The 57,671-nt window shown below is 40.8% G+C and carries 51 protein-coding genes and 1 tRNA gene (1 of these 52 running past the window's edge); 17 read left to right on the top strand and 35 right to left on the bottom strand.

The annotated features are described in order from the left end of the window. The 20 genes from ABD772_RS02605 to ABD772_RS02510 form a co-directional block, all read right to left on the bottom strand. On the bottom strand, positions 1–165 hold the 5' portion of the coding sequence (locus tag ABD772_RS02605; protein ID WP_345100870.1) for a GNAT family N-acetyltransferase. Its footprint begins 891 nt before the window's first position; the window shows 165 of its 1,056 coding nt (coding positions 1–165); its start codon is at positions 163–165; the stop codon falls past the left edge of the window. Positions 166–232: 67 nt separating this feature from the next. Continuing rightward, complete coding sequence (locus ABD772_RS02600) at positions 233–850, bottom strand: sugar transferase (RefSeq protein ID WP_345100869.1); 618 nt, start codon at positions 848–850, stop codon at positions 233–235. A 46-nt stretch (positions 851–896) separates the two neighbouring features. Next, entirely contained in the window at positions 897–2,057 is a 1,161-nt protein-coding gene (locus ABD772_RS02595) for a glycosyltransferase family 4 protein (RefSeq protein ID WP_345100868.1), read from the bottom strand. A 39-nt stretch (positions 2,058–2,096) separates the two neighbouring features. After that, on the bottom strand, positions 2,097–3,071 hold the full coding sequence (locus tag ABD772_RS02590) for a glycosyltransferase family 2 protein (RefSeq protein WP_345100867.1): 975 nt from the start codon (positions 3,069–3,071) through the stop codon (positions 2,097–2,099). A gap of 29 nt (positions 3,072–3,100) precedes the next feature. Further along, the gene (locus ABD772_RS02585; protein ID WP_345100866.1) at positions 3,101–4,213 is read right to left on the bottom strand and encodes a glycosyltransferase family 4 protein; all 1,113 of its coding nucleotides are present in this window, start codon (positions 4,211–4,213) and stop codon (positions 3,101–3,103) included. Between the two features lie 150 nt (positions 4,214–4,363). After that, positions 4,364–5,563: a right-handed parallel beta-helix repeat-containing protein gene (locus ABD772_RS02580; RefSeq protein ID WP_345100865.1), complete on the bottom strand. Its 1,200-nt coding sequence runs from the start codon at positions 5,561–5,563 to the stop codon at positions 4,364–4,366. A 218-nt stretch (positions 5,564–5,781) separates the two neighbouring features. Further along, a complete protein-coding gene (locus tag ABD772_RS02575; RefSeq protein ID WP_345100864.1) occupies positions 5,782–6,804 on the bottom strand; it encodes a glycosyltransferase in 1,023 nt (340 codons plus the stop codon). Between the two features lie 135 nt (positions 6,805–6,939). Further along, positions 6,940–8,013, bottom strand: a complete 1,074-nt coding sequence (locus tag ABD772_RS02570; RefSeq protein WP_345100863.1) for an NAD-dependent epimerase/dehydratase family protein — start codon at positions 8,011–8,013, stop codon at positions 6,940–6,942. 20 nt (positions 8,014–8,033) lie between these two features. Beyond that, positions 8,034–8,984, bottom strand: coding sequence for a glucosamine inositolphosphorylceramide transferase family protein (locus tag ABD772_RS02565; protein ID WP_345100862.1), 951 nt, complete (start codon positions 8,982–8,984; stop codon positions 8,034–8,036). Then, a complete protein-coding gene (gene asnB, locus ABD772_RS02560; protein ID WP_345100861.1) occupies positions 8,948–10,774 on the bottom strand; it encodes an asparagine synthase (glutamine-hydrolyzing) in 1,827 nt (608 codons plus the stop codon). The genes ABD772_RS02565 and asnB overlap by 37 nt, the downstream gene beginning before the upstream one ends. 17 nt (positions 10,775–10,791) lie before the next feature. Next, a complete protein-coding gene (locus ABD772_RS02555; RefSeq protein ID WP_345100860.1) occupies positions 10,792–11,841 on the bottom strand; it encodes a glycosyltransferase in 1,050 nt (349 codons plus the stop codon). Further along, complete coding sequence (locus ABD772_RS02550; RefSeq protein ID WP_345100859.1) at positions 11,838–12,713, bottom strand: O-antigen ligase family protein; 876 nt, start codon at positions 12,711–12,713, stop codon at positions 11,838–11,840. Before ABD772_RS02550 ends, ABD772_RS02555 begins: the two co-directional genes overlap by 4 nt. 389 nt (positions 12,714–13,102) lie before the next feature. Further along, entirely contained in the window at positions 13,103–14,536 is a 1,434-nt protein-coding gene (locus tag ABD772_RS02545; RefSeq protein ID WP_345100858.1) for a lipopolysaccharide biosynthesis protein, read from the bottom strand. An 8-nt stretch (positions 14,537–14,544) separates the two neighbouring features. Then, positions 14,545–15,579, bottom strand: a complete 1,035-nt coding sequence (locus ABD772_RS02540) for an SDR family oxidoreductase (RefSeq protein WP_345100857.1) — start codon at positions 15,577–15,579, stop codon at positions 14,545–14,547. 32 nt (positions 15,580–15,611) lie between these two features. Continuing rightward, a complete protein-coding gene (locus ABD772_RS02535) occupies positions 15,612–16,913 on the bottom strand; it encodes a nucleotide sugar dehydrogenase (protein ID WP_345100856.1) in 1,302 nt (433 codons plus the stop codon). 10 nt (positions 16,914–16,923) lie between these two features. Then, complete coding sequence (locus ABD772_RS02530; RefSeq protein ID WP_345100855.1) at positions 16,924–17,451, bottom strand: UpxY family transcription antiterminator; 528 nt, start codon at positions 17,449–17,451, stop codon at positions 16,924–16,926. 311 nt (positions 17,452–17,762) lie between these two features. After that, positions 17,763–20,030, bottom strand: coding sequence for a GumC family protein (locus ABD772_RS02525; RefSeq protein ID WP_345100854.1), 2,268 nt, complete (start codon positions 20,028–20,030; stop codon positions 17,763–17,765). Between the two features lie 37 nt (positions 20,031–20,067). Next, on the bottom strand, positions 20,068–20,868 hold the full coding sequence (locus tag ABD772_RS02520) for a polysaccharide biosynthesis/export family protein (protein ID WP_345100853.1): 801 nt from the start codon (positions 20,866–20,868) through the stop codon (positions 20,068–20,070). 295 nt (positions 20,869–21,163) lie between these two features. After that, complete coding sequence (locus ABD772_RS02515) at positions 21,164–22,045, bottom strand: hypothetical protein (protein WP_345100852.1); 882 nt, start codon at positions 22,043–22,045, stop codon at positions 21,164–21,166. A 284-nt stretch (positions 22,046–22,329) separates the two neighbouring features. Then, on the bottom strand, positions 22,330–22,716 hold the full coding sequence (locus ABD772_RS02510; RefSeq protein WP_345100851.1) for a response regulator: 387 nt from the start codon (positions 22,714–22,716) through the stop codon (positions 22,330–22,332). Between the two features lie 316 nt (positions 22,717–23,032). Between ABD772_RS02510 and ABD772_RS02505 the strand changes: the two genes are divergently transcribed. Next, positions 23,033–24,205 carry a hypothetical protein gene (locus ABD772_RS02505; RefSeq protein WP_345100850.1) on the top strand — a complete coding sequence of 391 codons (1,173 nt, stop codon included), beginning with the start codon at positions 23,033–23,035 and terminating at the stop codon, positions 24,203–24,205. 543 nt (positions 24,206–24,748) lie between these two features. On the opposite strand, the gene ABD772_RS02500 is transcribed toward ABD772_RS02505, so the two are convergent. Beyond that, positions 24,749–25,303, bottom strand: a complete 555-nt coding sequence (locus ABD772_RS02500) for a hypothetical protein (protein ID WP_345100849.1) — start codon at positions 25,301–25,303, stop codon at positions 24,749–24,751. Positions 25,304–25,410: 107 nt separating this feature from the next. Between ABD772_RS02500 and ABD772_RS02495 the strand changes: the two genes are divergently transcribed. Continuing rightward, positions 25,411–26,016 carry a JAB domain-containing protein gene (locus ABD772_RS02495; RefSeq protein WP_345100848.1) on the top strand — a complete coding sequence of 202 codons (606 nt, stop codon included), beginning with the start codon at positions 25,411–25,413 and terminating at the stop codon, positions 26,014–26,016. Positions 26,017–26,195: 179 nt separating this feature from the next. On the opposite strand, the gene ABD772_RS02490 is transcribed toward ABD772_RS02495, so the two are convergent. The 6 genes from ABD772_RS02490 to ABD772_RS02465 form a co-directional block, all read right to left on the bottom strand. Next, positions 26,196–26,280 (bottom strand) — tRNA-Ser (locus ABD772_RS02490). Between the two features lie 107 nt (positions 26,281–26,387). After that, positions 26,388–27,359 carry a YihY/virulence factor BrkB family protein gene (locus ABD772_RS02485; RefSeq protein WP_345100847.1) on the bottom strand — a complete coding sequence of 324 codons (972 nt, stop codon included), beginning with the start codon at positions 27,357–27,359 and terminating at the stop codon, positions 26,388–26,390. Between the two features lie 16 nt (positions 27,360–27,375). Next, positions 27,376–27,780 carry an acyl-CoA thioesterase gene (locus ABD772_RS02480; protein WP_345100846.1) on the bottom strand — a complete coding sequence of 135 codons (405 nt, stop codon included), beginning with the start codon at positions 27,778–27,780 and terminating at the stop codon, positions 27,376–27,378. Then, positions 27,780–28,835 carry an endolytic transglycosylase MltG gene (gene mltG / locus ABD772_RS02475; protein WP_345100845.1) on the bottom strand — a complete coding sequence of 352 codons (1,056 nt, stop codon included), beginning with the start codon at positions 28,833–28,835 and terminating at the stop codon, positions 27,780–27,782. Before mltG ends, ABD772_RS02480 begins: the two co-directional genes overlap by 1 nt. Positions 28,836–28,851: 16 nt before the next feature. After that, on the bottom strand, positions 28,852–29,154 hold the full coding sequence (locus ABD772_RS02470; RefSeq protein ID WP_345100844.1) for a rhodanese-like domain-containing protein: 303 nt from the start codon (positions 29,152–29,154) through the stop codon (positions 28,852–28,854). Beyond that, positions 29,154–29,924 (bottom strand): PASTA domain-containing protein, encoded by a 771-nt coding sequence (locus tag ABD772_RS02465; protein ID WP_345100843.1) that lies wholly within the window; start codon positions 29,922–29,924, stop codon positions 29,154–29,156. The genes ABD772_RS02470 and ABD772_RS02465 overlap by 1 nt, the downstream gene beginning before the upstream one ends. 131 nt (positions 29,925–30,055) lie before the next feature. On the opposite strand from ABD772_RS02465, the gene ABD772_RS02460 reads away from it, so the two are divergent. Continuing rightward, the gene (locus ABD772_RS02460; RefSeq protein ID WP_345100842.1) at positions 30,056–31,027 is read left to right on the top strand and encodes a D-alanine--D-alanine ligase; all 972 of its coding nucleotides are present in this window, start codon (positions 30,056–30,058) and stop codon (positions 31,025–31,027) included. Between the two features lie 18 nt (positions 31,028–31,045). Here the strand turns inward: ABD772_RS02460 and ABD772_RS02455 are convergent, their stop codons facing one another. Further along, entirely contained in the window at positions 31,046–31,477 is a 432-nt protein-coding gene (locus ABD772_RS02455; protein WP_345100841.1) for an acyl-CoA thioesterase, read from the bottom strand. 98 nt (positions 31,478–31,575) lie between these two features. Here ABD772_RS02455 and ABD772_RS02450 point away from each other — a divergent pair, with 98 nt between their 5' ends. From ABD772_RS02450 to ABD772_RS02435, 4 genes are all read left to right on the top strand, one after another. Further along, on the top strand, positions 31,576–32,361 hold the full coding sequence (locus tag ABD772_RS02450) for a hypothetical protein (RefSeq protein WP_345100840.1): 786 nt from the start codon (positions 31,576–31,578) through the stop codon (positions 32,359–32,361). A gap of 124 nt (positions 32,362–32,485) precedes the next feature. Then, a complete protein-coding gene (rpsO, locus tag ABD772_RS02445) occupies positions 32,486–32,764 on the top strand; it encodes a 30S ribosomal protein S15 (RefSeq protein ID WP_345100839.1) in 279 nt (92 codons plus the stop codon). Between the two features lie 126 nt (positions 32,765–32,890). Further along, the gene (locus ABD772_RS02440; RefSeq protein WP_345100838.1) at positions 32,891–35,023 is read left to right on the top strand and encodes a polyribonucleotide nucleotidyltransferase; all 2,133 of its coding nucleotides are present in this window, start codon (positions 32,891–32,893) and stop codon (positions 35,021–35,023) included. A 232-nt stretch (positions 35,024–35,255) separates the two neighbouring features. After that, positions 35,256–35,531 (top strand): hypothetical protein, encoded by a 276-nt coding sequence (locus ABD772_RS02435; RefSeq protein WP_345100837.1) that lies wholly within the window; start codon positions 35,256–35,258, stop codon positions 35,529–35,531. Positions 35,532–35,677: 146 nt separating this feature from the next. Here the strand turns inward: ABD772_RS02435 and smc are convergent, their stop codons facing one another. The 4 genes from smc to ABD772_RS02415 form a co-directional block, all read right to left on the bottom strand. Beyond that, positions 35,678–39,217: a chromosome segregation protein SMC gene (gene smc, locus ABD772_RS02430; protein ID WP_345100836.1), complete on the bottom strand. Its 3,540-nt coding sequence runs from the start codon at positions 39,215–39,217 to the stop codon at positions 35,678–35,680. Between the two features lie 371 nt (positions 39,218–39,588). Then, on the bottom strand, positions 39,589–40,980 hold the full coding sequence (locus ABD772_RS02425) for an MBL fold metallo-hydrolase (RefSeq protein ID WP_345100835.1): 1,392 nt from the start codon (positions 40,978–40,980) through the stop codon (positions 39,589–39,591). Next, positions 40,980–41,507, bottom strand: a complete 528-nt coding sequence (locus tag ABD772_RS02420) for a hypothetical protein (protein WP_345100834.1) — start codon at positions 41,505–41,507, stop codon at positions 40,980–40,982. Before ABD772_RS02420 ends, ABD772_RS02425 begins: the two co-directional genes overlap by 1 nt. After that, positions 41,504–42,289 carry an SAM hydrolase/SAM-dependent halogenase family protein gene (locus ABD772_RS02415; protein ID WP_345100833.1) on the bottom strand — a complete coding sequence of 262 codons (786 nt, stop codon included), beginning with the start codon at positions 42,287–42,289 and terminating at the stop codon, positions 41,504–41,506. Before ABD772_RS02415 ends, ABD772_RS02420 begins: the two co-directional genes overlap by 4 nt. 103 nt (positions 42,290–42,392) lie before the next feature. On the opposite strand from ABD772_RS02415, the gene ABD772_RS02410 reads away from it, so the two are divergent. The 4 genes from ABD772_RS02410 to ABD772_RS02395 all read left to right on the top strand — a co-directional run bounded on the left by ABD772_RS02410 (position 42,393) and on the right by ABD772_RS02395 (position 45,803). Then, positions 42,393–43,355 carry a PhoH family protein gene (locus ABD772_RS02410; protein WP_345100832.1) on the top strand — a complete coding sequence of 321 codons (963 nt, stop codon included), beginning with the start codon at positions 42,393–42,395 and terminating at the stop codon, positions 43,353–43,355. Positions 43,356–43,494: 139 nt separating this feature from the next. Continuing rightward, positions 43,495–44,439 carry a phosphoribosylaminoimidazolesuccinocarboxamide synthase gene (locus tag ABD772_RS02405; protein WP_345100831.1) on the top strand — a complete coding sequence of 315 codons (945 nt, stop codon included), beginning with the start codon at positions 43,495–43,497 and terminating at the stop codon, positions 44,437–44,439. Positions 44,440–44,491: 52 nt separating this feature from the next. Beyond that, entirely contained in the window at positions 44,492–44,869 is a 378-nt protein-coding gene (locus tag ABD772_RS02400; RefSeq protein ID WP_345100830.1) for an STAS domain-containing protein, read from the top strand. A gap of 22 nt (positions 44,870–44,891) precedes the next feature. Then, positions 44,892–45,803 carry a ribonuclease Z gene (locus ABD772_RS02395; RefSeq protein WP_345100829.1) on the top strand — a complete coding sequence of 304 codons (912 nt, stop codon included), beginning with the start codon at positions 44,892–44,894 and terminating at the stop codon, positions 45,801–45,803. Between the two features lie 136 nt (positions 45,804–45,939). Here the strand turns inward: ABD772_RS02395 and ABD772_RS02390 are convergent, their stop codons facing one another. After that, entirely contained in the window at positions 45,940–46,887 is a 948-nt protein-coding gene (locus ABD772_RS02390; protein WP_345100828.1) for an MlaD family protein, read from the bottom strand. 133 nt (positions 46,888–47,020) lie between these two features. Continuing rightward, a complete protein-coding gene (locus ABD772_RS02385) occupies positions 47,021–47,938 on the bottom strand; it encodes an N-acetylmuramoyl-L-alanine amidase family protein (protein ID WP_345100827.1) in 918 nt (305 codons plus the stop codon). Between the two features lie 106 nt (positions 47,939–48,044). Here ABD772_RS02385 and ABD772_RS02380 point away from each other — a divergent pair, with 106 nt between their 5' ends. From ABD772_RS02380 to ABD772_RS02365, 4 genes are all read left to right on the top strand, one after another. Further along, a complete protein-coding gene (locus ABD772_RS02380; protein WP_345100826.1) occupies positions 48,045–50,864 on the top strand; it encodes a putative LPS assembly protein LptD in 2,820 nt (939 codons plus the stop codon). Between the two features lies 1 nt (position 50,865). Continuing rightward, the gene (locus ABD772_RS02375) at positions 50,866–52,107 is read left to right on the top strand and encodes a competence/damage-inducible protein A (RefSeq protein WP_345100825.1); all 1,242 of its coding nucleotides are present in this window, start codon (positions 50,866–50,868) and stop codon (positions 52,105–52,107) included. A gap of 50 nt (positions 52,108–52,157) precedes the next feature. After that, positions 52,158–53,585, top strand: coding sequence for a dihydrolipoamide acetyltransferase family protein (locus tag ABD772_RS02370; protein WP_345100824.1), 1,428 nt, complete (start codon positions 52,158–52,160; stop codon positions 53,583–53,585). Positions 53,586–53,739: 154 nt separating this feature from the next. Then, positions 53,740–54,084: a phosphoribosylpyrophosphate synthetase gene (locus tag ABD772_RS02365; protein ID WP_345100823.1), complete on the top strand. Its 345-nt coding sequence runs from the start codon at positions 53,740–53,742 to the stop codon at positions 54,082–54,084. Between the two features lie 132 nt (positions 54,085–54,216). On the opposite strand, the gene ABD772_RS02360 is transcribed toward ABD772_RS02365, so the two are convergent. Then, on the bottom strand, positions 54,217–54,768 hold the full coding sequence (locus ABD772_RS02360) for a hypothetical protein (protein ID WP_345100822.1): 552 nt from the start codon (positions 54,766–54,768) through the stop codon (positions 54,217–54,219). Between the two features lie 123 nt (positions 54,769–54,891). Between ABD772_RS02360 and ABD772_RS02355 the strand changes: the two genes are divergently transcribed. Together ABD772_RS02355 and ABD772_RS02350 are read left to right on the top strand one after the other, a co-directional pair. Then, on the top strand, positions 54,892–56,151 hold the full coding sequence (locus ABD772_RS02355; RefSeq protein ID WP_345100821.1) for a M16 family metallopeptidase: 1,260 nt from the start codon (positions 54,892–54,894) through the stop codon (positions 56,149–56,151). Next, entirely contained in the window at positions 56,132–57,418 is a 1,287-nt protein-coding gene (locus ABD772_RS02350) for a M16 family metallopeptidase (RefSeq protein WP_345100820.1), read from the top strand. Before ABD772_RS02355 ends, ABD772_RS02350 begins: the two co-directional genes overlap by 20 nt. Positions 57,419–57,671 lie beyond the last annotated feature (253 nt).

Genomic DNA, 57,671 nt, shown 5'->3' with positions numbered 1-57,671 from the left:
GATGGCAACGAAATCTTCGCCGCATTCATAGAGAAACAACAATGGTTCATCGCTATTTTCAATAGCATGATATTGGCAACTGTGATAAAAATCAAAAGCATTTGCCTTACGCAGATAATAATGCCATTGATCACTGTCAATGGGTGTTAAAACAGTGTATTCCATAATGATTGATATTAGGTGAGTAAACAAAAGGAGGAAGGACGATTGTATAACTGTAAATGCCGTTAAGTTAGTTGGCATTTAATGTTCTTTGACGTTCCTCATATAGCATGGGCGACGGATCATCTATCTGCACATCTTTGGCTTGGATGACGTATATTGCTGTTTTTAATGTGATATAGCAATCCAGGAAAAACGAAAGGTTTTTAACGTAATAAATATCAAAAGCCAGTTTGATATCCCAGCTCAGGTTATTGCGGCCGTTAATTTGGGCCCATCCTGTGATACCCGGGCGCAAATGGTGACGAAGCTGTTCAGTTTCAGTATAAAACGGTAAATAAGATTCCATCAAAGGACGAGGCCCGATAAAACTCATGTCGCCTTTAATAATATTGATCAACTGTGGTAATTCATCAAGCGATGTCTTCCTTAAAATGCGGCCAATAGGTGTGATACGAAATCTGTTATCTAGCAGCAAGCCATCCGGTCCGTACAAAGTTTTCATGCTTCTAAACTTGATGAGCCTGAAAACTTTTTTATTTCTGCCCACACGGCATTGAAAAAACAGCGGATTTTCGCCGTTTGTCCATAATACAAGGTAAATCGCGGCCAGCAGCGGAGCTAACGCAAGCAGCGATAAAACAGCAACAGTGATATCTACAAATCGCTTAACAAATCGGGCATACATGATTTTGCCGGTTCGAAAGATGAAGGAAGTGTAATTAAGGGTATAACTAATTGAGCAACTTAGCTAACTGCCTGCGGTATTCGGTAAGCAGTTCATCCATTACATAGGTTTGCTCATACAGTGTTTTAATTTGCCCCCTGCTTTGTGCCGATAGTTTGTTAACTAACCCGCTATCGCTGACAAGTAACATCATCGCGTAGCCCAACGCACCTGTGTTTTTTACCGGAACGATTAAGCCGTTAACCATGTGTTTGATGATCTCGCTACAGCCATTAATATCGGTTGTAATGCATGGTAGATTCATTGCCCCGGCTTGCATAAGCACATTAGGAAAACCCTCTCTGTAAGTTGGAAACACAAACGCTGTCGAGATAGCCAGATAAGGTCTGACATCTTTTTGATAGCCGGGCACAATAATATTATTGTTTGTTAAGATGATATTTTTTGTTGAAGCCTGTAAAGGATCTAAATGATCTTCAAATGGCCCCACCAGCAAGAGTTTGGTAGACGGATAAACCGCATTTACTTTTAGAAAAGCATTAACTAATTCGTTAACACCTTTATCAGACACAATGCGACCTATAAAACAAAATACAAAATCGTTAACCCGGATATTTAATGCAGACCTTATCTCTTTCCTTTTATTTTTATCAAAAAGTTGGGGATTAAAGTAGCTGGTATCTATACCGTTTGAACTTCCTTTACCAATAACTTGTAGTTTATCCTGACTACAGTATTTGTTCTCGGCAATAATTTGCAACAGCCTCTCGGAGTTTGGATAAACTCTGGTAGCGCATGAGTAGGTTATTTTTTCTGTAATATCCAAACAATACCTTAATAAGCCTTTTTTTTCTAATAGTGGCATGCCTGCCACGGTATGCATACGTATGGGGACACCGGCAACTTGAGCTGCTATCATACCCAACAAGCCTGCTTTTGGTGTATGTGTATGGACTATTAAAGGCTTTTCTTTTTTTATAACGCCAACTAAACGCACTAAAGAAAGAAAGTCATGTAAGGGCGTAACTTTTCGCGTCATAGGTATTGCCACAATTTTCACTTTCGTTTCATCTGCTATATCATTCAGCATTTTTCCTGGTGACGATACAGCCACGATGTCAAAATATTTCGAAATAAAACTTAACTGTTCCTTCAATAATATAAATAAGGTAACAGGCACAGTTGTGATGCGCATGAGTTTTTGCATGACAGCAATATTTATGTAGTATGGCGCCTGAAGAAGCGGTTAACGTGAATTATATACTCTTCTGGTAAGTTTGGGCGGTAAAAGGTATAATACAGCTAAGGGAATAAATTTTATATTTCCAAAAATGCTTAGGGATTCTTTATAAGCACGTTTAAGGTATTTAAAAGGTACACGCCAGTTGGCGCATTTGTTAAAATAAGCAGTGTTAGCTAAACATTTCCAATAAACACCGATATGGTTTTTTACAGGGCTGTTATACCGGCCGCTGCGAATGTTGTCTGCAATTTCTTGTAATTTGTTATTTATAGTCGTTTCATCAATACCATCCAGATACATCATTTTTTTTACGTCATTATAACAACGCTGGGCCCGACCCTTCCTGAAATTTGATACCGGAAGCACCCGATAAAAATATAGTAACTCATCTAATACCTTGAATTGGGCATTTTTGCTTAACATCCTGAGCCAGAGTTCGCCATCCTGAGAATAGAAAAATCTTTCATCGTACAAGCCTGCATTGATTAATGCGGTTTTACGGATAAATGCGACACCATGCGAAAATATAGCTTTCTTTTCCAGCAATGTCGATTTTAGATCTGTTATACCTGAATAGTGGTCGGTTAAGCACACAATATCACTATTGATATCTATTGTGTAACAGTTTGCGCCAATCAGATCTATTTCCGGGTGATGTGTTGCATACATCATCTGTACCATCAACCGGTTTAGTGACGAAATATCATCTGCATCCTGGCGCGCTATAAATTCTCCCTGAGCTATCTGTATAGCTTTGTTCAGCGACTTAGGTAAGCCTATATTGACTTCATTTTCTAACAGCACTATGCGCGGGTCGATAGCTGCGTATTTCCTCAATATAGCTGAACTTTCATCAGTTGAGCCATCATTAATGATAATGAATTCAAAATCTTTAAACGTTTGTTCAAGTATTGAATTAATAGCATCGCGTACATAATCGCTGCCATTATAAACAGACATTATTACAGAAACTAGCATATTATAAGTTTGCTCAGAAAGAGTTTAGTTTATATCACCTCTGATGGTAAGAGGTCTTGATATAAAGTTAATTCACGTGCCAGATTCTTTTGCTGGTCGCAATTGGCAATTACCATTTCGCGGGCACGTACGCCCATATGTTTTGCTGCTTTGGGGTTGGTTAGTATTTCGGTGATTGCGGTTGCAATATCTTCTGAGTTTTCTTCAACCAGTACACCGTTGTGATGGTTTATGATACAATCTCTTATGCCATGAACATTGGTGCCGATACACGGTAAACCACACGCCATAGCCTCAAGCAACGATTTTGGGTTGCCCTCGTATTTAGAAAGGAGCACAAATATTCGTGCCTGATTATAAGCTAATGGTAATTTATTGTTGGCTATACGTGGTCTCCAGGTAAGTTTATCTTTTTCTACAAATGTTTTAATCTGCGACTCCAGCGAACCAGATCCTATAATCAGTGCCTTCAGTTTCGTGGATTTAATAATATTAAGCAGCAACTCAATATTTTTTGTAGGTTCTAGTCGTCCAACAAAAATAATGTCGTATTTATGATGAATTGCTATTGGCTTAAATAGTTCTGTATCGATGCCATTGGGGATACATAATACTTTTTCTGCTTGCAACCTGTATTTGTTGATAATAAAGGCAGAAGCCTGGGTAGATGTGACGATGATTTTATCGCATAATTTAAAACTAATTCGCTCTGAAAGCTTGCGCCAGCGGCTCACTGGTTTGAAATGAGAATGGTAGTAGCCCATCCTTATTACTAACGGTATTCTATGTACCAGTTTGATGATCAAGCCTAACCAGGCGGCATCAAACTGGTTGGTTTTTACAAACCGTACCCGGGCAAAAGTGTGCCTGTGAAGCCATGGCGAAACGGTGTGATATATAATGTTTTGTAACCTGAAAGGCCATCGGGAAGGTATCCAGGTGGGCATTGTTAAAACGGTGATATCCTGGAAACCTTTGCAGTATCCAGAATCATAACGTCCATAGCTAAAAATGATAAGCTTTAAATTTGCGGCTGCACACAAACGTTTATAAAGACTTAATTCGCGGGTTAACTGCCCGTTAGCATCCCACTTTTCCAAACTCATGTTTGGCGTCATGATTAAAAGCATTGCATCTTTCATGGCTTAAAGGGAGGCTTGATAAAAAGATACCTTCTGATCTTCTTAAAAGATAGTGCTAAGAGCTTTAAAAGGAGGTAATAATTACCTCCTTTGTATTTTAGTATTGAACTTCTGCTTTCCTGAAAAGAGTCTGTAATTATACAGTGTGCTTCAGAAAGTTATAACATAGTTTGCATCCCGGTTTATGTTGGTCTTATAGGTAAATAGAGCCAGGATACTTGCATTGTTTAATTGGTTGCCGTTAACATCTTGTACCGTCGGTTTTGTAACGGTTAACTTAATTGTTTTTACCAATATGTTGGTTTGAATAGGGGTATTAGTGTTTTGTCTCCAATATGGATTAGTAACTATAATATCTCCTGAGACAGTTTCCGAGCCTACGCGCCGTGTCAACGTTGCTGTTGCTCGAAATGCGTCTGCCGAGCCTTTATCGATGTGATTGATCACCGTCAAACTCATTTTTTTATTCGATCCGCCGAACAGATTTTTCAAGCCTGTTGATATCCCGGTGCCGGTGTTGTATTCTGTACGGGTATTGCTAATGGTAACCTGTTGTAGCTCATCGGTCGAACTGTTGGGCTCTATATCTATACCCGCACAAGGTAATACCCCATTAGTATGCCCAAAATACGACGACTCAACTGTCATGCCGATAACACTTGTTATACTCATGCCATTTCGGCGGTTATAATTACAGTAAGCATTATTGATGCTGATCGCGGAGCTAGACACACCTTTTTTTGGTTCTACAGTTATACCGTCGCCCCAGCAATTGGTTATTGTAGCATTGTTAACCGTTACTTTTGACGAACCATAAATACCAATTCCCATTCCCCATTCTCCTGATGTTCCGAGATGGACATAACGGTCGCCTACTATTACCGGGCTATTCAGTGTTACGTTTGAGGCATTTACTATATCGATAATATTGTAGTTGCCGTTTGAACTTGGTTTGACAATCAGTTTCGAGCCTGCCAAAAACGTTAACGTTTTGTTTGAACCAACGACCAGGCCTTTGTCATTCACCATTATCGGGAATGCCGGAAAAGTGATGTCTGTGTACTTGTTTATAGCATCCTGCAGGTAAGTGGTATAATCTTTTGAACCATCTTTTACATAACCTGCGGGCAAACTTTTTGTTACATCATAACCGGATATTGTACTGGACGTTGTACTTGATGTCTGGGTCTGGCTTAATGCTACCTGGGGTTCATTAGTTGCGATACTGTCGACGGGCGAAATTGATTCTTTACCGCAGCTTGTCAGCAAAATTGGTAAAATGATAAAAATTAATAGTGATGTTTTTAATTGTTGTAGTGGTTTCTTTAAATTTCTCTGTATCTGAATCATATTTTTTGTGTTTATCAGCCATTTAAACGGCCCGATTTTACACAATGTTGCCTGGTTGAAAACATCAACCGATCTACAACCTGATGATTAGATATTATTTATTTATAGTTAAATATTAAATTAAATATCAAATAAAAAAATGCTTTGATTATTAGGATTTTAAACTTATTGTAAATGGAAATTAGGTTATTGAAATAGGTCAAAAAATAACCGGTCATTTAGCCGATTTTTATGGCCAATTGGCGCGTTGTTTGTAGGTGCGCATATATTTCTTTTAAATACAGTTCAGGATTCCTATTGTTTAAATAAATATCAAATAAATTACGGATCCCTTCATTTTTCATGGTCAACACCTGTTTTAAACCGCTAGCAAGCTCTTCTGAATTGTTTGGCTCGATAGTAACAATACCGGGAATCTTTCCGACATCGCCTGCGCAGCGGGTAGATAATACATGATTGTTCAGCGCCATCATTTGCAATAAGACATTTGGAAATCCTTCTTTTGATGAAGATACTACACAAGCTTTAGCATTTTTAAAATAGGGGTATGGGTTTTCTATAAAACCCTTTAAGATCACTCTATCTCTTAGTTTTAGGATTTCGATTTGGTTAAGCAGACTATCTTTTTCAGGGCCGTCACCCAAAATAATGAGTTTTAAATCCGGGAAATCATCTGCTATTTTTTTGAACGCAGTAATCAAAAACTTAAATCCTTTTAGCGGTATCAATCTGCCTGCCGCGCAGATATATTTAGAATTTGCGCAATCGCAGGCGTTGTCCCCTTTATCGTAAATCGTTTTTAAATCAATGGGGTTAGGCAACACAACTATCTTTTCGGCAGCAATAAAAGGGTTGTGCTGCACAAACTGCTCACGCATCAGGTCTGTTTGGCAAATTACAAGATCGGCAGCTGTATAGCCGGCTCGATAGGCTAATTCATAAGTGATTTTTTTAAGACCACGGTAAATTAAGAATGTAGATGTCGACTCCCTTACTACCAGGGGCGATTTTAAATAACCTATGCGTTTTAATAAACCCAGCCAACCGTTAATGTAAACTGTAGAACTCATTAATAAACAATCTCTGCGATATTTCAATAGCGTCCCGACAAGCAGCAATGCCCCCCAAAATCGAGATTTTTCTGTTAAGATATGAATTTGTGATACCCTGCTTGGCAGAAGCATACTGCCCGTAGCGCGTTGAAGGCAAATCATGCTTCCCGCTGAATAGTCAGCTAACATTTTCAAGCATTGCTCGGCACCGCCCACACCATTTGTTGGCAAAACAAAAACAGATTGCCGATACCTTTCAAAGATCATAGCAGTAAATATTGGTTGTGGCTGGCGGGGATACCAGACGCATTATTGTTGGCGCCTTTATAAAATGTTTAGTTGGGCAGGGCTTAATGCGTGGTACGAAAGGTACCAGGACACAAATTTTTTCACCCCTTCGTTAATGGTATACAATGGTTCATAGCCTACCGCATTTTTTAATTCATTGATATCAGCCCAGGTTTCCAGCACATCTCCTGATTGCAATGGCATAAATTTCTTTATTGCTTTGATATTCAGGCATTTTTCAATTTCAGCGATAAAGTCAAGTAACTTTACCGGCTGGCCTTTTCCAATATTGTAAATCACCGCAAGAGGTTCAAGGATGTCAGGTTTTAAATATTCCTCAGCATCTGCTTCGTTTGCTTTTTTCGGATCTATAATTTTGATAATGCCATTTATGATATCGTCTATATAGGTAAAGTCGCGCTTCATGTTGCCGTTGTTAAACACATTGATCGGGCGACCTTCAATAATAGATTTTGTGAATTCAAACAATGCCATGTCTGGCCTTCCCCAAGGCCCATATACGGTAAAAAAACGGAGGCCCGTAGTCCGAAGCCCATGCAGATGCGAATAGCTATGAGCCATTAGCTCGTTACATTTTTTTGTTGCCGCGTACAGCGAAGCCGGTTTATCGGTGCGCTGGTTAGTTGCAAAAGGCATTTGGTAATTGAGGCCGTACACGCTCGACGAACTTGCATAAACCAAGTGTTTTACCTTATATTGAGTGCAGCATTCAAGTATAGCCAGGAAACCTTTTACATTGCTGTCGATATAAACAAAGGGGTTTTTTAGACTATACCTTACACCTGCCTGGGCAGCCAAATGGCACACGACATCGAATTTTTGCATTTTGAAAACATCGCCGACATTATATACATCGGTTACATCTAAACGATAAAATTGAAAGTTATCAAACTTATCGCTCACTATACATTTATTGCCGGTAATGTGATCGCTGGAAATTCCCAATTCAGACAGCCGGCTGTATTTTAAATTCACATCGTAATAATCATTTAAATTGTCTAGGCCAATAACTTCGTCGCCGCGGTTCAGCAAATGCCTGGCAAGGTGAAAGCCAATGAACCCGGCGCATCCGGTCACTAAAATTTTCATATATCGAAACGTTTAAGAAATTAATTTTTAAATAATCGGTTGGAGTAGTATCGACATCGCTTTAAAAGCTTAGCCAATGGCATAAAGGGCGAAAAAATAGCTCGTTTGCCGTCAAATACAATAAGGTTGTCGGCAAAACTTATATTATGTACTCCGCGGTTATATGGTTTTTTTGGGCGTATCTCAAATATGGGCTTAGTACTATAAGATTTAGTGGTAAGGCTATCAATTCTATTAATTATAACAGAGTAACCATAGCGCACTTTCGTATTCTGGGTCGGGCGATACAATTTGCCGTTTGACATAAAAACACTGCCAGCACCGCGGCCGCCTGTTTCGTCGGCAGGCAAGGGGTTTAGTTTGTGGGCTTTATAAGGCCCTGCGAGCTTGCTCGAATAATAAATGTAATTATTTTGAGGTTGCCCTTTAACCGATGTAACCAACCAATATCTGTCCTGGTATTTAAATATTGAAGTGTCTATAAATTCCTGGCCCTCAATTAATACAGCACATGGGCTAACCTCGGTAAAGTGATCGTTGGTAAATTTATAAAGCCTGACTTCCTTAAGCGATGAAGTTTCAGGAATACAGTAAACATCGTTTCCCTCCTGAAATATATAAGGATATGACATATGGCCGCAGGTACTTAGCCCACTGACGTTCTTTTTTGTTGTGAACGAGAGATCTTGAATAACATTAATCTTCCCGTTGCTGAATGTCTTACGGAGATCCTCATAAAATATGTAGATTTTCGCATTCTTTACTAATACAAACGGATCTGCTGCATAAAGTGACGTATCTTCTTTTAACCAATTGATATTTTGAAGAGCCTCCAGACTGATAAAGTCTTCGGTTGATTGAAATACATAACCTATATTCCATTTGTCGGCAAAAAAAAGACGCGAAAGAATAGGAGTGAACATGTTTTTTAAATTTATGCTGCCAATTGTTCTGCCTGCTTTTGCTGCCATTGGGTTATTACAAGCAGGCTCCATATTAATTGTGATCTATTCCACACCCCTTTCATGTGCTGGCTGATCATTTTATTGGCAACAGGTACGTTAAGACCAGCAATGTTTTTAAGAGCTTCATTATTTAAAGTATCAAGAACCATATCTTTAAGTTCTGCACGGAACCAGGAAGCTAACGGAACCGAAAACCCTTGTTTAGGCCTGTTAAATAATTCAGAAGGGAGATATTGAAACAGTATATCTTTCAATATGCGCTTTTGATTGCGTCCCTGCATTTTGTATTCGGTAGGAAGGCTCCGGGCAAGCTCCACCACGCGATAATCAAGTAAAGGAGCTCTTGACTCTACAGCATATGCCATAGAGCAACGGTCCACCTTGGTGTTGATGTCTTCGTTCAAATAGGTTTTAAGATCATAATCAGAAAGCCTTTCCATCAAGGGTTTATAACTGTTATATAGAATGCCCTCATTAGCGTCTACAAAGTCTTTGGTCGTCGGGTTCAGAAAGCTGTGATCTAACCCGCCGTTTAACATCTGGTAAAGTGCAGGTATATCGGCTTGCATCAAACCCATAGCTATTAGCTGATGACGGTAATTTGAAGAAAGTTTTATCAGTCTTGATGCGTTCTTCCTCGCAAAAAGGGGAAAATGATAAGCATATGCTAACACCTTCATCCAATGATAACGGTTGTATCCGAGAAAATTCTCGTCGCCACCGTCTCCGCTTAATGCTACAGTCACATACTTTTTAACGTGTTGCGCTAACAGCAAACCGGGTATAGCGCTCACATCGGCAAAAGGTTCGTCAAAATAATGATGATAGTTTTCAATTACCTTAAAAGCGTCGGCATACGTACAATTAATGATATGGTGATGAGTACCCAGGTGGGTGGCAATCTTTTTGGAATATTGGCTTTCGTCATACCCTAGTTCAGAAAAACGTACATTAAACGTTTTGATATTAGCATGCCTTGCAGAAGCCAGTGCGGTAATGAGCGACGAATCAACACCTGACGATAAGAATATCCCGATTGGCACATCCGCATTTAACCTGATATCGATCGCATCGCTTAACAAAATCCTGGTTTGTTCCAGAGCCTCGGCGTAAGTGCCGGTAAACTTATTTTTCCATTCAAAATCTATATTCCAATACTTGCTGGTTTTAAGTTGTTTGCTGTCTATATGATAATTGAAGCAAGTGCCCGCCTGCAGTTTTTTTATCTCTTTATAAATACACAAGGGTTCGGGGATATAACTGTAACGCAAAAACGCATTGACAGCTTGATCATCTATTGTTAAGTCATTAAACATCGCAATAGCAGATGGCTGACTCGCAAATTCAATCCCTCGCGGACCTTCGATATAATAAAAGGGCTTTTTGCCAAGACGGTCTCTTGCTCCAAAGAGCATACGCCTTTTATTATCATAGATAACAAAAGCAAACATGCCGTTAAAATGCTGAACGCATTGTTCGCCATAGTCGAGATAGGCGGCACAAATTACCTCTGTATCTGAGTTTGTACGAAAATCGTAGCCTTTCTTTGACAATGTTTGGCGTAGTTGTTTATAATTATATATTTCGCCATTAAATACAATAGTGAGGTGCTCATATTGCATGGGTTGATTTGAACGTTGATCGAGATCGATAATCGATAAACGGTTATGTCCCAGGATGACATCCTGATTTGCTATGTAATCTGAATAGTCAGGGCCCCTGAACCTCAATCTTTTTAGTTTTTCAATAACGGCGCAGTCGTTATATTGAATGGTAGATCCGTAAATGCCGCACATTACCTGATAAGAATTAACTAATTAATAAGTGATTCGTATTGCCTGCTGATACGATTTACTGAAAACCTGTTCAATATATCGTTACTGATACCGGCACCATCCCAGTTGCGGTTACAAGCAAGTATCAAATAATTCCGGAAGGCATTGAGGTCGTCCTGTTCTGCAATAAAACCATTGAAGCCTGGTTTAATGATCTCCTCTATACCGCCAACCCTAAAGGTTACCACCGGTACACCTACAGCTAAAGATTCAAGGACCACGTTTGGGAAACCTTCTGTATAAGAGGTAAGAACAAATACATTGTTTTGCGCTATTACCTCGCTTACATTATTAATAGTGCCCAACATTTTTATCCTTTTTTTGAGGCCCAACACCTCAATTTGATTTGCGATATCTTGTTTCAACTCGCCGTCGCCGGCTATGGTTAACGTAAAGGCTTGGGGCAAATTGAATAATATGTTTAACAACCTGATATGTCCTTTTTCGGCAGACAGCCGGGCAACAATAACCAGTTTGTTGCCCGGCGCGGCCTTTTGGTTTATAACGGGCGTTATAACGGGGTTGGCAATCACGATTAGCTTTTTTGCCGGAATGGTAAAATCATTGAGGAACGAATTTTTCATTTCAACAGACTGGCAGATGACAATGTCGAACCGTTTGTAGCAGATACCTACAAACAATCCCCAAAATTTTGTTTTGAATCCACCAAAATCTACTATTTGCCGGTATATATTTGATTCACGGCCAATAAGCCAGCGAACCTTTACAAATACAGAAACCAGGGCTACCAGAATATTGATGTGTGCTGCTGTCGAAAATATTGCGTACGGACGTTCATTTCTAATTAACTTCCATAAGGCGAAAAATGAACGAGAGGCATTTAATGTCTTTAAGTCGACGATAGTTACATCTTTAAGATTTTTTTGAAGGGAATCATTTCTTGAATTCAGAATAACCAGGCTTACTTCATACTTTGATTTATCGAAGTTTTGTGCCAACAACCAAAATACCTTTTCAGAGCCCCCAACACCCAAAGAGCTCAACAAGAAAAATACCTTTTTTTTCATTGCAAACTGGGCATTCCGACTAAGTGCTCTACTGGTTTATCAGTTACCCGAGGCAACATCTTGTTGTAATATAAAATTCCGAGATACAGAAAAACCGTAGGTCCGTTTGCATTCACTAACCATGCATTATGAAAGAGTGAATTAATGGAAATGGTTAACAACGAAAAGCACAGCGCCGTCAAAATAGCAAAATTCGATGCCCTTATTCTTTCTACCGAGTTTTTGAATATTTTAATAACTGGATAATAGATTAATCCCAGTAGCAATAAACTCGCTATCGGTCCCAGATATGTAAAAAACATTAAGTAGGCATTATGAGAAGTTAGTCCTCCGCTAAATACCGGATTATCCACCGTTACATCTTTCCATTGCCTGCCATAAAAAATAAGCCCAAACGGATACCGGGAATAAATTTTCAGATCCTCCACTACCAAATCCGACCGGTTTTCTCCGTTACTGGTGTTTTCTATATTTTTTGCAAGTATATTGTTTCCTGTCCCAGAACCGGGTTTCAGCACCATAAAGAAAAATAGCAAGCTTAAAACTATAGCGCCGACCAAAACCGGTACAGCCTTTTTTCTAAAATAAACCACGCAAAAAATCACAGTGCTAATTGAATAGGCAATGAATACCGAGCGCTGCATGCCATAGTAAACAGCAATCAGTCCTGCCAAAAATACTATTACTGGTAATGCGTAATTTTTACTTTTAATTGTTGCATAAACAAAACAAAAGCCCAACAAAGCGGCTAGTTGGTACCCAAACGTAAATATTACAGTGCTTATACCTGATGGGCTTTGATTTATATCAGCGCCAATAAGTTTTGAACGAAGAGCATTAATAGTATCGGTGTCATGATGGTCGGCAAACATAACCAGGGTTGACACGGTGAGCAAGCTGTAAAAGACAAATACCGAAAAGTTGAAACGCTTTCTGCTCCGCCCCACAAAAAAATTGAAATAAGCTGCACACATCACAAACACAATGATATTTACGGTGAATGCTTTAAACTCATTTTGGCCGATAAAATAGTAGGTAAAACATGCTATAATAAAAACTAACGTTTCGCGACCCAGCAAAAAATCCTTCATGCTCCTGTCGAAAAACAGAATAATTAGGGGTACCCCAATTAACAATGGCGCCGGTATCTTTGTAAAGTAGTTGTTTAAAAATACGTCAAATACCAGGCAGTATAAGTAAAGCAATGCTAAAGCAGCTGCAAATAATGTTTTGAACATGGTTTAATGACTATAGAGATCAATTAAGCTACGGGTCTGAGCTTTTTAGAAACGATAAGGTATAACCATCGTTGTTCTTGTAATTTAAGCAGGTATCCCAGTAAAAAATAAACTGAAAATCCGACAACTGTGCTAATAAGCAAGGCTGCATAGCTGTTATCAATCAGCCGCATAATGATAAACATAGCCACTGCCATAACACCACCGTTAATCAAGAAAATCAACAGGTTTTTATAGTTACCTAAACTTAGATTGTTGAATAACTGGTTGATCATAAAAGAAATAACTGAATTAATTACGACACCATAAACCAGTGCTGTCAAACCGAATTGGCAAAAGATGACAATATTGACGATTATGATAAGCTTTTTAAACAATTCAAGTTTAAATATGAGTTTTGTACGGCCCTGTACCTTAAGTATACTTCCGTTAATGGTCTCCAATATCAAAAAAATACCACTGAAGCTTAAGATACGAAGCAGTTGCGCAGAGAATAGCCATTTTTGCCCGAGCAATATTAGAACGATTGATCTGGATAACAAGGATATAGAGACAGTTAATGGTATTACTACAAAAACGAGCAGCTTTATAAGCTTTTGATAGTTACCAGCTAATTCTTTAATGTCAGATTGATATTTCACCAAAATGGGATAAGTCACGGAATCAACTACCGACGAGATAGAAAGTACCGGTACCTCGTAAAGTCGCTTTGCCTGATAAAAATAACCGGAAGAAGAAACAGAAAAGAACTTACCAATTATGGGCTGATAAATATTGGCAAATACAAGGTTTACAATGGATGTGAAAAACAACCCTGCACCGAAAGCGTACATTTCAAGGAATGAGCTTTTTGAAAACTGAAACCGGGGCATCCAGTTACAGTAAAGCCACAGCAAACAAACGTTTACCATTGATTGGCACAATTGAAGGATAATCAATGACCATATACCCAAACCTTTCCATGCACAGAATATAGCAACAGCAGTAGAAAAAAATGATGCAAAAAGCGACGAACGGGTAACGTACTTAAACTTTAAATTTTTAATAAGCAGTACCTTTTGGATAAGAGCAAATGAGTTGATGACGATAGTAATGCTTAGCAGGCGTAAAAGAATGACAATAAGCGGTTCCTGATAAAATTGGGCTACAACAGGCGCAAGCATATACAGGCCGACGTAAAATATTAATGCAACTCCTACATTGAACAAAAAAAAAGTACTACAATCTATATCACTTAAACTCTGTTTCCGTATGAGGCCTCCTCCCATGCCGCTGTCGACAAAGGCACTGGAGATATTCATGAAAATATATAGTATGCTAATCAAACCAAAATCTCTCGGACTAAGCAGTCTGGCAAGTATGATGGTATTTGCAAGCAGTATAATTTGGGAGCCAAACCGGTCAAGTAATGCCCATTTAACTGCGCTTATACCTTCTAGCTTTTGCGATAAGTCCATAATCAGTTTTATTCCTGCATCTTACTTTTCAAGGCCTCATTAACGTACCAGTCAATAGCATCTTTCAAACCGTCTTTAACGGGGTAACGCGGTTTGTAATCCAATAATTTTTCAGCTTTGGTAATACATGCAAGCGAATGCTTCACATCTCCTATACGCGATGGTCCATATTTTATGCTAATGGGAGTTATATATGGATCTGCCTCTTTAAGATACTCTATCAAATAAGATATCAGTTCATTTAATGAGGTTTGCTCGCCATAGGCTGTATTATACACCTGATTAAGCGCCTGTCGATTTTGAGTAAACATTGCTTTGATGTTCATTTGTACCACGTTATCGATATAAGTAAAGTCGCGGGAATGAGTACCATCGCCGTTGATTACAGGACTTTCACGATCCAATAACTGTTTTACAAATTTGGGTATAACGGCTGCATAAGCACCGTTGGGGGCCTGCCGCTTTCCAAAAACATTAAAATATCTTAATCCAATGGTGTCCAGGTTATATATCCGGGCATATACGCTTGCGTATAGTTCATTAACATATTTGGTGACAGCATAAGGTGAAAGTGGCTTGCCAATAATATCCTCATATTTAGGTAGGGCGGGGCTGTCGCCATAAGTGGATGAAGAGGCAGCGTATACCACACGTTTAACTTTGTTTCTTACGCTAGCTTGCAACATATTCAAAAAACCGGAAATGTTTACTGCATTTGTGGTAAGCGGATCATTGATAGAACGGGGCACAGAACCTAAAGCAGCTTCATGAAAAACAAAATCAATTCCCTTAACAGCCTCATGGCAAGTGCTAAAATCGCGGATATCTCCCTTAATTAACTCAAATGCACTATGCGCCGTAAAAGATTCGATATTATGCCGAAAGCCTGTAGAAAAATTGTCAAGTACGCGCACTTTCCCGGCGTTATATTTTAATAAATATTCAACAAGGTTTGAGCCGATAAAGCCTGCACCGCCGGTAACTAAAAATGAATAGGTAGAAAGATCCTCTTCGCCATGATATGGCAATAAATAATTGGTCATAACAATAAGTATATGGTTAGTTAATATTAAGACTATAAGCGTGCACTTACCATCTCGTCAGGTAGTACTGATTTAAGGTCGTAAACGACGGTGTTATCTTTTAACATGGGGGTTAAATCGATATTATTAAAAGTGTTGTGAGCAACAGCTAATACAATGGCGTCGTATTTTTTATGTTTAGATTCTCCATTCTGGCATATTACGCCGTACTCATGCTTCACCCGTTCAGCGCTGGCCCAAGGGTCATAAATCACGATGTCTGCTCTAAAAAATTGGAGTCGGCGAACAATATCTATGACTTTTGTATTTCGTATGTCAGGGCAATTTTCTTTGAAAGTAAAACCGAGAATTAAAATTGAACTGCCAATTACCTGGATACCTTTCATCATCATCAGTTTTACCAATTCATCTGCAACGTAACTTCCCATTCCATCATTCAGCCTGCGGCCGGCCAAAATTATTTCAGGGTGATAGCCAGCTTCCTGAGCTTTTTGCGCGAGGTAATAAGGGTCGACACCGATACAATGGCCGCCGACCAAGCCCGGTTGAAATTTCAAAAAGTTCCATTTTGTTCCGGCTGCGGCTAAAACGTCGCGTGTGCTTATTCCAAGTCTGTTAAATATCTTTGCAAGCTCATTTATAAACGCTATATTAATATCCCGTTGCGCATTCTCGATTACTTTTGCAGCCTCAGCTACCATAATCGAAGGCGCTCTGTGTGTGCCGGCAGTAATAATTGATTTATAAAGCGTATCAACAATTTCTGCCGTTTCTGGTGTAGAGCCTGAAGTAACCTTTTTTATTTTGGCCACCGTATGCTCTTTGTCGCCGGGGTTTATTCTCTCAGGAGAGTAGCCCACAAAAAAGTCTTCGTTAAATTTTAAGCCTGAATGTTTTTCCAATACCGGCACGCACTCTGTTTCGGTAACGCCCGGATAAACCGTCGATTCGTAGATCACGATATCATTCGTTTTTAGCATTTTTCCCACCATCCCGCTTGCTTTATATAGCGGAGTAAGGTCGGGCCGATTGTTTTTATCTACAGGAGTTGGTACGGTTATAATAAAAATACTGCAATTCCTGGCGGCCTCCATCTGCGAGGTACAATAAAGCCCTGTATCGGTAGTGCAGTCAGTGGTTATAACGGATTTGAGTTGATCTTCGCTTACTTCCGAAGTATGGTCAATGTATCTGATAAGCTCGTTTACACGGTCTGCATTAATATCGAAACCGAATACTTTATACTGACCTGCAAATTCTACAGCAAGGGGTAGGCCAACGTATCCAAGTCCGATAACGGCAATTTTAGGTTTGGTAATTGTTGCGTGGTTCATGTTTTTTTGATTATGCAGTTACGATATTACTTACCGGTACTTTGGCGATAAGAAGGCAACCCAGGTTATCTAGTACCATCAGCAGATGCTTGCCTTGTATCTCAAGAACATCTCCCTGATGATTGGCGAAAGCGCCTTTTTTGATTTTTACGCGGTCGCCCACCGATAAATCATTGATGCTGACAATCTGTAGGTCCTCGCATTTGCTGGTATAATGGCGGATATCTTCTATGACCGTTTCGGCTATAGTAGCAGGTTTCCCTTGGAAGTATACAAAATTCAATACTCCCAAAGTTTGCCGTACTATAGCCTGTTGTTTAATATTCACATTTACAAAAATGTAGGAGCTGAAAAGCGGAATCTCAACCATTTTCTCCCGGTCAGACCATTCGCGCCTAACCTTGGTAAGCGGGCAATAGGATTCAATGCCCTGGGCTTGTAATAAATAGTCTACCTTTTTTTCCCAACGCGGGCGGGTGTAAATAACCATCCAGTGTTTTTCTAATTTTTTTGGATGTGATGTGTGAACTAGTTGCATATGGCAAGAATTAAGTTTGCTAAGTGATATGATAATTTGCACTTTAAGGAGGGTAGATACAGCTTCGCTATCTCAGTCCCAAAGGAAAGCAAGGTTTTTGAAGTGATTTTGAAAAATCGGCTTGTCAGTTTTATAGAAACTTATAGCACGAATGGTGTAATAGTTAGTTGATGTTCGTTATGAACAGTCGTAGCGCCTTACAGGCATTTTGTTAAACCGCAATATTTTTTCAGAACTATATTGGTGGTATCAATAAACTTGCTTAACAGCAAGCATATTCAGTGCTTATTGAGCGCTGATAAGTGTATATTTTAAGTTGACAAATTATAGTTGTATTTAGCTGTAACGTAGCCGTATTCTTTTAAATTCTCAGGTTTAGCATCGTTAAGGACGATCACCGGATCGGCCAGTTTACCATTTTGAAATATTTTGGCGATGGTTCTAAGTTTATCTTTGCCGGTAAAATTGTACCTAACAAGATAGATGGTTAAATCTGTATAAGGCCTTAGATAGAATGCATCTGCCACCAACCCCACCGGCGAGGTGTCAATGATCACATAGTCGAACACGGTTTTCAGCGTGGTAATCAAATGATTGATGCGGGGTTTAGAAAATTGTTCCGCCGGATCCTTACAAGCTTTGCCTTTACCGACCACCCATACATTTGGCGAAATTTTCGAGGATTGCAGTATATCTTCAATCGTCATATCATTATCATCCAGATAATCGTTGATGCCTGCCGGATTGCCCAGATTTAACTTATTCAACAGATCTGGTTTTCGCAGATCAAATTCTAATACTACTACTTTTTTATTGGCCCTGGCTAATGTCAATGCCAGGTTAATACTCATAAAGGTTTTACCTTCGGCCTGGATAGTCGAAGTGATCATGATAGCGCGATGGCCAGTCCCATTCATATCATACAGATTTGAGCGTATGTATCTGAATAATTCAATAGCAATTGAACTGTTTTGACCATCTATAACGGGGGTTCTGTGATTTTTTTCGCGAATCAATTCGCCAAGTATTCTATGGTTCGGAATAACATTTAGCTCACTCGCATTTTTGATCTTTGTAGTTAACGCCGCTTTGCCTTCAACAAAACTAACGGGTACAGCAAGCGCAATGATAAAGGCGTACAGGTATATAAGCGGTTTCTGTGGGCTTTTAGGTTCCGGATCAAAGTTTGCAGATTCTACAGTCCGCGCATCAGGAGCGGCAGCTGTCATTGATAAGCCTGCTTCTTCACGTTTTTGTGTCAGGTAGTTAAATAAATTTTCTTTGACAGCAGTTTCCCTATTGCGCTCCAATAGTCCACGTTCTACAACAGGAGCGGTCCTGATTCTATTGTCGAACCTTCGCGCTGTAGCCATGAGATTGTTTTTTGACAACTGCAGGCTCTTTCTTACATTTTCTAAATTTTCTTGCAGGTTTTGCCTTAACGACCTTATCTGGTCTTTGATGTTGGCAACCACCGGGTTTCCGGGTGTGTTGTTGTGCAGTAATCTTTGATACTCTTGCTGCAGGTCATTGAACTTGGCTGTTAACGCAACGAGAGTTGGGTCCTGGATACCGAGGCTGCTTGGTACCAATGAAAATTCATTATCAGATTTATTAATGTAGGTTTGCAATGCCTCAACAATGTTTAACTGCATTTCAATCTTAAGCAGGTCAGATTTATAATCCTCTCCGCGTAAAAGATCCGCCTGGGTATTACTATTAAGGTCAGTAACCATATTGAACTGTTTATACTGCTGAACATTTTTTTCGACATCGGTAAGATCGCTCCCCAGGTATTTTAGTCGGCCATCTATAAATTCGATAGACGCCTGGGCAAGTTTCTTCATATTGTCAACGTTTTGAGCGTTGTACAAGACAACAAGTTTGGTTAAAATATCCATGCCTCTTTGCGGTACCTGGTCTGTTAAGCTCAGTACAATGGTATTTCCGTCTTTTACTACCTGGTTGATCTGCAGTTTGCCATTACTATAAGCATCAATAAAAGCTTTCTCATTTACAAACTCGATGGCTATTTTTTTATGACCGGTTTGAAAGCCAGGGCCTTTATCAACTTTAATATTGTAATCTGGCGTACGGATTATCTGCCCAAATTTGTAGGTTGTTGGCTTAGTTGCTGAAACTGTTTTGATGCTAAAGATACTATCGTTGATGATTGTTATGGTTTTACGCTCTGCGAACGCCCGTACACCGAGGTGATATATAGTAACCTTTACCGGTAACCGGTCGCCATATAGTTCTCTTTCGCCAAAATACAGGGTATCATAGAGGTAGCGGGTTTTCAGGGGAAGGCTCTGAAATACTTGGTGAAGCAAATCTTTAGAGCGCAGTATCTGTATTTCATTATCAACACTTTTTGTGGTATGGAACATGTTAAGGTCGCTGAAAGCTGTTTCCTTTAAAACGCCGTCACCCCGTTTATCATCTTCTACTAAAAGCGTGGTAGTGACATTGTAGGTTGGTGTAACATGCAATATATATATAAATGCCAGCCCCATGAAAAGTGCTATACTGCTAAGAAACAGCAGCCAATATTTAGTATATTTCTTGATAGTTTCCATTTGAATGATATTTTATAAGATAATTGATAGCTATCTGTTATTTTCTAAAGGCAAGCCCGACAATTACGGCGACCACCGTCATAAATGAGCCAATGATAGGGATGTACCGGTTATCCTGGTCAGTTTGCTGCACTTTAGATTTATCAGGCTCGACATAAATAATATCATTTTGTTTTAGGTAGTAGTATGGAGAGGTAAATAGTTCATTGCTGTTTAAATTTATACGCCCTGTGGTTCTGACGCCACTAACTTCGCGCACAATCAAAACATTATTTCTTTTTGCAAATGGTGTTAAGTCGCCGGCATAACCAAGTGCGCCAAGTAACGTAACATTTTCATCGGCAACTGTGAACGTGCCGGGGCGGGTCACTTCGCCGATAACGGTTACTTTAAAGTTTAAAAAGTCTATATTGACGATTGGGTTTTTGGTATACGCGCTTAGTTTCCGGGCCATTACTTCTTCAGCCTCTGAAATAGTGAGACCGCCTACTTCAACCTCGCCCAAAACCGGAAAACTGATGTCTCCATCTTTTCCAACGCGGTAGCCCATTTTTATGAGTTGCGGTGTTGTCGTATTAAAGACATCAACATTAATTACGTTGTTGAAAATAGCGTTTGATTCAATGCTAAGTGTAGTTACACGAATGTTCAGCAAATCTTTTGGTTCGATTTTAGGCTCACTTTCCTGTATCATCTTACTTACATTAACCGACATGTTGGTTTTTTGACCTTGCTGATCGCTGAAGTACACCAGATTCCTTTTTTGGCTGCAAGCGTTAAAGAAAACGGTAATAAGAATTAACCAGACAGGTTTGATTTGATTTAGGTGCTTTCTCATTTTAGGTTATATAAATTAGGACGTTGTAATAAGTTGTGTTTGTAAATCTGAAGTAAACCTATAAAGAAAAAAGCCGCACTGAAATAGTTAAGCCGCTGTTGTATAGCTAATTGTGACTTGGTTACAGAAATTTTCACATTTTTGTGCAGACTTTACAATGCCTTTGACCATATCACAACGGCGTCTATACAACCATGACAAAGGCCAGATTGGGGTAAAATGTAAAAAAACAGAGTAACTGATGACGTGTAACGCGGAATATCCGGTTAATCGGACAAGTTTTGGAATTGCTAATTTAATAGGTAATTATACACTGCGAAATTTTATTGATTTTTCCGCTGTTGATGAGGTATGCTGCTGCCGCTGATTTATTTAGTTTTTTGTTCAATGTATCGACTATAGTAGGATTGACGAGTTTTAAAAGGATATGCTGGTCGAGCATATTTACCCGCAAAGGACAAACATCGTTCTTGATCCAATGTGGGTTTTTAACAAGTATGGTACCCGAAATAATTTCGTCGTTTAGTTGCCGCGTAAGCGTAGCCGTAGCCCTAAAACCTATACTAGAGCAAGAATCGGTTGGCTGAGTGATTGTTATATCAACTTGCTTATCAATCAATCCATATAAATTTTTAAGACCGATAGATATGCCGGCACCCTTGTTATACACAGTGAGCGGATTGATCACATCAATATTCTTCAGTTCATCAGTCGACGAATTTGGCTCAAAATCTATTCCGTCCATTGGAGGCGTTCCGTCCGAGTAATATATATGTGGCGCTATCAAGGATAACCCATTCACACTAATTACCGAAATTCCATTTCGACGATTATGTACCAGCCCGGCTTTTATTATTTTAATGTTGAAATTACCAGAAACGTTTTGTTTCAATTGACCAAGATAGATCCCATCCCCCCAACAATTTGATATTTTAGGCTGGTTAATAGTTATATTAGATGATGAGTAAATACCAATGCCGTTTCCCCACTCGCCCAACTTGCCAATATGTGTATATCTGTCGCCTTGTATTACGGGGTCAATTAATGTTACATTATTAGCACCAGAAATTTTGAGAATGTTATAAGTTGACTTGTTTGAAGGCTGTAAAAGCAAAACCGAGCCAGGCAGAAACTTTATGACCTTATTCGATCCAATAACCAGACCATTATCATTCACTCTGATTGGGAACGGCGGAAAAATAATTATGTCGTGCGCATTGATGGCCTGTTGCAAATAAAAGGTGTAATCTACCGTCCCGTTTTTTACGAACGATGCTGGGAGGCTTTTGGTTACGTCATAACAGTTACCGGGATGGGAGTGATCACCTGATCTTTGGTGATTGCCTGTTTTTAGCGTTGTGCGGGATGTGTGTGGATGTAATTTGACAATAATTGAAAAAGCATTGATCGAACATATACAAACGTAAATGAACAAAAGATATCTTATACTTAATGGTGTCATTAATGATAAACAGTTGACGCTTCTAAAATCTCTCTGGTAAGGGGCTTAATGAGATATGACTTTACAAACGGATAATTATTAACCCGTTTTAAATCGTGTGGATGAATAGATGACGAAACGATATAGATGTCTATGTTCTTCTTTAGTTGCACAGCTAATGTTTTATAGTTTTCTAAAAATTGCCAGCCGGTAATTTGAGGCATATTAATATCCAGGAATATCACATCCGGCAGCATTTCGTAATCTGTGCTATGTTCATTGAGATAATCGATCACACTGTTCCCGTCATAATAATGCCGAACCTTGCATGGGCAGTATTTATCTATCATCAACTGAAGTACCATGTGTTGCAATGGGTCGTCATCGAGTATCAGTAAATCGGTCATAGCATCTTTTAATTGATAAAATTACGGCCTACAGAAAAATTGACGCGGTTTTTTGCTACACATTTTCAGCACAAAATTTTTCCCAGTTTTTAACAACACGATAAAGGATGACCTGTATTTGACTGATTTCCCAATTGTGTGATAAAAATTGATTATTGAATCCTAAAAGCTATCGTTTTAATTTTGAGTCCCATTTGTCATGCGGCCTGTATACATCAGGTGTTGCACAATTGCCCTGAAAGGCACCGGCGTAATCGAAAGACTCGACTACACACGTTTAGAACCAATTATTAATTAACAGTAAAAAAAAAGTTATATGAGAGATCCCATTAATTTCCGCGTTAATCTGTCTATTAGGTTAGTATTGATAATCCTGTTATTTCTACTATCACAATGTAAAAAAGATTACATTCAAGACAGTGTTACTCCTTCTATTACATTAGGCTCGCAGAATGACGTGTCATTAGCCACCAGTGTTATTTCGGTACCTTACGACGTTTCAAAAAGCTTACCTGCAAACTTTGTAAAAAACGGGACAAAGGACTATACTACCTATCTCCAGAGTGCCCTAAACAAATATACCAATATCGTTTTCCCCGCTTTCCCGATATTGGTAAACGCCACCGGCCTTAAAATTTTATCTAATACAACCATCACGTTTTTGGCGGGATCGAAATTGTTGCTTGTACCCAATAACCTGCCTAACTACAGCGTGATCAGAATCTATAATGTTAGCAATGTTGTGCTAAACAACCCCGTTATTATTGGTGACAGGTATGCCCATTCTAGTATCGACGGTCAATGGGGGCAGGGAATAACTATTTCGGGTTCAAAAAATATCATTTTAAACGCACCAAATATTACCAACTGCTGGGGCGACGGCATTTACCTTTCATCGATAGATACGTTAAATAATCATAACATAACCATCAACAATGCCTATTGTCGGTCAAATCGTCGAAATGGAATATCGGTGACGAGCGCGGTCGGGTTAACGCTTGAATCGCCTTATGCCGGTTACAGCGACGGTTCGCCACCATCTGCCGGCATTGACTTTGAGGCCGAAAGCAGTGCTGATCAGTTACAGAAAATAGTGATTAATAATGCGCGAACTGAATACAATACCGGGAATGGCATTACCATGGGGTTTAGAAGTTTATTTGGCGGCCGCAATAAATTTATTGGCTTTCAGCTCAATAATTGTATGGACAAAGGTTCGGCAATTGGGTTAAACGCTACCGCTACTTTAACCAGAAGAGTTGGCAATGAAACTGTTACCGGCGACATCAAGGTAATAAACCCTTATTGGCGTAAAAATACGAATACGCCACTTGCAACAAATTTGCTGGTGACTACGATCAGACTAAATGTTGTTAACCCCATTGTACAAGATATTACCGGGCAGCAACTCACCGACGCCCAGGCACTGGCGATCTTTACATATAAAACTCACATCAATCGGACAGCAAATTATACGATTACTTTTTAAAACCTCAATATGTACGGAAACACATAACACAACCTCTTCACTGCACGTCTGTAGCGGGTACGCAGTGATAGCTACAACACAAACGAAGAAGCCTCATAGGTCATTGATTCAAATCAATGACCTATGAGGCTTTCTTGCGGGGTGAATGGGAACCTATTAGAACACTTGGATGGAATTTTGGACGTGATTAAAGAAATTGTTCAAGGCAAATAACACATAATTATTTTATACGATATATCTTACTGTAGGACTTTGCAATTCGTTCACGAGCATTTAACGGTTCTTCAGAAGGAATATCGCTAGTTTGCTTGGGGAAAATTCCTTTATATTGGAAATATTCTTCACATAGATCCCAATCTTGAAAAATAAGTTTTAAAACATGTTCTTTTTTATTCAAAGCTGGTATATCAAAGCTGTCATGACAATTTGCAGCAATTTCAGACAGTAAAGCACGAGTTGATTCAAGTGCTTTGAAAATTGAAGGCTTGAAAAGATTAAATATTAGATTTTTATCTTGATTATACTCTGTTAAAGCATCGGTTTTTAAATGGATGATGCTATTACGAATATTTTCGAGCTTTTAAAATTTGGCCAATGTTTAGAGTTTTTAGGTGAGGCCATTTTTAAAGCATCAGGTATGATTACCGAAAGTTTAAAGTCTGTAGTCTTATTTCTTTCAATATAAAGCTTATCCATTAACAAGTTACCATTATTTTTTTCTTCCTGATATATATAATCATCAGGTATTAATGAATTAACTATCGATTCGATAGCAGTATATAATGTTATTACAGCAGTTTGTGTATGTTCAATATATTCGTAAAAGCTACCTGCTAATTGTTCATCAAGTTCTGTAATTCCTGATTTCTTTAAAATTGGTTGGAATGTCTCTGTATAGATATTTTTAGCTAAAGCAGCCTCCTTTTCAGATAAATCGAGAAAAATTCCTGCGATGTTGGGGGTTGGTACAACCAGCTCGGTCTTACCGAATTTGTAGGATTGTCGATGATTTATTACGTATACTTTATCATTCTTATCAATTGAGAACTGTATAATCTTTTTCGTCCTTTTGTAAATATCCTTGCTAAACTTATCCATTTAACCGCTAGATCTATTAATTTAAATTAGAGACAATAGTAAATGATGAAGATACGCAAATATAAAAGCCACAAAACTGTTAATTAACCAATAAGGAGATAATAAAAATGACTACACGTAAGGCAATCCGCACAGAACAGACTACACTAACTAATAGCGAGGAAATTATCAACTATGTTTGTAAAAACTGGGACAATTCAAAAAAACACTTAGAAAGTGCTTATGTTATTTATCTTGATTATAATGAAAAGGTAATTGATTGGGAGTTATTGAATACAGGTGATGAAAATAGCTGCCATGTGCCTGTTTATCTTATAATGCGAAGAGCAGTTAAACTGATGGCACAAGGAATTGTCTTTGCACATAATCATCCTTCTGGGTCGACAGAACCGTCTGAAGTTGATATAAGAACTACAGAAAATATTTATAGACGTTGTTTGGCATTAGATATAAAATTTATAGATCATATTATTATATCGACTAAATGTGGTCCATATTCCTTTAAGGAACAAGGTAATTTGCAGGTTTATCGGAATAATCAAAAAAAAGCTGAAGAATTACTTGAACATGGTTCGTTTACAAATATTGCACTCAATATTGTTGAGCGATTTTGTCAAGACATAGCAAGGGGGAATTCTACATATAACAGTAACAATACGGTCACCAGACAATTAGAGAAGTTGTATATTAAGTTTTTTGATCCAATTATTTAATTGATATAAAAAATGCCCTCAAGTTAGTTTAAAGACGCTTTAGTGATTTTACTAGAGAGGGATTTACTCTGTGGACGGTATTATCGCACTATTAAAAGAATAAGGCTGCTCCAAAGAAACAGCCTTATAAAATTCATTAATTTTTCAGTAATGCAAAGTACTACTGAACTTTTTTTCTGCGGAGAGTTAGGGATTCGAACCCCAGGACCTGTTACAGTCAACAGTTTTCAAGACTGCCGCAATCGACCACTCTGCCAACTCTCCGGGGACAAAAGTACAAATCCGGCCCGAATTGGCAAATCTGAATTCCACTTTTTTTAACAATTCTGAAAAAAGGTGATAAGTAGTTGAAAGTGAGCCGGCTTATTTTTCTATTTTATCAATTTTTCGGTCCGGAAGGTGTTGTGTTTTTGTTTTACCACCTTAATGTTCCGCTTAGAAAGGTCAATGCTGGCGTTTAATTCAAAGCCGATTAGTAAAATTGCCGAGTTTAAAAATAGCCATAACATCACCACAATCACGGTGCCGATAGAACCATAGATCTTATTGTAAGAAGCAAAGTGATTAATATAGTAAGTAAATCCCAACGAGGTTAAAATGGCCAGCCCGGTAGCCAGGATAGAGCCCGGACTAAGAAAAGGCCATTTTAATTTGTGCGAGGGCCCATAGCGGTATAGCAGTGAAATAGTCACAAAAAATATCGTAACAATAATAACCCAGCGCGACACCGTAAGCACATGGATCCAAAAGTGGCTTTTGCTGGCAATATGGGCCTGGAGATAGCCAATAACGCTTTCGCCGGCAATCATGATAGCGATGGCTACTATCAGGGCTACAGTGATAACGATAGTAAGCAGCATAGCTATCACGCGCCTTTTTAACCACGTCCGTTTCTCTAATATGAGCGATGAGTTGTTAAAAGCCCGCATCAGGTTGCTTACGCCATTGGTGGCAAAATATAATGCGGTAACAAAACCCAGGGACAATAAGCCGGCGTTCTGATGCTTGATAATATCCTCAATAGTTGTCTCAAAAGCAAGGTAAGCGTAGGTTGGTAATATAGTGTGCAAAAGCTCCAGCAGTTTTTCCTGAAACCGATCTACAGGTATATAGGCTATAAGCGTAAATAAAAACAACGTGCCGGGGAATAATGCTAACAAAAAGTTATAAGCCAATGCTGATGCCTTATTGATCAGTGAATCTTCCAGAAACTCATTGATAAGCGATACCGTTACCGCATAGACAGACAGGTTGCCAAAACCGGGTAATACAATTGACTTAGTCCATAATATAAATGAACGGTATAATTTTAGTCGTAATAATAAGCGGTGTACCCATCTCATCGGTAAGCTAATTTACTCAAAAAAATGGCTTTAATTTCTCCAGGAATTCTGCCGATGGTAAACAGGGGCGATTGTTGGTCATATTAACAAACACCAGCAATGTTTCACCCTGGTGAATCAGCTCCTCACTTTCATTAAACAGCTCGTATCTGAAATGAATTTTTACGCCGGGCATTTTGTCCATGATCACCTTAACGGTTATCTCCTCGTCATAGCGTGCCGGTTTCAGGTACTTACACTTCATCTCCAGCACCGGCATCATAATACCCGACTCTTCCATACCGCGATAGGTGAGGCCCAGGCTGCGCAGCATTTCAACACGGCCTACCTCATAAAACTCGGCATAATTGCCATAGTACATGTAACCCATTTGGTCAGTTTCGCCATAGCGGACACGTATTTTGGTAGAGTGCTCAAACATTATTTCATGATCTTATGCTCGGTAAGCGCTTTGCGGAACTTGGCTGCATTAATGTTATGCTGTGCGACGTTGGTAGCAAAATTATGTCTGTTTGAGAAATCCTCTTTAGCCACCATGTACAGGTAATCATTCTTCTGATAATTTAATACCGCTTTAACCGCTGCTACTGATGGCATCATTACGGGGCCCGGAGGCAGGCCGGTATGCACATAGGTATTATAAGGAGAGTTAACGCTAAGGTATTTATTCAGCACCCGGTGGATGGTAAAATCATTCATCGCAAAGATCACTGTTGGGTCTGACTCCAGTTTCATGCCTTTGCGTAATCTGTTCAGATAAAGCCCTGCAATGGTAGGCATCTCGTCATCGTAAACAGCCTCGGCATCAACAATCGAAGCCAGGATAGAAACCTGCGGGATAGTAAGATTAATTGCAGCGGCTTGTTGTTTACGCTCAGGTGTCCAGAAATTCTCATAATGCTTATACATCCTTTTATAGAATTTTTCGGGCGATATATCCCAGTTCATTTTGTATGAATCAGGCATGATCATCACAAAAGCATTGTCAGTATTCAAACCAAATTGATTTACGAAAGTGTTCGAATCAAGGTAGCGTAGCAATGTTAATGAGTCTGCTTCCAGCTTTTTGCTTACAAAGCCCGCAAATTGCGCTTTGGTCCTGAATACATGGAAAGACAAGTCGACCGGCTCTTGCTCGCCCAATTGCAGCATGCGGATGAATTTGCGGTTACTCATACCTTCATGCAGCCTGTATCTGCCCGGCTTAACATGGTTGGTATATTTCATTTGGTGCGCTGCCCAGGCAAAGGTGACAGTGTCTCTTACAATATCTTCGTCGCGGATAGTTTTATATACGTCGTTAAAATCTGAGCCGGTGCGTATGTACAGATACTCGTGGTTACCGGTAACCTGCGGGCCAAAATAACGCAGGTAATAAAATACCAGTGTACCGCCCAGACCTAATATGATCAAAACTACCAGGGTAATGATAAATTTTTTAAAAATACCGCCCGATGATGCCCGTTTTTTAGCCATGATGTTGTTAATGTTTTTAAGCCTGTAGTTTCTGCAACGCTAACAGCCCGCCGGTTAAGTTTATTATGTTGGTAAAGCCATTTTGCATTAAAATTGTTTGCGCCGTTTGGCTGCGCAAACCGGCTTTGCATATAACAATAATCTCTTCGGTTTTGTTAGGGTGAACAAGGCTGAGTTTTTCAGTTAGTTTAGATAGAGGAATGTTTTTGCCGCCTATGTTATAGGTTAGATATTCAATTTCTTCGCGCACATCAAGTACGTTAAGCGGTTCGCCGCTTAGTAACCTGCTTTTAAAGCTTTGTGCATCAATTTGCTGCATTACTTTTTAGCCTGGGCAACAGTTAAGTTAATTTTTGTGCCGATGCTGACTTTATTGAGCGAATCTGTCTTCATCGGAAACTGGCTTACCACCACTACGTTACTTGAGTCGGTAATGGGCCCTTCGTAGGTAATAGTGCCTATGCCCAGGTTAGCATTTTTCAACACAAAACGTACAGCATCCAGGTCCTGATTGATCAAATCGGGCACATCAACTTCGCTTGCGCCCACACCGTCGCCCAAAACTAAATCAATGCGCGAGCCTTTAGGTATCCGCTGGCCTGTATTCAATGTCTGTCCTGCTAATTTAGCTTCTAACACCACGTTCAAAGCTATATCAGCGCGATAAGTGGTGTCGCCAACTTTAAGGCCTGCATTTTGCAGGGTCGCCTGCGCTTGTATATAAGGCATTTGGTCAATATCAGGCAAAGCCACAGGCGGGGCTTTTAGCGTAACCATGGTCAGATATATCTTCCGGTTTTCTTTCACGTTGGTTCCCGGGTCTGGGTCTTGCTCAACCACGGTGCCCGGATCAGCATCACCCACATATACAGAATCAACCTGGTAATCAAAGCCCTGATTTTCTAGTATGTCGATAGCTTTTTCAATAGGTAAGCCCTTTAGTTTGGGTACAGGTATACCAGAGCCGTGATTGGTATAAAAACTGAGGCTGAAAAATGCGATTAAAACAATGGCTATTACAGAGCCAATAGCTAATAAAAGCGTGTTCCGGAAAGATTTAGTTTTTAAATAAGACCCAAATTTACTCATCGTCGGTTTGGTAATATTATACTTAATTTATGCATCAAACATAAGGATAATTTCGGATTTATAGGTTTGTAAAACTAATGTATTAATTAGGGACATGGCCTGAAAAAATATTTATCTTTGGCCGTATGACCATGAAAAACATAGCACTTTTAGCCGGAGGTTTTACCGGCGAATATGAGGTATCTTTGAATAGCGCCAGCAACATTGCCAACAACTTAGACAAGGCAAAATACAACGTTTATATTATTTTAATAAACCGCGATCGTTGGTTTTATGAGCAGGGAAGCGAGCGTTTTGACATCGATAAAAACGACTTCAGCCTGACTATCAATGGCGAAAAAATAAAGTTCGATTTTGCTTTCATCACGATACACGGCACCCCCGGCGAGGATGGTAAAATGCAGGGTTACCTGGACATGCTGGGCATTCCGTATAATACCTGCGACGTTACTACATCGGCTATAACCATGAATAAGGCTTATACCAAAACCATTGTTCATGGAATTCACGGTTTAAATACGGCTAAGTCAATTCGTTTATTTAAAAAGGATGGACATGATATAGCCACTATTGCATCAGCTTTAAAATTTCCGTTGTTTATTAAGCCAAATAATGGCGGCAGCAGCGTAGGGATGAGTAAGGTATATACGCCGGGAGAGCTTCCGGCCGCTATTGAAAAAGCTTTTCATGAAGACAATGAGATATTGATCGAAGAGTTTATTAAAGGCCGTGAGTTTAGCATCGGCATTGCGCGTTTAAGTGGTAAGATCACCGTATTGCCTGCTACTGAGATTATCAGCAAAAAAGATTTTTTTGATTACGAAGCTAAATATGTTGCCGGTGCATCAGACGAGATCACGCCGGCTGACATAAGTGCAGTCAAAAACGCGCAAATAGCCGAAATAGTAACCGAGGTTTACCTGCGCTTAAACTGCCGCGGTATGGCTCGTGTCGACTTTATTTTGTTGGAAGATACCCAGGACTTTTACTTCATTGAGATCAACACCACACCAGGCCAGTCATCAGCCAGTCTGATACCACAGCAGGTTAGAGCGGCAGGTATGAGCCTGCCAGATTTTTATGCCGAATTGATAGCAGAGTAATTTATAATAAAAGATCTGTCATTTTTTGAACGAAGTATAATGCGCAATAACGTGTTCGGGTATTTTTGAGGCCTTTCCGTCTGCCAGTGTTATCATCACAAAATCAAACCAGCCGTCGCAGCAAATTTTATTGCTTGCCTTGTTTTTGATATTGAATTTTACGCGGCAAACTTTTTTGTCGATGCTTTCAATGCCAGTGGTCACTACGAAATAATCGCCTAATAGCAGCGGGCGTTTATAATCGAGAAATACACCGCGCACCAGCCAACCGTAGCCATCATTTAAAAATTGCTCTATCGACATGCCGTAGCACCGCTCCATCTGATCGTAACGGGCAGCCTGTACATAGTCGAAATATTTACTGTTGTGTACGTGGCGGTACATGTCTATATCGTCCGGCCTGACACGGTATTCGGTTTCAAAAGTGGCGTATTGGTCGGTTACTGTCATATAGATACAAATATCGGTATTTAGACTTTATTATAACCATGAAGAATGTTTTGATCGGGGTTGCAACAAATAATTAAGTTCTTATCGATATATTTGAGTTGAACCTTAACCCATTTATAATAAGAAAAAACCTTATTACACTTAGTTTAATAATAGCCTGCATAGGGGCGCATGCTCAAACCTATACTGCTAAAGATTTAATAGGCAGATGGGAGTTTACCCGTAATAAAAAGGCCAACATTCTATTTACCAGCGATAGCACGGGTGCCTGGTTACAACAGGATGGTTTGATATTTAATAGATTTAAATATACCTGTGGTATCCAGGGTCCGGGCGACAAATACATGGAATTCAGGTTTACCGTCGAACTTAACCGCAAACATCCTAAACATGTAAGTGGTTACATCAAATTTTTAGATGACAGCATAGCGCTATTAAGAATAGGGTGGCCCATTAGTAAAGGCGCCGATACTACTTACAAAAAAGCATCCGTCTTAAAGCGAATAAAACAGCCGTTATGGCGCGATGCACCAAGATTGCCTACCTATAAAGATTTACTGGGCAAATGGCTTACTTATTCCAAAAAGCGTGGTATATCATCCGGGATCAGATTTATTGATTCGACACGTGCGGTTCATATTATAGGAGATAGGCAGCAACTTGTAAATTACAAAATTGACTTTACTCAACAACCTATTCCTGTTGATTTTTATTGGGGTACCCAATTGACACAAGGTTATATTGTATTTTATTCAATAGACAGGATCAGGGTAGAATTGTTTAAGCAAGGCAAGCCCCGCCCTGATCATTTTAGAGTATTTGGCCAAAATATCCAGCTTACCCGTCAAAAGGGCGAAGCTGGTGCCGGTTCGGCCGGTAATTAATAAACTTTAAATAACTATTCGCTATTTACCAAACTTTTGAATTTAAACTTTTTACTTTTGAATTTAAACATTACCTTTGCCCCACAATTAATAAAATTATTTACGCTTTAATATTATTCAAGTAATGTATTTAAGTACTGAAGCGAAACAAGAACTTTTCGCAAAACACGGCAAAGGTCCGCAAGATACCGGATCTGCTGAAGGACAGGTAGCACTTTTTACCACTCGTATTGCTCACTTAACCGGGCATTTGAAAAAAAACAAACACGATTTTTCTACTCAGCTGTCGCTGCAAAAAATGGTAGGTAAACGTCGTGCGTTGTTAGCTTACCTGTACAAAAAAGATATTGAGAGATACCGTGCTATTATCAAAGCTTTACAGCTAAGAGATATCATTAAGTAACTTAAACTTATTTTTAAAAAAAAGCCGTCTCTTTGTGGATGGCTTTTTTACTTTTACGAAATTATTTACACACAATAAAAACCGATGCGCTCCCAAAGATGAAAAGCGCATCACAACACAAACAAAATGAGTTTAAAAGTAATTAACAAAGTGATCGATTTAGGTGACGGCCGCACCATAGAGATCGAAACCGGAAAACTGGCCAAACAAGCTGATGGATCAGTAGTAGTTAAAATGGGTAACACCATGTTATTAGCTACTGTAGTTTCATCACTTGAGGCTAAAGAAGGCGTGGATTTTTTACCGCTTTCAGTCGATTATCAGGAAAAATATGCTGCCACCGGTCGTATCCCCGGCGGATTTTTACGCCGCGAGGCGCGTTTATCAGACTATGAGGTTTTGATCTCTCGTTTGGTCGACCGTGCTTTACGTCCAATGTTCCCGGAAGATTATCATGCAGACACGCAAGTGATGATCTCTTTAATATCGGCTGATAAAGACATCATGCCTGATTGTTTAGCAGGTTTGGCTGCATCAGCAGCTTTAGCTGTTTCAGATATCCCTTTCAATGGCCCGATATCAGAAGTACGTGTGGCCAAAATTGACGGCCAATTGGTTATCAATCCAACTTTAAGCCAGTTAGCTAATGCTACCCTGGAGTTTATTGTTGCCGGTTCTGAACATGACATCAACATGGTCGAAGGTGAATCAAAAGAGATCCAGGAAGCCGAACTTGTTGAAGCTATCAAATTTGCACACGAGGCCATTAAAGTTCAATGTTTTATACAAAAACAATTAACTGAAGAAGTTGGTAAGACAGAGAAACGCGTTTACAGTCATGAAAACAGCAATGAAGAGCTGAAAAAAGCTATCTACGCTGCTACTTACGATAAAGTTTATGCCATAGCCAGCGAAGCATCTGCCAAAGACGAACGTACTGCTAAATTTAAAGCTGTACGCGATGAGTTTATTGAAACTTTAGGTGAGATTGATGACGTTACCAAATTCCTGGCAAAAAAATATTACCATGATGTTGAGTACGATGCCATCCGTAACCTGGTGTTAGATGAAGGTAAACGTCTGGACGGCCGTACTACTACACAGATCCGCCCGATATGGAGCGAGGTAGGTTATTTGCCTGCTGCTCACGGTTCGGCAGTATTTACCCGTGGCGAAACCCAATCATTAACCACCGTTACTTTAGGTGCTAAAGACGACGAGCAAATGATTGATGGTGCATTTATCAATGGGTATCAAAAATTCTTGCTGCATTACAATTTCCCTGGTTTCTCAACAGGCGAGGTTCGTCCTAACAGAGGTGCCGGCCGTCGTGAAATTGGTCACGGTAACCTGGCTATGCGTTCGTTAAAACAAGTATTACCCGCCGACGACAGCAACCCTTACACTATCCGTATAGTATCTGATATCCTGGAATCGAACGGTTCATCATCAATGGCTACGGTTTGCGCCGGTACATTAGCTTTGATGGATGCAGGTGTTAAAATCACCAACCCGGTATCTGGTATCGCTATGGGATTGATCACCAACGAAATGGGTACCAAATACGCTATCCTTTCTGATATTTTGGGAGATGAAGATCACCTGGGTGATATGGACTTTAAAGTAACCGGTACTAAAAACGGTGTCGTTGCGGTACAAATGGATTTGAAAATTAACGGTCTGTCATACGAAGTATTGACTAACGCGTTAAACCAGGCTAAAGAGGGCCGTTTACATATCCTTGGCGAAATGGCAAAAACCATGAGCGCGCCTCGCGAAGATTACAAACCACACGCTCCGCGTATTATTACCATCAAAATTGACAAAGAATTTATTGGTGCGGTTATAGGCCCCGGTGGTAAAATTATTCAAGAAATGCAGCGCGAAACCGGTGCAACTATCTCAATCGAGGAAGTTGGCAATCAGGGTATCGTGCAGATCTTTGCTGACAATAAAGAAGCTATAGATAAAGCGGTAAGCCGTATCAAAGCCATTGCTTCAAAACCCGAAGTAGGCGAGATATACGACGGTAAAGTGAAATCAATTATGCCTTTTGGTGCATTTGTTGAGATCATGCCGGGTAAAGACGGTTTATTGCATATATCAGAAATTGATCACAAACGTTTCGAAACCATGGACGGTATTTTCCAGGTAGGCGACGAAGTGCGTGTTAAATTGCTGGATGTAGACAAGCAAGGCAAGTTAAAACTTTCGCGTAAAGTGTTATTGCCAAAGCCTGAGAAACCCGAAGCTAACTAAAGCCCCTAAGTCTCCCCTGGAAAGGGGAGACTTAAAGTATTTCCCTCATCAAAACCCTCCCTACCGGGAGGGTTTGGGTGGGACTCTAAAAGTCTTGGAAACAAGGCTTTTACTATTTAAAGCTTAAATTGTTTTAACTATTTTCACATTTTTAAAACAAAAAACTACCCAGAAGACTTAATAGCTTTTATAGTTAAGTGATAAAAGCTAAAAGCCGACCCGCAATTTGACGATGAATTCTATTCCTGATGATCCTTTAGATTTTCTCAATAGCGGCAATAATTCAGATAAATCAGCGCATCCCCATGATGTTCTGGTGCAACAGTTATTGTACGAAATTATAAGGGTGAAAGAACTTATTGCATACTATGACTCCATCCCTAACGGAGGCGGGCAACTTGGCTCGTCCATACTAACCGAATTGGTAGGCGAAGCTTATAACTCATTAGTAAACTACGATCTGGTACTTATGAAAAAGTATTATGACTTACTGCAGAATTGTGATTAGTTCAATAGGCTCATTAGGCATTAATATTCTTCACATTTTTCGAGCGTAGGGAGCAAGTTATATATACACCAAGCATCCCGGTATCTGAGCGCGGAGCTTTCCCGTTACTAACCGAAACGACAAATAATTATTAAGATTAAAGCGGATCAGTCAGCCAGTTCCCTTAAATCGACCGGTACAACGCGCGAAATGCCTTGCTCAACCATAGTGACACCGTAAATAATATCGGTGCTGGCAATGGTTCTTTTATTGTGCGATACGATGATAAATTGCGACTCCTGCGAGAACTTGCGGATGATGTTGTTGAACTTGTCGATGTTGGTATCATCAAGCGGCGCGTCAACCTCGTCAAAAATACAGAAGGGAGCCGGCTTTAACAGGTAAAGCGAGAATAAGATGGCCGTAGCGGTCAATGTCTTTTCGCCACCCGAAAGCTGGTTAATTGATAGCGGACGTTTACCCTTGGGCTTGGCCATAATGTCAATGTCCGACTCTAACGGATGCTCCGGATCAAGCAGGATCAAATCGCACGAATCTTCCTCATTAAACAACGAGCGGAATACCTTGATAAAGTTTTCGCGCACCTGCGTAAAGGCAAACATAAATTTTTCGCGTGCGGTGTCGTCAATCTCCTGTATAGTGGCCATTAATGATGCTTTAGCTTCACCCAGATCCTTCTTCTGGTTCTGGATAAACTCGTAGCGTTCGTTCATCTCTTTATATGCCTCAACAGCCATCGGGTTAATGGCACCAAAATCATCCAGCTGGTTTTTGAGCTTGTCAGTACGCTCACGCAATTGCTGCTCATTTTCGTCTCCGGCAATTTCCGTTTCGGGCAAGTCATTAATATCTACATTAAACTCAACCGACAAGCGCTCTTTTAAAGCATTAAGCTCGATACGCAGGTTATTACGCTCGTCTTTCAGTTCGCTCTCAATAACCTCAGCCTGATCTTTTTTACGGCGCAGTGCGGCAATGGCATCCTCGGTCTCTGTTATCTTGCCGCGTAGTTTATAATATTCCTGCTCGGCTTCCTGCGTTGCTTTTTCCAGCTCTTCTTTCTGGCTGTACATTTCCAGCAAACCGTCGTCCGAGTTGTCAGACTGTTGCAAATTTTCTTGTATGGCGACTTTGACCTCTTCCAGTTCGGCAGCATTTTTTTTGATGCGGCTTTCTAAACTATCCTGCTGGGTGAAGCGGTAATCTAAATCTTTGTTCAAGCCCGAAACTTTATTTTGCTGCTGATGAAAACGGATATTCTCCTGGTTATAGGCATTTGACTGCACGGTAACCATTTCGTTCAGCTCATTAAACTCCGCTTGTTTTTCGGTAAGTAAAACTGCCTGGGCTTCTTTCTTTTCCTTTAGCTCAACCAATAACGGTTGCAGGCTTGCCCTCTCTTCTTTAATACCGGCTATTTTTTTGGCGATATCATCCTTACGGTTAAGGCTGTTTTCAATGAATGTCTCATATTGTTCCTGGCGGGTTTTAACGGTAATAAGCTCCGTATTCAGTCGATTCAGCTCGGCTTGTTTTTGGGCGATCTCCTGCGCTTTGCCCTGAGATTTCAAAGTTACCGACTGCGTTTGCAATTCATTCGAACGTGTTTTAAGCTCAAATAGGTCAACTTCCAGCTTTTTGATCTCCTTAGCCAGGTTTTCCAGGTTTTTGGCGCGCCCTATACGTTTACCTTCAAATAAACCCACCGAGCCGCCGGCCATGGTATATTTGGTTTTGTTGAATTTACCGCTTTGGGCTATCAAAACCAGGCCCTCGGTAAGTGTGGCATTATTCAGATCGCTTTCATCATTAACCAGGTAAACATTTTTTAGCAGATGATCTACCAGCGGCTGATATTTCTTTTCAACCTCGACAACATTTAGCGCCGGGATGCGGCCACCAACCGGTTCTTCCTTAAATGGCAGCGAAACGGAGTCGGTGTAATTGCTCAAAATGAAAAATTGCGCCCTGCCACGTGAGGCATTACTTAACAGGTTAACCGCTTTAATGGCCTCGTCATAAGTATCCACTACATAGTGGTTCATTAGGGGTTCGAGGTAGTTTTCAATGGCTACGCGATATTGCTCGCGGCAAAACAGTACATCGCTGAAGAGGGGAGCATTTTTGGCCCATTCGTTATTATTTTTCAGAAAGCGGATAGACTCAGGGAAACCTTCCAGGTTATCAACCAAACTTTTGGTAAGGTTGTACTCATTTTGTTTCGCGTCCAGTTTCCGGCTTTCAGTAATAATAGTTTCTTTAACAGTTTCAGCCTCGGCGTCTATAGTAGCTATCTGTCCCTGTAATTTTTCTTCATGCTTTACCTCTTGTTCGTATTCGGCCTGTAAGGCTTCCGTACGGCCCTGTAATTCGGCAACTACCTCATTAAAGTGCGACAGCTCTACCTTTTTGTTGGTGGCGTCTTCCATATTACGCTGGCTTTCCTGCTCAAGCGCCTGCTCTTGTATTTGCAGTATATCAATGTCTTTCTCGGCCTTGTAAGCCTGATTTTGCAGGTTGTTATTGGCCGATACCAATTCATTCAAGGCATTACGCGCGCTTGATTGTTGCAGACGCAATTCGTCAACCATTTGTTTCAGGTCGGCAACTTTGGTGCTTATCGTGTCCAGGTTTTCTTCTTCCTGGGCTTTCTCCTCATTAAGGCGCTTGATGTTATACAGAACGTGGTTGAGCTGATTGCGGTCGCGTTCCAGTTCTTCAGCTAAACGGGTTTCTTTGTCCTGTTGGAATTTCAGTTGCTCATTCTTGATCTTTTTCTCACTCTCGTAAGCGCGAATTTTGCCAACAAACTCGTTGGTGGCTTTTTGTTGGATGGATAGATTTTTTTCTTTGGTGATGCTATCCAGCTTTTCTTGCTGTAAAGCGGCTTCAAGTGTATCCATCTGCGATACAACGCCCGATTTTTCTTCGCGCTGCCTCAACTCTTGTTCCTCGATGGTCGCCAGCGAGGTGCCAAATGCTGCGATCTTAAATGAAGCCAGTTTGATACTGAGTGTTTTGTATTCTTCTTTAAGCCGATAGTAACGCTCGGTTTTCTTAGCCTGGTTCTCGAGCATTTTCAGGTTTTTCTGAATCTCGAAAAGCAAGTCCTCTACGCGTTCCAGGTCGGCTTCAGTTTCTTTCAGCTTATTAAAAGTCTGCTTTTTACGTAGTTTATATTTGGATATGCCCGATGCCTCTTCAAACAAATTCCGGCGCGAACCTTCTTTGTTGGAAATGATCTCTTCGATCATCCGCAGCTCAATAATAGCGTACGAATCTGAACCCACACCGGTATCCAGGAAAAGGTCAGTAATATCCTTTAAACGGCATTGCACGTCATTGAGGCGATATTCGCTATCGCCACTGCGGTAAAGCTTGCGGGTAAGCGTAACCTGCGAATAGTCGGTAGGGAGGATGTTCTTAGTATTATCAAAGGTCAGCGATACTTCGGCCAGGTTAGCGGCTTTGCGGCTTTTGGTGCCGTTAAAAATAACATTGTCCATTTTCTCTGAGCGCAGCATACGTGTGCTTTGCTCGCCCAATACCCAGCGTATGGCATCTACCACGTTTGATTTGCCACAGCCGTTAGGCCCCACAATAGCGGTTACACCTTCATTAAAATTAATGGTGATCTTATCGCCAAAGCTTTTGAAACCCTTGATTTCTAACTGTGTAAGCTGCATTTAAACGTTGTATCCTTAAGAAAATTCGAGTGTTCAAAATAGCGTAAAATTTTGGAAATAGCAAGGTGGGGTTTAGAGATTAGCGACAGAACATCGGAGCTTGGTGGTACACATAACAAAGCCTGCTATGGCCGCTCATAACGGTATGATCTGTAAAAATAAAGGTGTTTCACCGGGGGTGTTTCACTCCAATTTTCAGAAAAGTGGAAAAATAGCTTAATATGCTATGCTACAGTATTTTATAAGGCTTACCTAAAGCTTTGGTACTGTTTCAAAGTGTTTCACTCTATTTTGCTAAGTGGCTTGTTTTAAGATGATTACGTCAAAAAAGTGTTTCAAGTGTTTCATATTTTAAAGTGAAACACTTGCGACTAAATAACATAAGTTAAGCCCTTTTCCGGTATGGTTGCGGTGTAGCCCTCAACAGCCAAACTATCAGCCAGGGCCTGCATGCTGGTATCCTCGCCATGCACCAGGAAAATGTTCAGGAGCTTGTTTTTATCCTGCGACCGGATGTTGTTCATCAGGTCGTCGTGGTCGCCATGCGCACTGAGGACATCAGTTTGTTTGATGGTGGCGTAAACAGCCAGGTCGCGGTCTTTGATGTGGACAATCGAGTCGCCGCGCAACAGGCGGTGCCCTAAGGTCCCTTTTGCGCAATAGCCTATAAAAAGTATAGTACAATAAAAATTTTGGATATTATAAAACAGGTGATCCTGTATCCGGCCGCCTTCCAGCATACCTGCAGACGATATGATAATGCAGGGCTCGTAATAATTGGATACCTGCCGGCTGTCCTGAAGGGTTTCAACATAGGTGAGGTTATCAAACTCAAACTCGTCGCCCTGCGATTTATAAAACGCTTGTGCCTCTGCATTAACCAGGCTATGGTGTTTGCGAAAGACCTCTGTAGCCCTGGTAGCCATTGGGCTATCTACAAAAACCTTAACCGGCGGCAGTAAGCCGCTGCTGAAAATTTTATTCAACGAGTATACCAGCGATTGTGTGCGCCCAATACTAAACGCCGGAATGATCAACCGGCCCTGCTCTTTCACGCAGCATTTGTCAATGATCTCTACCAGCGTTTGCTCAACCGATCTATCTTTGGTATGCAGCCGCCCGCCATAAGTAGCTTCGGTTACCAGGAAATCAACAGGAGGCAAGGGCTGAGGGTCGTCTAATACCGGATAATTCTTCCTGCCAATATCGCCCGTAAAAGCTATCGTTTTTTCGATGCCATTATCGTTGATGTTAAATACAGCCGCCGCTGCACCCAATAAGTGGCCAACCGGTACAAAGGTCAGCTCAATATCGCCGGTAACACGAAATGGTTTATTAAAACCTATGGTCACAAAGCGGTCCATAGCATCCATGACATGTTTTTGCAGATATAGGGGCTGAGCGCTGGTATTGAACTTGCCTTTGCCATGCTTGCGGCCTTTTTCGGCCTTGTTCATAAATATGCTGACCGAGTCAAGCAGAAGCAACTCCGTCAGGTCGGCAGTAGGTGGGGTACATAGTATCTGGCCTTCATAGCCCAGGCGCACCAGCGTAGGTATGTTGCCTGAGTGGTCAATATGGGCATGTGTCAATACAAGCAGATCAATAGCAGCCGGGTCAAACGGAAAGTCCTCGTTTGATTGTATGCTTCGATCTTTTTCATAATCAAGCCCGCAATCTATCAGTATTCTATATTGGCCTATTTCAAGCAAATGCATGCTCCCCGTAACTTGACGGGCAGCACCGTGTATGGTTAATTTCATTAAAGGTTGGTCTCCTTGCGGCGTATCTGGTTTTTCAGCAGAAACAAAATGATAATAACCAGTATAAAGACAATGATCTTAAAGTTAAGCGACGCCTTGTCTTGCAGCTTTATGTTTTCTTCGTTTTGTTTTTTGAGTTTCAGCAGCTGATCCTGTAACCGGTTGATGGTATACATGGATTCAGTAGCAATGTGTTCAGTTTCTTTAGATTGATCCTGAACCTGGTTTTGCTGAAAAGTGCGATACTCCAGTAATATTTTTAGTTCGCGGTAAATATTATTATCTGTTTTAACAATATCCATCAGGATATTATTACTGCGGCGGATGTCTTTCTTGGTTTGCAGCCCGAAGATGCCAGTATGCTTGCTTAAACTTTCGTCATACTGTCCAAACTTTTCTGTACGTACAGCCAACATGGCGTTTATCTTGGCGCGCTGTCGTTGGTAAGCAATCGAGTCGGCTTTGAATTGCGCGGCGGCATTCAAACAAAAGAAACAAAGTAAACAGAACGGTATTATTTTTTTCATGAATGATAATCAAAATCGATAATAACGCTATCGCCTAAATTAAGCCCTAATAAACCGCTTGCATTACCTTTGTTAATGGCAATTTCCAAATGGTCGCTAATACCAAATAAACAGAGTTTTTCTCCTTCGGGTACTTCGCTGTAATGCCAGCTTAGGTGGTTTATGGTTTCATTGCGCTTAAAGTACAAGGTAAACTTTCGGCCCTGTTGTACTTTATTAAAAAACTCTTTGGTAATATTAGTAATAACATTTTGAAAAGAGTCAATATAAATCACCGCGCCTTTGATCAGGCTTTTCTCAATTACGGGCTGCAAATTCATTTTATGTTCGATGCCGGTTACCGGTAAACCTATTTCTGTCAGCTTTTTGCCCTGGGCCAGGTGGCAGGCCGCCTTAACAAAAATATCAGCTAACGGGAAATGTAAAAACTTCAGATCCTGCATGATGTTTATCTCTACAATTTCTTCCGGCTCCTCGTTAAACATCAGCGAAAAAATGCCATTGTCCGAACCTACGAAATAGTGGTTTTTGTACTTGAGGGCAAGATACTTGGTGTCATCGCTATAAACAGTATCAATACCAATCAGGTGCACCGTTCCGTCCGGAAAATAGTGAAAACTATTTTTTAAAATAAAGGCTGCCTGCTGAACATTGTAAGCGGGTACACTATTGGTAATATCAACAATATTAACAGTTGGCAATAACCTTAGTATGCTTCCTTTAAGGGCTGCCTGATAAATATCTTTATCGCCCAAATCAGTAGTTAAAGTTATTATTGCCATTAATTTTTTAAATATTTATTGCTAATCTTGTACAAGCGTTAGACGCTGCAAATATTCAATTTTTAATTCATAAAAATCGGTAACAAAATAATCAAATTTACTATTGAACGAGCTCAAACTATCAATTGAAAATATAAATCCGGCGGTTTTGTGGGGGCCGAATAATGATCACTTTGAGATCATCAAAAAGCAATATCCCAAACTTAAAATTGTTGCCCGCGGCAGCGAAGTAAAGATACTGGGCGATGAGCGCGAATTAGTAGTTTTTGAGGAGAAATTCAAGCATCTGATTCAGCACGTCGAGAAGTACGAAAATCTGAACATCACAGATTTGGAAAGAATACTCGGATCAAAGGTTGATACCTCTGCACCGGCCACCGAACCAGCCGCCGACAAATTTGCCAGCGGCGAGGTAATTGTATTTGGCCCTAATGGGGTAATGGTTAAGGCCCGTACTGCCAATCAGCATAAAATGGTTGATGGCATAAACAAAAGCGACATTATGTTTGCTATAGGCCCTGCCGGTACCGGTAAAACTTATACCGCGGTGGCACTTGCGGTACGTGCCCTGAAAAATAAAGAGATAAAGCGGATAATTTTAACCCGTCCGGCTGTTGAGGCAGGAGAGAACCTGGGCTTTTTACCGGGCGATCTGAAAGAAAAGATCGACCCGTATCTGCGCCCTTTATATGACGCACTGGATGACATGATCCCTGCCGAAAAACTGAAAGTATATCTGGAAAACCGTACTATAGAGATTGCCCCGCTGGCCTTTATGCGCGGCCGTACCCTGGATAACTGCTTTGTGATATTAGATGAGGCCCAAAACGCCACTGATATGCAGCTAAAGATGTTTCTGACCCGTATGGGCCCATCGGCTAAATTTATTGTTACCGGCGACGTTACCCAGATAGATTTACCAAAGAAACAGCAGTCGGGCCTGCATACAGCCCTGCGCATACTGACCGATATCAAAGGCATAGACATCGTATACTTAAGCGGCGAGGACGTAGTACGGCACAAATTAGTTAGAAAGATATTAGCAGCTTACGGAGATATACAATAAAAATCAAGAGTCAAGAGCGGAGACAGGTTGTTGATTCTTGACCCTTTTAATTCTTGATTTAAAAAAATAATTTGAGTTAAGAGATAAGGATTGGAGCTATATATCTTAATTCTTAACTCTTGGTTCTTGACTGTCAAAAATGAACGCAATAAAAGAAACCCATTTTAATTTCCCTGGCCAAACCAGCTTTTATAAAGGCAAGGTTAGGGATGTTTATACTATTGATAATAAATACCTGGTAATGGTAGTGAGCGACAGGATATCGGCATTTGACGTAGTACTGCCCGAACCTATACCATACAAAGGCCAAGTGCTTAATCAGATCGCTGCTAAATTTTTGAAAGCTACCGCTGATATTGTTCCTAACTGGGTGGTAAATGTACCTGATCCGAGTGTTACTATTGGTCGCATCTGCGAACCGTTTAAGGTAGAGATGGTGATCCGCGGCTATTTGGCCGGACATGCGGCGCGCGAATATGCCGCAGGCAGGCGCGAGGTTTGTGGAGTAGCTTTACCCGAAGGCCTGAAGGAAAACGATAAACTGCCTGAACCGATCATCACCCCGACAACTAAAGCAGCGGTAGGACATGACGAAGATATATCAAAAGAAGATATTCTGGCAAACGGCATCGTATCGCCGGAAGATTATGAGAAGCTGGAAAAATATACCCGCGAATTATTTGCCCGGGGTACTGAGATAGCCGCTAAACAAGGTTTGATTTTGGTAGATACGAAGTACGAGTTCGGTAAGGTCGGCGATCAGATCTATTTGATAGACGAAATCCATACTCCTGATTCATCACGTTATTTTTATAGCGAAGGATATAACGAGCGCCAGTCTAAAAATGAGCCTCAAAAACAGCTGTCGAAAGAGTTTGTACGTAAATGGTTGATAGAGAATAACTTTCAGGGTAAAGACGGCCAGACTGTACCTGAAATGACACCTGAAAAAGTGCAATCGATATCAGAAAGATACATTGAACTTTATGAACAGATTACGGGCGAAAAGTTTGTTAAACCTGCTGCCGAAAACGTTTTAGAGCGGGTAGAAACAGCTATAAAGAAGGCATTAATAGCTTTGTAATGTTATTTTCTGAATAATGCATATATTAGCAGTTACAAATTATTGAAGAAAAATGAAGTTTACAGTAGACAAACACGAGAAATATATATTGCTTAAGCTTAACGAGTCTAAGTTAAACTCTTTAATTACACCGCAGCTAAAGTCTGAGTTGATTTTGATCAACACCGAAGGGCAGCGTAATATAATTCTCGATCTTTCTCAGGTAAAATTTGCCGATTCATCAGGCTTAAGCAGTTTATTGGTTGGTCATCGTTTGTGTAAAAATGCTACAGGTTCTTTTATCCTTACGGGATTAAATGATGCTGTGTCCCGCCTGGTTACCATATCACAATTAGAAAGCGTTTTAACCATCGTTCCGACAACAGAAGAAGCTATCGACCTGATCTTTATGGAGGAAATTGAAAAAGAATTAAAAAAAGAAGCAAGATAACACCTTAATTGTTTACCTGATTATGAGATTTGAGGTAACAATTTTAGGCAGCAGTTCTGCTACGCCAATTTATAACAGAAATCCCACATCGCAGGTGCTTAATATCAATGAGCGCCTGTATTTAGTTGATTGCGGCGAAGGCACCCAGCAACAAATGCTCCGCTTCGATGTCAGAGGCAGCCGTATCGATCATATTTTCATTAGCCACCTGCATGGCGATCACTATCTTGGCCTTGTAGGCTTTCTTTCTTCACTTCATCTAAATGGTCGTAAAAAGGCGCTAAAGTTGTTTGGCCCGTTACATTTAAAGGAGATTATTGATCTGCAGTTTAAATACTCCGAAACGGTTTTGCAGTATGAGATTATGTTTTATCCAACCGACCCTAAAACGCCGCAAATAATTTTAGATAATGAGGATGTTATTGTCGAGACTATTCCGCTTGATCACCGCATAGAGTGTACCGGCTTTTTGTTTAAAGAAAAGAAACGCCTGCGTAAATTGATTAAAGAAGAACTGGAGCGCGTTGGCATACCGGTTGAATATTATACCGCCCTTAAAAAAGGTGCTGATTATACTGACAATCAGGGTAGAGTATATAAAAATGATATGCTTACCACTGATTCAGCTGAACCTAAAATTTATGCCTACTGCTCTGATACCAAATATAATGAGCGATACTTCGACCAGATTAAAGATGCTGACTTGTTGTATCATGAGGCTACCTTTTTGCACAATATGCTCGACCGGGCCAACGAAACCCACCATACCACCGCTTTGCAGGCTGCAGAGATAGCGGTTAAGGTGAAGGCCAAAAAGCTGCTGATGGGGCATTTTTCTGCGCGTTATAAGACACTGGACGACTTGTTGATTGAAGCGCAAAACGTATTCCCCAATACCGGATTGGCTATTGAGGGTAAGACCTTTTTTGTATAGTCACCACGTATCCTTAACTTGCCAGGATCCTAAAAAGAGGCATTTAACATCGAATTTGCTCAGCCTGTGAGATGCCGAAATGAGTTCGGTAAGACATATTTATTGTCTAGTTTGTCATCATTTCAGAACAGACAATTTAATCCTTCTTGCCGCCGCCAAAAACCGAGAAATGCACATAACGTTTCGGGTTTTCTTTTAAGTCGATAAACAATAAGTTCAGATTGTCGGAGGCAGCCTGCAGGTTTTTATAAAGTTTATCATCATTGATTAATAAACCCATAGAACCTTTATTGCTATTCATTGCGGCGACGGTTTGTTGCAGATCAGAAATAGCTTTATTAGCATTATCTAACGTTTGCTGGATATGCCCGTTTGCCAGGTCGCCGCTAAACTTTTGAAAGTTATTGGTTACATTGTTTAAACCGGCTGTAGTTACCTTCAGGTTAGCCGATACTGTCTCAGCGTTACTTAATATACCGTTAATATGGCCTGATTGCGCAGCTACCAGGGCATCAATTTTTTTAGTAGTACCTTCCAAAGTTTGTAATGAATTAGCGATGCTGGTGAAACTGCGATCGACATTTTTCTGAAAGTTTGGATTCAGTATTGCATTAATGGCAGCCAGCGACGAATCCAGTTTGGTCATCAGGTTTTCAGCTTTAGTTTGGATAGGTTGCAAACTCTCAGCCAAACTGCCCTGTATATCGGCGCGCAGGGTATCTTTGTTTTCGGCGTATTGCTTGCTGTCGCCCAATAAAAACACAATGGCCTTGCTACCCAGCAGGTCGGTACTTACCAGTTTAGCCAGCGTATTAACCGGGATATTATATTCTGATTCGATTTTAAATTCAACAGTAGTGCGGCCGTCCTCATGCAATTGCATTTTTGATACGTGGCCAATCTGGAAGCCATTTACCAGCACCGGCTTTGATACGGTAAGCCCGTCGACACTCCCATAAACCGCATAATATTTATTAGATCCGGAAAAAACGTCATTGCCTTTTAAAAAGCTGTACCCCAATATAAGTACGGCAATAACAATGGTGGTAAGGGCACCTATTTTAGTCTCGTTTGATATTTTCATATAGTAGATATGTGATGTTAGTTTTGGAGATTAAAGTTGTTAGGTATGAAGCTTTTTAAATTTCCTCACTCATCCGTTGCACATTCTCACATCTAATCCCGATAGCCATCGGGACTCACACCTCTATAACCAATTATCTGGCTACTTGTTCTACATCGGCCTTATAATTCTTAAGCGCCCTGATGATTGAAGCCACAATTTCGTTCTGTCCGGCTTCAGAATTCAGGTATTCTTCATCATCGGGATTATTGATATAACCGGTTTCAACCAATACCGCCGGCATAGCGCTATGGCATAATACCAAAACACCTTGTTCGCGTATACCTTCGCTTGGGCGGCCATCGGTTTCTGTAAACTCGGTATTAATTAAAGTGGCTAAATGTATGCTTCGTTGTCTGAATTTACTTTTATATTGATTGATCAGAATAATTGACTCCGGGTCGTTAGGGTCTAAACCTGAGTTCATCTCTGAACCTTCGCTTTCTTCACCTTCGGCCAGTTGATTCTTGCTTATGGCTCTTTCTTCTTCGCGTCCCCGCCAGGTACCATAAACCAGTAACAGCACACCTTTCCCTGAGCGGTTAGGCACACGTACAGTTTTATAAATAGTTTTGCCATGCCTGCGGCCAACTGCCTCACGCACGGTTTTGTCGGCTAATGAATTACAGTGAAGAGATATAAATAAGTCGCCTTTGCTATCATTGGCAATTTCAGAGCGGCGCTCCCACGAAACGTCATCTTCGTTAGTACGGGTAAGTACGGCTTTTACACCTCCCAATTCTTTTTCTATAGCGGCCTGCAATTTTAAGCCTATAGCAAGCGTTACACCTCTTTCGGTAGAGAAAGATCCAGATGCTCCGTGCGAGAAGTGGCCGGTTCCGGTAGGTTTACCGCCATGCCCCGGATCGATAATAACGGTTTTAAGTTTAAATCCGTTGTTTACAAGGGTGTCTTGTTTTTCTGTTTGAGGTAATGTAAAAGAAAATAACGAAAAGCAAACCGGTAATGCCAATAATCCAAAAATCAATCTTTTCAATGCTTTATTTTTCATTATTTTTGAACGCTGTTAACTATATCTGCAAAAATACTATTCATAATCAAAATTGAAATTCGCCAACTTATTTTTTCTATTTGCACTTATATTAATAGTAGACCTGATGGCCTTTGCTCATAAGGGCAGGGCTACCAAATTTATTACGGATACTATTATACAACTTGACTCAACAAGTAAGTTTCCGCGAATTACCGCTAAATTAAAAAAATCTAAGAGAACCTCTACCGCAAAAAACGATACTATACCAAAAGTTATTGCGGGCGACACCATAAAAAAAGATACCTCGAAAAAACGAAACGCCTCCGGCAGGATAAACTTTACCAGCGACACCGGAAAAAGAGGAACGTTACTTGACACAAACAGGAGGGCAGGACCTGATACTTCAAAAAATGGATCCAATCTGGATACCGATATTAAAGAGGTAGCCGACTCAAGCTTTAATGATATGAAAACCAGCATAAGTTACCGTATAGGCAATGCCCGTGTAACTTATGGCGATTTTGAATTGGATGCTGAATATATTCGTATTGATCGTAAAAATCACCTGATATATGCCAGCGGACTCAGGGATAAAAGAACCGGACGCTATATTGGCCGGCCAATCTCCAAGCAAGGAAAGGATTCGCCAATAACATCCGACTCATTATTGTTTAATTACGAAACAAAAAAAGGTTTGATATATAACCCTTTTACCGAGCAGGATGGCAACTACATTTCGCACGGCGAGGCTAAGAAATTAAATGAAGATGAGGTTGCCTACCACAATATTATCTTCAGTGCCTGCGACAAGCCATCGAAAGGTGAAACCCCGGATTACGGCATTGTAATAACCAGGGGTATAGGCGAGAAAAAGCGTATTATCTCAGGCCCGGCTTATCTCGAAATTGAGGGTGTGCCTATTCCAATTGGGATTCCTTTCGGCTTTTTCCCGAAGCCCAATACCAGAGCCTCGGGTATTATGCTGCCTACATTTGGCGAAGACGCAACATTAGGCTTTTTCCTGCGCGATTTTGGTTATTACATTGGTCTAAGTGATTATGCCGATCTAACCAATCTGGGTACCTATTACTCAAACGGTTCGTACGAGGTGAGCAGTTCACTTAATTACATGAACCGGTATAAATACAATGGTAATTTAACATTAGCTTATAGCTCGCATAACTATGGTTTAGCCGGCGACCCGCCGCATAAAGATTTTCACGTTAACTGGCAGCATTCACAAAATCCAAATGCAAGTCCGGGTAGTACTTTTAGCGCTTCGGTAAACGCCGGTACGTCAAGTTTTTACCAGAATAACCCTGCGTCAACCGGCTATAACCTGCAACAGTTAACACAAAATAACCTGCGTTCAAGTATATCATACTCACGTACTTGGGCCGGTACACCGTTTAACCTAACTACCAGTATAGACCATAGCCAGGATCTGACAAATAAAACGGTGTCGTTAACTTTACCCAATGTTAACTTTAGTATGACAAGTATTAACCCTTTTGACTCAAAAGACCATGTTGATGAGCAAAAGTGGTATCAGAAAATCACGGTCGCCTATAACATGACGGCTACCAATACACTCACCAACATACCTGAGTCGCAGTTGTTTAAAGGCGAGACACTTACCAAGCGTATGCAAAACGGCATACAGCACCAGATACCATTAGGTCTTAGTCTAAATGTATTGAAATATTTTCAGTTTAACATCAATGCCAATTATACAGAGCGCTGGTATTTTCAATCTATCAACAGGCATTATGCCCGTGCAGACTCATTGGCTACTGATACACTACCGGGCTTTAAACGTGCGGGCAATTATAACCTGAGCACGGGCTTGTCGACCAAGCTTTACTGGACACCAACCTTTAAAAATGGTAAACTTAAAGCTATTCGTCATGTCATAACACCAAATATCAGCTTTAGTTACTCGCCGGATTACTCAAGCCTTGACCGTCCGTATAACAGAATTATTGTTAGCAACGCTACAGTACCTTACCCTGTGATTTACCAGCGTTATTCTATTTTTTCAAACTCACCTTTTGGATATCCGCAGGGTGGTACGCAAGCCGGTTTAAACTTTAGTGTCGATAATACCCTCGAGGCAAAATTCAGGCCCAAAAGTACAGATACCTCGCAAACCGAAAAAAAAGTGCAGCTACTGCAAAGTTTGTCATTTTCAACTTTTTACAACTTTGCGGCCGATTCATTTAAGCTGACGCCCATTTCCCTTTCTGGGCATACCGCCTTATTTGGCGATAAGGTAAACGTAAGTTTCGGCGGTAGCTTTGACCCGTATGTAACTAAAGTGTACGATACGATAGCCAATGGTCGCGTGTTTGCTTATCCGCGTAGATTTAATAGATATACCTGGATGGATGGCAAAATACCTAAGCTTACTAATTTTAACTTTTCTGTAAGTGGTACGCTTAACCCTGCGGCGTTTCATCCGTCGGCAAATAATAATAATAATGTAATGCCGGGTGCGTACAATCCTAATTTACCTAATACTGCGGCCAATGTAACAGAAGCACAGCGGCAAAGCCTGGCCTTATTAAATAGTGACCCCTCTGCTTACGTGGATTTTAACATCCCCTGGAATTTGGTCATCAATTATAACTTTAGCTATGGTGACAATTATGTAACATCTTCGCATGTTAATACGGTTATGCTCAGCGGCGATTTTAGCCTCACGCCTAAGTGGAAGATACAGTTTAACACCAACTACGATTTGCAAGCCAGGCAGCTAAGTAGTGCCACCTCATTTGCAATTTACCGCGATTTGCATTGCTGGGACTTGTCTATAAACTGGTTGCCGTTTGGGTTCTATAAATCATATAACATTACATTAAAGGTTAAGTCAGACATTTTGCAGGCATTAAAACTGAGCAAGCGTAGCGACTACACCAGCAACGCAAATTTTAATAACTACTAACATGCTTGCCGAGATCATAACCATAGGCGACGAGATATTGATTGGGCAGATTGTTGACACCAATTCTGCCTGGATGGCTCAGCAGTTAAACAATGCAGGTATCCGTGTAAAGCAAATATCGTCGGTTTCTGATGACAGGCAGCACATCCTTACAGCACTTAAAGAAGCCAGCGAACGTGCCAACCTGATTTTTATAACCGGCGGGTTAGGCCCTACAAAAGACGATATTACCAAAACCACGCTGGCCGAATACTTTGGCGTGGGTATGGTCGAAAATAAAGAGGCGTTGGACAACGTGCTGCGTATTTTTGCAAAGTACGATCGGCCAATGCTTGACATTAACAGACTACAGGCGCAGATACCCGAAAATTGTGAAGTGATAGTCAATAAAAACGGTACAGCGCCGGGTATGTGGTTTGAGGTTAATGGTAAGATATATGTATCGATGCCGGGTGTGCCTTTTGAGATGATGTATATGATGGAGGAGGATGTGATTCCCCGGATCAAAACCTTATTTAAGCTTCCGGCAATCATTCATAAAACTATATTGACGGTGGGCGAGGGCGAATCATTCCTTGCCGCGCGCATTGCCGATATTGAAGATTCATTACCCAAACATATTAAACTGGCCTATTTACCCAAGCTTGGCCAGGTACGCCTCAGACTAAGCGGACAGGGGGAGGACGAAAAACAACTTAGCACGGAAATTGAACATTACACCGCAAAAATTGTTGAACGGGTAGGTAACCACGTAGCAGCCGAAGAGGATATAACCCTCGAAAAAACAATACTGAATTTTATGGCAGAACGCGGGCTCACCTTGTCAGCTGCCGAAAGTTGCACCGGGGGGTATATTTCGCATTTATTTACTCAGCATCCGGGTTCGTCAAAGGTGTTTTTGGGCGGGGCTGTTTCTTACGCTAACCAATTAAAAGAAAGCATCCTTAGTGTAAAACACGAAACGCTGGAGACATATGGTGCCGTAAGCGAGGAAACTGTTGTTGAGATGGCTGAAGGCGCGCTACGCAATTTTAAATCTGATTACGCTATTGCCGTTACCGGCATAGCGGGCCCGGACGGCGGGACACCCGATAAACCTGTAGGTACGGTTTGGATAGCAGCTGCATCAGCTCAAAAAACAGTGCGAAAGAAATTCACATTCGGAAGTAAGAGGCTTCAAAACATCGAAAGGAGCGCCTCAGCAGCATTATTTATGTTGAATACTTTACTAAAGGATGTTTAAAAGTAAGCTACAGATTTTCTAATTTTGACCAAAGAACTATATTTTAACGTATGGCTAAATATCAGCTGTTATTGCCAAAGATGGGTGAGAGTGTTGCAGAGGCAACAGTAATTAAATGGATAAAAAATCCAGGCGATTATATAGAAGCCGATGACGCGGTAATGGAGATTGCCACTGATAAAGTTGACTCCGAAGTTCCATCGCCTGTATCGGGTAGATTAGTAGAACAACGTTATAAAGAAAACGATGTAGTACAGGTGGGTTCAGTGATAGCCATTATTGAAACTGATGAACCTGAAAAAACAGCGCCTGCGCCCATAGCGGCTTCAGCGCCGTCTGCACCGCAGCCCGCACCTGCATCCGCTCCGAATCCGGAACCGCAAAACATACCGGGTGTTGACCAGTTAGCAACAAGGCCGCAAGCGGCACCGTCGCCACCAACAATAAACGATGCCAGGGGCAGCACCCGATTTTATTCGCCTTTAGTTAAACATATCGCGCAGCAAGAAAACATTAGCCAGGCCGAATTGGACAGTATTCCGGGCAGTGGTGCCGATGGACGTTTAACAAAAGACGATTTATTAGCTTACGTAAAAAACAGAACTGGTAGCCCTGCTTCAGCTCCGGTTCATCAGACGCAACAAAGCGGAATGTCTAATGGGGCTTCAACTGCTGCGCAGCAAGCACCACCACCTGCCGCGCCAAAACAAGAAGCACCGGTGTCTGGCCAAACCCGGGCAGAACACTCAAAGTCATTGACAGCCAGTGGCGCCGACGAAATTATAGAAATGGACCGTATGCGCCGCTTAATTGCCGAGCATATGGTAATGAGCAAGCATACTTCGCCGCACGTAACTTCATTTGTTGAGGCCGATGTTACCGGCCTGGTATTATGGCGCGAAAAAATAAAGAACAGTTTCGAAAAACGTGAAGGCGAAAAGATCACTTTTACGCCAATTTTTATAGAGGCTGTTGTAAAGGCCATTAAAGATTATCCGATGATCAATATATCGGTTAACGGTACGCAGATCATTAAAAAGGCAAGTATCAATATAAGTATGGCTACCGCATTACCCAATGGTAATCTTATTGTTCCGGTAATTAAAAAGGCTGAAGAACTGAATCTTTTAGGCTTAACCAAAGCAGTGAACGGCCTTGCTAACAAAGCCCGAACCGGTAAACTACAACCAGACGACGTGAAGGACGGGACTTTCACCATTACTAATGTCGGTACTTTTGGTAACCTGTCGGGCACGCCTATTATTAATCAACCGCAGGTAGCAATTTTAGCAGTGGGCACTATCAAGAAAAAGCCTGCTGTTATTGAAACCCCTGAAGGTGACGTAATAGCAGTAAGACACCTCATGATGATGTCGTTATCTTATGACCATCGGGTGGTCGACGGCGCTTTGGGGGGCTCTTTCCTGAGCCGGATAGCGTATTATCTGGAAAATTGGGACGCAAACAGACAGGTTTAATGTCTTAACTCATGAGTCTTAATCGATAGTCGTTCGGTTTACGATTTTAAGACTCATGACTCAATAAATTCTTCCCGAAAAATCAAACAAGCATCCTCCTTTGTTGGTTTACATAAAGGCAGTCTGGTACTGCCTGTACTTAAACTAAACAGCCATGGAAAATTATGAAACCTTAGTGGATGCCACTAATGATTTAATGAAACGGGGATATACCGCCAACCTGAGTATGGAAGGCGACACTATTGACGATAAGTCAAGAAATATACATATGACTGCGGATGATTTCTCTATCGATGAGTTTTACCGCTTTGAAGGGCCAAGCAATCCGGCCGATATGTCAATTGTTTATGCTGTGAGTTCGCCAAAGTATGACCTTAAGGGAATTATTGTAAATGCTTACGGTGCTTACGCAAATGATAGTTCATCGGCTATACAGGCCAAGCTGCATCATCACATGGTGAGCCATAACCTGCACAGCAGCGACAGGCCGCAGGCGTAATTGGATAAGAATTGTCATTGCGGGGAGGGACGACGCAATCGCACGCGTAAAGGCCTCCTTGCAATCACCACGCTAAGAAATCGTGATTACAACCGGATTAAAAGGGAATCTTAACAAGAAAAGGAGGGCTTTTTAACTCAACCCCTTCAATAGCTTCTTCCCCCGTGTCTGTATCGCCGCAGATCCATCGCGCATTAAAAATTCCAATTGATTTTGTAGTTCATGCCTGATCCAATCATGTTGATGGCGCAGGTTAAACAAAGCTTCGGCAGCAAAAACCTTTACGGCTATTTTAACTTTGGTGTCTATCATCCAGTCAAACAGCTGCTCAACCACAGGTTCTGTGTTTAACTGCGCTAATTGATCTTTAATTGCCTCGGGTGCTTTTGGCGATGTAGCGTACATTACAATCCTGGCATAATGTCGTTTAACGCCCGGCCCCGTAATAGCAGGCAGGGCGTTTAATATATCTCCCAGTTGTAACGCGTAACCCTGGGGTTGCTGCAGGTACAGGTTCTCTAATATCCAGGCCGCTCTAAAAGCAATGGCCTCGTCATGATGATGAGTGACAGCGATCAGATCGCCCAGGTTAAACTGTTCGTTTTTTAATATTCCACTTAGCTCAAGCACTTTCAACTTGCCAAAGGTTTCTTTGATGCGTTCGATGAGTTGATTTTGATTCATAATTGAAAATGACGGCTAATATGCTGAGATCGAATCATCCAATGTTCAAATTCTTAAAATTAATTACTAAGCGTCTAAAAAATTATACATTTGTTCACTCCATTTTACAACTACTAAATATACATGGTTAAATTCAACCGTTTCACATTAAACAATGGCCTGCGGGTTATTGTCCATGAAGATAGCACAACCCCAATGGCCGTAGTCAACATTTTATATGATGTTGGCTCGCGCGACGAAAACCCTGAACAGACCGGCTTTGCCCATTTATTTGAACATTTGATGTTTGGCGGATCGGTAAATATTCCGAACTACGACGGACCGCTGCAAAGTGTAGGAGGTGAAAACAATGCGTTTACCAGTAACGATATTACCAACTATTATATAACCCTGCCCTCAGTAAATTTAGAGACCGCCTTCTGGCTGGAAAGCGACCGTATGCTAAGCCTGGCCTTTAGCAAGAAAAGCCTCGAGGTACAGCGCAATGTAGTGATTGAAGAGTTTAAACAACGTTATCTGAATCAGCCCTACGGCGATGTCTGGCTGAAGCTACGCCCTATGGTTTATAAAAAACATCCGTACCAATGGGATACCATCGGAAAGAACATTGAGCACATTGCTGATGCCAGGATTGAAGATGTTAAAGCCTTCTTTAAAAAACATTATAACCCGCAAAATGCCATTATGGTAGTAGGGGGTGATGTTAAGTTCGACCAGGTAAAACAACTGGCCGAAAAATGGTTTGGCCCGATTCCTGCCGGAGAGAAATATCACCGCAACCTGCCGCAAGAGGATGAACAGCACGAAGTACGCCGAGATACGGTAACTGCTAAAGTCCCTGTAAACGATATTTATATTGCTTTGCAGATGCCGGGCAGGCGCGAAAGGGAATTTTACGCTATCGAGCTGATATCTGATATACTTTCGCGTGGTAATTCATCACGTTTATACCGTACGTTGGTTAAAGATAAGCAACTGTTCAGTGAGGTACATGCTTATGTATTTGGTAGCCTGGACAAAGGCATGTTTGTATTAGAGGGTAAACCAACTGAAGGTGTATCCATAGAAGAAGCTGAAGCAGCGATATGGGAAGAAGTAACAAAGTTAACTACTGAGGAAGCACCCGTAGATGAGTTAACAAAGGTGCAGAACAAAACCGAGTCGACCATGATATTTTCTGAGATGTCATTGTTGGACAAAGCCATGAATCTGGCTTATTATGAGCTTTTAGGCGATGCCGAAATGTTTAACCGGGAAACGGAAAAATTCCTGGCAGTGACGCCTGCTGAAATTAAAGAAGAAGCTATCAAATTGTTTAGAAAAGATAATTCATCAACATTAATCTACCTCGCCGAGGAAACCAATGACCAATACATTAGATAGAAAAACGGCCCCTCAATCAAGGGCTATTGAACATATAAACCTGATAAGTCCAAAAAAAACAACGCTGCCTAACGGTTGCAATTTGTTTACTTTTAATTCGGGCGATCAGGAATTGGTACGTATTGAATGGATATTCAATAATCTGCGTTTTGATCCGGCAAAGCCATTATTAAATACCGCGGTAAACACCATGCTTACTGATGGTACTGAAAACCTCACAGCCGCTGAAATTGCCGATAAAATTGATTTTTACGGTGCATTCTTATCTGTTGATTATGGCTTTGAGCAGTCGCAGGTAACTTTGTATTCATTAACCAAACACCTGGGCAAAACGTTGCCTGTAGTTAAGGATATCCTGACCAACTCCATCTTTCCGCAGAAAGAATTGGATACTTACATTCGCAACCAGCAGCAAAAATTACAGGTCAACCTGAAAAAGAATGATGTGGTGGCTCGCCGTACTTTTAATAAAGCTTTGTATGGCGACACCATCTACGGCCTCAATGCCGAGGTAGAAACTTATAACAGCTTAAAACGCGAAGATCTGTTGGCGCATTATAGACAGATGTACCAGCCGTCAAACTGTACGCTGATCATAGCAGGCAAAGTTGATTTATCGGCTGTCGAACTACTAACAGATATCTTTGGTAACGATTGGAAAGACCAGTCGATACAGGCTGATATTACTCAACCTGACCTAAAGAGAGCGGCCGCGATCTTTTACTTCGTTGAGCGCCCGGAAGCACTGCAATCGGCTATACGCATAGGTACACCTTTTATCAACAGGCATCATCCTGATTTCCCGGCGGTGCAGGTTTTAAACACAGTATTGGGTGGTTATTTTGGCTCAAGGCTGATGAATAACATCCGTGAAGATAAAGGCTATACTTATGGTATTGGTTCGGGTTTGGTTTCTTATCGTCAGGGTGGTGCCTTATTTATTGCTACGGAGGTAGGAGCCGAGGTTTGCAAGGCCGCTGTTACAGAGATAGAAAAAGAGATCAATCGCCTTAAAACAGAATTAATACCTGATGATGAGCTGAACCTGGTACGTAATTACATGATGGGTTCATTATTGGGCAGCCTGGAAAATGTATTCTCGCACGCTGATAAATTCAAGAACCTGTATTTTTCAGGTATGGGTTATGATTATTATGATCGTTATACCGAGGTAGTTAAGCATGTTACTGCTGATGAGTTGCTGAACCTGGCTATAGCGTATTTCGACTTTGAGAAATTTTATAAGGTAATTGTAGGTAAATATTAATGCTATTTGTTCATTTGATGATTGGTGGGGAGAAATCTATATGCCAGAAAATCAATTTATATATAGATTTCCCCATCAGTAAATGATAGCTTTAAATCAATTTCCCCTGATCCAGACCCTGACTTAAAAGTCTGACTTGTCCTGAAATAGGTTTACAATTAAAAGTGTAAACGATGAACAAAAGTAAAGAAGAAAAGATCTTGCATGATCATTTAACGTTGGGTCTAACATTTCGTAGCTTAGCGTTAAAGTA

Source organism: Mucilaginibacter panaciglaebae (genome assembly GCF_039539265.1).
GTDB classification, from domain to species: Bacteria; Bacteroidota; Bacteroidia; order Sphingobacteriales; family Sphingobacteriaceae; genus Mucilaginibacter; species Mucilaginibacter panaciglaebae.
Note: the sequence above shows the minus strand (reverse complement) of the source record. Positions and strands in the feature narration are given on the sequence as shown.

Bases quoted from the DNA above. Each gene is read 5' to 3' on its own strand.
- ABD772_RS02470 (WP_345100844.1), bottom strand. From the start codon at position 29,154: ATGCAGCAAATTGATGCACAAAGCTTTAAAAGCAGGTTACTAAGCGGC.
- rpsO (WP_345100839.1), top strand. From the start codon at position 32,486: ATGTATTTAAGTACTGAAGCGAAACAAGAACTTTTCGCAAAACACGGC.
- ABD772_RS02390 (WP_345100828.1), bottom strand. From the start codon at position 46,887: ATGAAAATATCAAACGAGACTAAAATAGGTGCCCTTACCACCATTGTT.
- ABD772_RS02530 (WP_345100855.1), bottom strand. From the start codon at position 17,451: ATGCAACTAGTTCACACATCACATCCAAAAAAATTAGAAAAACACTGG.
- ABD772_RS02465 (WP_345100843.1), bottom strand. From the start codon at position 29,924: ATGAGTAAATTTGGGTCTTATTTAAAAACTAAATCTTTCCGGAACACG.
- ABD772_RS02535 (WP_345100856.1), bottom strand. From the start codon at position 16,913: ATGAACCACGCAACAATTACCAAACCTAAAATTGCCGTTATCGGACTT.
- ABD772_RS02550 (WP_345100859.1), bottom strand. From the start codon at position 12,713: ATGTTTGCCGACCATCATGACACCGATACTATTAATGCTCTTCGTTCA.
- ABD772_RS02405 (WP_345100831.1), top strand. From the start codon at position 43,495: ATGAACGCAATAAAAGAAACCCATTTTAATTTCCCTGGCCAAACCAGC.
- ABD772_RS02385 (WP_345100827.1), bottom strand. From the start codon at position 47,938: ATGAAAAATAAAGCATTGAAAAGATTGATTTTTGGATTATTGGCATTA.
- ABD772_RS02440 (WP_345100838.1), top strand. From the start codon at position 32,891: ATGAGTTTAAAAGTAATTAACAAAGTGATCGATTTAGGTGACGGCCGC.
- ABD772_RS02545 (WP_345100858.1), bottom strand. From the start codon at position 14,536: ATGGACTTATCGCAAAAGCTAGAAGGTATAAGCGCAGTTAAATGGGCA.
- ABD772_RS02375 (WP_345100825.1), top strand. From the start codon at position 50,866: ATGCTTGCCGAGATCATAACCATAGGCGACGAGATATTGATTGGGCAG.
- ABD772_RS02510 (WP_345100851.1), bottom strand. From the start codon at position 22,716: ATGACCGATTTACTGATACTCGATGACGACCCATTGCAACACATGGTA.
- ABD772_RS02435 (WP_345100837.1), top strand. From the start codon at position 35,256: ATGAATTCTATTCCTGATGATCCTTTAGATTTTCTCAATAGCGGCAAT.
- ABD772_RS02485 (WP_345100847.1), bottom strand. From the start codon at position 27,359: ATGAGATGGGTACACCGCTTATTATTACGACTAAAATTATACCGTTCA.
- ABD772_RS02555 (WP_345100860.1), bottom strand. From the start codon at position 11,841: ATGAAAAAAAAGGTATTTTTCTTGTTGAGCTCTTTGGGTGTTGGGGGC.
- ABD772_RS02420 (WP_345100834.1), bottom strand. From the start codon at position 41,507: ATGAAAAAAATAATACCGTTCTGTTTACTTTGTTTCTTTTGTTTGAAT.
- ABD772_RS02600 (WP_345100869.1), bottom strand. From the start codon at position 850: ATGTATGCCCGATTTGTTAAGCGATTTGTAGATATCACTGTTGCTGTT.
- ABD772_RS02460 (WP_345100842.1), top strand. From the start codon at position 30,056: ATGAAAAACATAGCACTTTTAGCCGGAGGTTTTACCGGCGAATATGAG.
- ABD772_RS02565 (WP_345100862.1), bottom strand. From the start codon at position 8,984: ATGGCAGCAAAAGCAGGCAGAACAATTGGCAGCATAAATTTAAAAAAC.
- ABD772_RS02395 (WP_345100829.1), top strand. From the start codon at position 44,892: ATGAGATTTGAGGTAACAATTTTAGGCAGCAGTTCTGCTACGCCAATT.
- mltG (WP_345100845.1), bottom strand. From the start codon at position 28,835: ATGGCTAAAAAACGGGCATCATCGGGCGGTATTTTTAAAAAATTTATC.
- ABD772_RS02580 (WP_345100865.1), bottom strand. From the start codon at position 5,563: ATGATTCAGATACAGAGAAATTTAAAGAAACCACTACAACAATTAAAA.
- smc (WP_345100836.1), bottom strand. From the start codon at position 39,217: ATGCAGCTTACACAGTTAGAAATCAAGGGTTTCAAAAGCTTTGGCGAT.
- ABD772_RS02505 (WP_345100850.1), top strand. From the start codon at position 23,033: ATGAGAGATCCCATTAATTTCCGCGTTAATCTGTCTATTAGGTTAGTA.
- ABD772_RS02495 (WP_345100848.1), top strand. From the start codon at position 25,411: ATGACTACACGTAAGGCAATCCGCACAGAACAGACTACACTAACTAAT.
- ABD772_RS02585 (WP_345100866.1), bottom strand. From the start codon at position 4,213: ATGAAAGATGCAATGCTTTTAATCATGACGCCAAACATGAGTTTGGAA.
- ABD772_RS02380 (WP_345100826.1), top strand. From the start codon at position 48,045: ATGGCCTTTGCTCATAAGGGCAGGGCTACCAAATTTATTACGGATACT.
- asnB (WP_345100861.1), bottom strand. From the start codon at position 10,774: ATGTGCGGCATTTACGGATCTACCATTCAATATAACGACTGCGCCGTT.
- ABD772_RS02360 (WP_345100822.1), bottom strand. From the start codon at position 54,768: ATGAATCAAAATCAACTCATCGAACGCATCAAAGAAACCTTTGGCAAG.
- ABD772_RS02570 (WP_345100863.1), bottom strand. From the start codon at position 8,013: ATGAAAATTTTAGTGACCGGATGCGCCGGGTTCATTGGCTTTCACCTT.
- ABD772_RS02355 (WP_345100821.1), top strand. From the start codon at position 54,892: ATGGTTAAATTCAACCGTTTCACATTAAACAATGGCCTGCGGGTTATT.
- ABD772_RS02370 (WP_345100824.1), top strand. From the start codon at position 52,158: ATGGCTAAATATCAGCTGTTATTGCCAAAGATGGGTGAGAGTGTTGCA.
- ABD772_RS02425 (WP_345100835.1), bottom strand. From the start codon at position 40,980: ATGAAATTAACCATACACGGTGCTGCCCGTCAAGTTACGGGGAGCATG.
- ABD772_RS02350 (WP_345100820.1), top strand. From the start codon at position 56,132: ATGACCAATACATTAGATAGAAAAACGGCCCCTCAATCAAGGGCTATT.
- ABD772_RS02400 (WP_345100830.1), top strand. From the start codon at position 44,492: ATGAAGTTTACAGTAGACAAACACGAGAAATATATATTGCTTAAGCTT.
- ABD772_RS02590 (WP_345100867.1), bottom strand. From the start codon at position 3,071: ATGCTAGTTTCTGTAATAATGTCTGTTTATAATGGCAGCGATTATGTA.
- ABD772_RS02575 (WP_345100864.1), bottom strand. From the start codon at position 6,804: ATGTTAGCTGACTATTCAGCGGGAAGCATGATTTGCCTTCAACGCGCT.
- ABD772_RS02480 (WP_345100846.1), bottom strand. From the start codon at position 27,780: ATGTTTGAGCACTCTACCAAAATACGTGTCCGCTATGGCGAAACTGAC.
- ABD772_RS02415 (WP_345100833.1), bottom strand. From the start codon at position 42,289: ATGGCAATAATAACTTTAACTACTGATTTGGGCGATAAAGATATTTAT.
- ABD772_RS02520 (WP_345100853.1), bottom strand. From the start codon at position 20,868: ATGAGAAAGCACCTAAATCAAATCAAACCTGTCTGGTTAATTCTTATT.
- ABD772_RS02525 (WP_345100854.1), bottom strand. From the start codon at position 20,030: ATGGAAACTATCAAGAAATATACTAAATATTGGCTGCTGTTTCTTAGC.
- ABD772_RS02365 (WP_345100823.1), top strand. From the start codon at position 53,740: ATGGAAAATTATGAAACCTTAGTGGATGCCACTAATGATTTAATGAAA.
- ABD772_RS02595 (WP_345100868.1), bottom strand. From the start codon at position 2,057: ATGCAAAAACTCATGCGCATCACAACTGTGCCTGTTACCTTATTTATA.
- ABD772_RS02500 (WP_345100849.1), bottom strand. From the start codon at position 25,303: ATGGATAAGTTTAGCAAGGATATTTACAAAAGGACGAAAAAGATTATA.
- ABD772_RS02455 (WP_345100841.1), bottom strand. From the start codon at position 31,477: ATGACAGTAACCGACCAATACGCCACTTTTGAAACCGAATACCGTGTC.
- ABD772_RS02540 (WP_345100857.1), bottom strand. From the start codon at position 15,579: ATGACCAATTATTTATTGCCATATCATGGCGAAGAGGATCTTTCTACC.